Here is a 55,977-nt window from a genome sequence, read left to right as displayed (position 1 = left end):
CCGAAGCTACCCCGAACGCGAGGCCGACAACCAGACCGAGCAAAACTGTCATGAAGTGCTCCTAGCACTTCGGCCAGGTCGGCCACCAGGTTGCGAAGAGCGGCACGGCACCGACAATGTGGATTCGCAAGCACTTACCGCCAGCAAGCTGTGGCGTGCCATACGCGGCAAGTACGGCGCAGGCGACCGTAGCCACCCTCAATCCTGGCACCGGCGACTTGGAGAACAGCGCAGCGCACGACGCCACAGTGCCGATCGCCTTCAGGCTTTCGGACCTGTTGAGGCTGATCGTCCAGTACCCCGGGAACGAGGTGATCTTCGGGTCAGCGACTACTGGGAACACAGTGTCAGCCGTATAATCCAAGTGTTGAGTGAGGGTGGTCCCGTCGACCGTGTAGTGAGTTGCGACTGCCTTGCCGGTGGCGTCAACCGCCCACGGAGCGTCGACCCCGGCGAGGAGGTTCCCCTCCGCGTCGCCAACACTGACTCGTCCGTCAGGGAGCGTGTAGAGCTCGGTCCCGCTTCCCAGATCCCATGACGCAGTACCGACGCTCGACGAGGCGAAGACAGCTGCGAAGCGAGTCGACGTAGCCGTCAGCGCATCTGCCGTGTAAACGGCGTTAGACCCCTGGTCAGCACCGACCTCCACCGACAGAGCGGGCGTCTCGTCTGTCGCAGCGATTTCGGCAATGTTCCCCGGCTCCAGGACCTCCGTTGCCCCAGGGACCGTGTCGTCCTGCAGGCCAACGGCGAGCTCCGCTCGCTCGACAAGTGCAGGAGCGGTGCTCGCTGTCAGTGTGCTCGAAGCGTTCGCTGGCCCGGCGGTCAGCGAAGCAGCGAGAGCCGCCACCGTTACGGCGACGGCGGCAAGATGTAGTCGTTTTAGTCGCACGAAGCGACCCCCCTTTGGTATTGCGCCGTGGCCGCCCCTACGGCCCCCACCCGCGCCTGACCATTCATACAGCGCAGACTTGCTAACCGCATCTCGCCGCCCCGGCGGCGTGCCGCGAGGGCAATCGCACTCCGGTCCGAGCGCTAGGGCAACCGCACTCCGGTCCGAGCGCTAGGGCAACGCTCCAGGACCGGGGCCTGCCGCCGGACTCTTGGGCCCGGTTCTGTATCCAATAGCGGATCCTCGAACGGTCGCCGCAGAGCAGCTATGTCAACAGCGCGGTCAGCTCGTCGCTCAACACGTCGAACGTGCGTTGGTAGATCAGGTGATGCTGGTAGGTACGGACGAGGTACTTGCCCTCGTCGCTGCGCATCTGAATCGAGATGCTGCTACCCGTCGCACTGCCGGCAACACGCCAAGTCAGCCGCGTCGGCAGCTTGCGTAAGCCTCGTCGCGTGGCGCCCCACACCCGGTACGTGAACCGCGAGCCCAGATCGACAACACCCTCCGTCGTCACTTTAGCGGGGCTGCCGCTCTTCTCGGTTAGCCAACCGGCGATGACTTGCACTGCGCGCTCGCAGGGCTGGGGGCTATCGAGCGTGACTTCACGGGTCTCGGCAAGATCGATCATGCGACAGTCCTACAGGGCAGCCCTCCTGACCGCCCAGTAGCCGGTGGGCTACCGAACGCTGGCTCCGGCGCTCTTGATCGTTCCGGTAAGGGATCGGCTATCGGACAGCGTTCAAGCCGGGCTACCGAGTACCGTCGCATCGTGACTGATCGCTGGATCGACAGGGTGCCTGATGCTCCGGGTGGTGTCCCTGGCGCTTGGTTCAACGCTCTCCTAGGCAGTGGCCTTGTGGTGGGTTCGCCGACCATTGCATCCACCACTGGTGACCCCCCGGCAAGTGTCCTGTTCGCCATCGCTGCCCTGGGGCTTTTCGGATTCCTGGAATTCGTCTTCGTCTACAAGCTCTATCAGCGGATCGCCGGTCGACGCGCGCTTTGCGCAGAGCGCGACGACGATCGAGAATCAGATCCCGGGCGTTCATCCAAGGCCCTCACCCGCCCGTAGCCCGATTCCCTACCGAAACGACCAAGAGCGCCGGAGCAGCGTTCGGCAGCCCACCCGCTACCGGACGCACTCAGCGAGCGTCTTGCTGTACCAGCGGTCCGAGTACGGCTCGTCGTTGAACGCGTCGACGCGCTCGAATCCGTTCCGCTCGTACATGGCGCATGCCTCCGATAGGGCAGCGCGAGTGTCGAGCCGGAGCGTGCTGACCACTCGCTCTCGGCAAGCCTGTTCGACGGCACGAAGTAAACGACTTCGCTCGGCAATCGAGCCGATGCCCCCTGCCCGAAAACAGGTCAGGGGGCCTTCGTCGTTCACGGAACCGCCTGCTCGCCATGGGCTCGGGCTCGCCGAACGGCCAGGACGAGGTCCAGAGCACTGCTGAGCCACGCTCTGGCGGCGCCAGCAGCCTTCACAGACAAAAGAATGACCAGGAATCCCGCTAAGACCGAACACGCCACAGCTCCGCCTCCAGGATTCGAACCCGGACCTAACGGCACCAAAGGCCGTCGTGCTGCCATTACACCAAGGCGGAACGCCCCCGGAGGAGCTCGACCATCTTCCCATGTGCCCGACACTGGTCGTGCGCCGCCGATCCACGCCATGATGGACGGATGCCGCCAGAGGACGAGGTCGACCGGATCGTCGCGGCGTGGGGTCGGGAGCGTCCGGATCTGGACTTCGCCCCGCTCGACGTGCTGTCGCGGGTCGACCGGCTCGCCCGGCACCTGGACCGCGCCCGACGTCAGGCGTTCGAGGCCGGCGGGATGGAGCCGTGGGAGTTCGACGTCCTGTCGGCACTCCGGCGCGCGGGCGACCCGTACGAGTTGAGCCCCAAGACGCTCCTCCAGCAGACCCTGGTGACGAGTGGCACGATGACGAACCGGGTGGACCGCCTCGCCGCCCGCGGGCTCGTCGCTCGCCGGACGGACCCCCGTGACGGCCGAGGCGTCCTCGTGTCCTTGACGCCGACGGGTCGGAGCGCGGTGGACGCGGCGATCGCGGACCTGCTGCAAGCCGAGCGAGCGATCCTCGCCGGGGTGTCCGACGGCGAGCGGGGCCAGCTGGCGGCACTGCTCCGGCGACTGATCCTGGGCCTGGGTGACTAGCGCTCGGCTCGACCGGCGCGGGGAGTCTCACACCCCGAGCTGCTCCGCGACCTCGAGCCACCGCTCCTCGAGCTGCTCCACCTCGGCGTCCAGCGCGGTCAGCTCCGCCTGCAGCTTGCCGAGCCCCTCGTAGTCCGACTGGTCGTGCGCGGCGAACGCGTCGAGCCGCTTCTTCCGGTCCTGGGCGAGCTTGCCGATGCGGCGGTCGAGCGCCGACATCTCCTTCTCCACCACGCGACGCTCGGCGCCGGACAGGGTCGGCGTAGCCGTCGCCGCTGCCGGACGCAGCCCCGAGGCGGCGGCGACGGCCGAGGATCCGGCCGTGTCGGGCCTCCCGGCCGATGCCGCGGCAGCAGCCGACGCCGTCCCGCCGCCGGTGCCCGCAGCACGCAGCTTCATGTACTCGTCGACGCCACCGGGCAGGTGGCGGAGGTGCCCGCCGAGGACGGCGTACTGCTGGTCGGTGACGCGCTCGAGCAGGTACCGGTCGTGACTGACGACCAGCAGCGTGCCCGGCCAGGTGTCGAGGAGGTCCTCCATCGCGGCCAGCATGTCCGTGTCGAGGTCGTTCGTCGGCTCGTCGAGGATCAGCACGTTCGGCTCGTCGAGCAGGATGAGCATGAGCTGCAGGCGGCGCTTCTGCCCACCGGACAGGTCCTTCACCGGGGTGGAGAGCTGCTCCGACGTGAACCCGAGGCGCTCGAGCAGCTGCGACGGCGTCATCTCCTTGCCGTCGGCGACGTAGCTGGTCTTCTTGCGCGCCACGACCTCGCGGACGCGGTCCTCGGCGAACTGGGCGAGGTCGGCGAGCTGCTGGTCGAGGACCGCGATCTGCACCGTCTTGCCCGTCTTCACCCGGCCGGTCGTCGGCTGGAGCTTGCCGGAGACCAGGTTGAGCAGCGTGGACTTGCCGGCGCCGTTCGGGCCGAGGATGCCGGTCCGCTCACCGGGCGCGATGCGCCACTCGATGTCCTCGATGATCATCGTGCCGTCGAAGGACACGCCCGCGTCGATGAGGTCGACCACGTCCTTGCCCAGGCGCGCCGTCGCCATCTGGGACAGTGCGACCGTGTCACGGATGGGCGGGACGTCGTCGATGAGGGCGTTCGCCGCGTCGATGCGGAACTTCGGCTTGCTCGTGCGGGCCGGCGCGCCGCGGCGCAGCCAGGCGAGCTCCTTGCGGGCCAGGTTCTGCCGGCGCTGCTCGCTCGACGCGGCCTGCCGGTCACGCTCGACGCGCTGCAGGATGTACGCCGCGTAGCCGCCCTCGAAGGGCTCGACGACGCCGTCGTGCACCTCCCACGTGTCGGTGGACACGGCGTCCAGGAACCACCGGTCGTGGGTCACGACGACCATGCCGCCCTGGTTCGCGGACCAGCGGCGGTTGATGTGCTCGGCCAGCCACTGGATGCCCTCGACGTCCAGGTGGTTGGTCGGTTCGTCGAGGAACAGCACGTCCCAGTCCCCGACCAGGAGGCGCGCCAACGCCACGCGACGCCGCTGCCCGCCCGACAGCTCGTCCACCGTGACGTCCCACGGGATGTCCGACACCAGGCCGCCGATGACGTCGCGGATCTTCGCGTCGCCGGCCCACTCGTGCTCCGCGAGGTCGCCGACGACGACCTGCCCGACGGTCTCGCCCTCCGGCAGGATGTCCCGCTGGTCCAGGTAGCCGATCGTCACCCCGCGACGGTGCGTCACCCGACCGTCGTCCGGTTCGAGGCGCTGCGCGAGCAGGGCGAGCAACGTCGACTTGCCGTCGCCGTTGCGCCCGACCACGCCGATCCGGTCGCCCTCGTCGAGGCCGATGGTCACGCTGTCGAAGACGACACGGGTGGGGAACTCGAGATGCACGTTCTCGGCGCCGAGGAGATGAGCCACCTGACCAGGGTAGGCGGACGCGGGGGTCGCGTCCGCCAGGGGTGGGTGTCGGGCGGTGGCGGCGGGCCGGTTTCGGCCGGCTGGCCGGTTCCGGCCGGCTGCGCACAACGAGATCCGGCTCGCGCCGTGGGATTCCGTGGCGCGAGCACGATGTCGTTGTGCGGGTCCGGCTCGCGCCGGGTACGGCGGCCGGCCGGGAGGCGCGGCTCAGGCCGTCCGGTCGAGGAACGCCCGCCAGTGCTCCCGCTCGATCATCACGACGAGGAACATCGCCCCGAACACGATCGCGAGGATGCCTTCGACCCAGAGCATGAAGTCATCACGCGCGCCGAGGGACTGCCCCGCCGCCAACGGCACCCACCCCGCGGTGAACCAGAGCGTCCACTCGCTCTGCCGCAGTCGCAGGAGCGCCAGACGTCGGAGCACCCGGACCCGGTGCGGCTCCGCGGGTGCACGACCACGGAGGACACGGTCGACCTCCCGCCGCTCGCGCATCGACATCCCGGACAGCGGGTCCGACCACATCGCCGGCCGCGAGTGCGCCCGTCCGATCCGCACGATCCGCGTGACCCCGATCGCCCACACGACGAGCCCCAGCACGAAGACGCCCGAGCCGATGAGGAACTGCGTGTCGGACGGCCGTCGAGCGGGCATCGTCGTCCGCACGGCCAGCCACGCCCCGGCCGCAGCAGCGAGGACGACGACTGCGGCCGCCGCCGCCAGCCGGACACGACGACGCCGGCTGCGGTCCGGGTCACTCGAAGTCGGTGGTTCGTCGCCGCCCGACAGGAAGGCGGACCGCTGGTCCACCAGGTCCCACCGGCGGTCGTCGACGGACAGCGGTGGCACGTCGGCCCAGGCGTCCGGCCTGGAGGCCCTGCTCACGTCGCCGGGGTCGGGTCGCCCTCGCCGGCGGCTTCCTTCGCCCGCTTCAGGCGCGCCTGCGCCTCCCAGTACTCGATCTCGCGCTCGAGCTCGGCGAGTTCCTGCTCCGTGCTCGTGACCCGCTTGTCCCCGTGTGCGCTCTTGGCGGCACCGAGGGTGGCGTAGCGGTCCTCGTGGCGGGTGGGTTCCAGGTACCGGCCGTGGTTCCGAGGACCGGCAGCCCAGTCGTGCCCGATCGCGAACCAGACGATGCTGCCGACGACGGGCAGCAGGATCACGAGGATGATCCACGCGACCTTCGGCAGGCCCCGGACCTCGCTGTCGGTGCGCGTGATGATGTCGATCAACGCGAACACGAGCAGGACGACGCTCACGCCGGACAGCAGGATTCCCATGGCTCCGGATCCTATGGGGGTGCTGAGTCCAGCCGCTACGCCCGCCTTCGTGGGGCGGATCAGAGCGCGGCGACCCACTCGTCGGAGCCGTCCGTGAAGCGCTGGTGCTTCCAGATCGGCACCTGCTCCTTCACCAGGTCGATCAAGGCAGCGCAGGCTGCGAAGGCCTCAGCCCGGTGCCCGGACGCCACGGCTGCGGCGAGCGCGACGTCCCCGATGCCGAGGGCGCCCACGCGGTGCAGCACGGCGATGCGGACCTCGGGGTGCTGCTCTGCGATGGTCCGGGCGACCGAGGCGATGACGTCACCGGCGCTCGGGTGCCGCTCGTAGTCGAGAGCGGTGACGCCCTTGCCGCCGTCGTGGTCGCGGACGACGCCGGCGAACGTGACGACCGCCCCGTCGTGGTCGGAGGCCACGACCGCGGACACCTCGTCCACGGTGATGTCGCGGTCGACGACGTCCGCCACGACGACCCGCTCGGCTGCGGTGGCGCTCACGAGGCGCTCCGCGGGGCGTGCCCGTCGCCGTGCAGCTGGGCGAGCAGGTGGTCGAGGAGTCCGTCGAGCACGGCCAGCCCGTCGGCGACCCCGCCGCGGGACCCGGGCAGCGTGACGACGAAGGCCCGACCGCCGACGACCCCGGCGACTCCACGGCTGAGCAGTGCGGTGGGGCCGGCTCCGGCGAGGCCGCGGCGCCGGATCTCCTCGACGATGCCGGGGAGTTCCAGGTCGAGCAGCGGCGCGACGGCTTCGGGGGTGCGGTCGGTCGGGGTGACACCGGTGCCGCCCGTGGTGATCACCACGCGGGCGCCACCGCTGACGGCTGCGGTGAGGGTGTCGGCGACGGGACCGCCGTCCGGGACGATCGCCGGGTCGCCGACGGTGAACCCGCGGGTGCGGAGCCACTCGGCGATGACCGGTCCGGTGCGGTCGAGCGCGGGGTCGGTGGCGGCCGAGGTGGACACGACGAGGACGGCCGCGCGGCCCTGGTCGACTGCGGCGTCGGTCACGATGCGCTCCAGTCGCCGGAACGCCCACCGTGCTTCTCGAGCACCCGGATGTCGCTGATCACGGCGGCGCGGTCGACGGCCTTGACCATGTCGTACACGGTGAGGGCGGCGACGCTCGCTCCGGTCAGGGCTTCCATCTCGACTCCGGTGCGGGAGGTCGTGCGGACGGACACCTGGATCACGACGCGGTCGTCGGCACCGGTGATGTCGACCTCGACTCCGGCGATCGGCAGCGGGTGGCAGAGCGGGATGAGGTCGGACGTCTTCTTCACCGCCATGATCGCCGCGATCCGGGCGGTGCCGATCACCTCGCCCTTGGGCAGCGAGCCGTCGAGGATGCGGGCGACGACGTCCGCCCGGGTCACGAGTGTGGCGGTGGCGGTGGCGGACCGCGCGGTGACGTCCTTGTCGGAGACGTCCACCATGTGCGCGCTGCCGTCGGCGCGGACGTGGGACAGGTCGGTCATCGGATGCTCCAGACGGTCAGGACGTCGCCCGGGTCGACCTGACTGGTGCCGACCGGGACGTGGACGAGGTGTGTGGCCTCCGCGTAGTGCCAGAGCAGGTGTGAGCTGGGCCCGCCGACGAACTGCACGCGGCCGTCCACGATCGTGCCGCGCCGGACCTGGTGCTTGCCTGCGGGTGAGGTGGCGGAGTCGGCACTGGGCACGTCGACGCTCGGACGGGTACCGGGCAGGCCGGCGGCGCGGGCGAGGACCGGGCGGAGGAACATCTCGAAGGACACCAGCGCCGAGACGGGGTTGCCGGGGAAGGCGATGACGGGCACCGACCGGCCGGCGATCGTCACGCTGCCCAGGGCCTGGGGACCGCCGGGCTGCATCGCGACCGGCGTGACCTCGAGTCCGCTGGGCTCGAGAGCCTGTCGGACGACCTCGTACGCCCCCGCACTGATGCCACCCGTGGTGAGGACGAGGTCGGCCCACTCCCCCACGGCGTCTTCGAGCGCGTCGACGAACTGTTCGGGGTCGTCGGGCACCCGGACGCGGCGGGTCTCGACGCCCACCTCCGTGAGCGCGGCGGACAGCGCCACACCGTTCGCGTCGCCGATGACCGCACCGGCACTCAGGTCGACGGCCGCACCGACGCCCGCACGGACGCCCGCGGCATCGTCGTCGAGCAGTTCACTGCCGGTCGACACGACGAGCACCCGGGGACGGCGGAACACATCGACCGCGGCGACCCCTGCCCCGGCGAGCGCGCCGAGGACGGCGGGAGTCAGAGGTTGCCCGGCACGCGCGATGGCTGCTCCGGCGCGGAGGTCCGATCCGGCGACCCGGACGAAGGTCCCCGCGACGAGGTCGTCCGGCACCGGGACGGACTCGGTGTCGAGGGCTGCGGGGAAGGAGCCGGCCGGAGTCGACTCCACCGGGAACACCGCGTCGGCGCCATCGGGGATCCGCGCTCCGGTCATGATCGGTGCCGCGGTGCCCGGCTCGAGCGGCGGGGGCACGAGGCCGGCCGGGATCGGCGCGACGACGCGGAGCGTGGTGCCGGCATCGGCAGCGCGGACGGCGAACCCGTCCATCTGGCTGTTGTCGAACGCCGGCAGCGGTGTCGGCGCGGGGACGGCCGTCGCGAGGACCCGGTACGCGCGCCCCGCTCCGGACGCGACCGCCAGGTCGACCACAGACACCGTCTCGACCGACGCGAAACCCGCCCCCGACCCGGGCCCCGCTCCGTGTCCACCGGGCAGCACCGGCTCGACGAGCGCCTGGACTGCTTCCCGGTGCTGACCGATCGTTCGCACGCGCGCCTCCGAATGGTCCTGACGCGGCGCATCGGACGACGCACCGCTCGCGGGCCGTTCCTGGCCCGCATCTGTAGCGTAACGACGGCGCCGACCAGCGCCGAGGACGACCGGAGGACCTGTGGAGAACGAGAAGACGGCAACGATCGGAGTGATCGGTGGTTCCGGCCTGTACGAGCTGTTCGAGCCCGGGACCGCGGACGAGATCGACGTCCCGACGCCCTTCGGCGCGACCTCGAGCCCGATCAGCATCGGCACGATGTCCGGCCGTCGGGTCGCGTTCCTCACCCGGCACGGCCGGACGCACTCGGTCGCCCCGCACCGGATCGAGCACCGCGCGAACCTCTGGGCGCTGCGATCGCTCGGCGTCCGGGCCGTGGTGTCCTCCAGCGCCGTCGGTGGTCTGCACCCCGACTACGCTCCCGGCACCTTCGTGGTGACGGACCAGCTGATCGACCGGACCTGGGGCCGCGCCGACACGTACTTCGAGGACGAGGTGCAGCACCTCTCCTTCGCGGACCCGTTCGACCCGGTGCTCCGCCGTGCCGCGATCGACGCCATCGCGGCGCTCGACGTGCCGTTCCGCCCGACCGGCACCTGTGTCGTCATCCAGGGCCCGCGGTTCTCGAGTCGTGCCGAGTCCGTCTGGATGCGGGAGGCCGGCGGCCACACCATCAACATGACGATGTCGCCCGAGGTCCCCCTGGCCGCCGAGCTCGGCATCGGCACGGTCAACCTGTCGTTCGTCACGGACGCCGACGCCGGCCTCGCCCCGGCCACGGACGAGACCGCCGCTGACGAGGCCGCCGTGGACGCGACGGCCGGCAACGACCAGGCCGCCACCGAGGCCCCCGTCACCCACCAGGCCGTGATGGACCGCCTGGCCCGCGCGAACGAGGTGATCGTCCGGGCGATCGGCTCGATCGTCGCCGCGGTCCCCGACGACTACACGCCGCGCGAACTCGTCCCGGCGAGTGCCTCCGCCCGCGTGCTGGAGCTCCGCCCGTGACCCGCCTGCTGGTCACCGGCGGCGCCGGCTTCATCGGCTCGACCATCGTCCGGCAGGCCCTGGCCGCCGGGTACGAGGTCCGGGTCCTGGACTCCCTCCGCACCGACGTGCACGGCGACCCGGAGGCCGTGGTCACCGCCCACCGCACCGCCGGCATCGAGCTGGTGCACGGCGACGTCCGTGACCGGGTGGCCCTCGACGCCGCCCTCCACGAGGTCGACGTGGTCTGCCACCAGGCCGCCAAGGTCGGGCTCGGCGTCGACTTCCAGGACGCGCCGGACTACGTCTCCAGCAACGACGCCGGCACCGCGCACGTGCTCGCCGCGATGGACCGCCTGGACCTCGGTCGACTCGTGGTCGCCAGTTCCATGGTCGTCTACGGCGAAGGCTCGTACACGACGGCCGACGGCGAACCCCTCCGACCGCCGGCCCGCCGCCGCGAGGACCTGGACGCCGGGCAGTTCGACCCGATCGGTCCGGACGGGCGCCCCCTGCTGCCGGGTCTGATCGACGAGTCGGCAGCGCTCGACCCGCGGAACGTCTACGCGCAGACGAAGGTCGCCCAGGAGCAGCTCGCCTCCTCCTGGACGCGTGCCACCGGCGGTCGAGCGGTCGCGCTGCGCTACCACAACGTGTACGGCCCGGGCATGCCCGCGAACACGCCCTACGCGGGCGTCGCGTCGCTGTTCCGCTCGGCCCTGGCTCGCGGCGAGGCGCCCCGGGTCTACGAGGACGGCGCGCAGCGCCGTGACTTCGTGCACGTCGACGACGTCGCCGGTGCGAACCTCGCAGCGATCGCGGCGACCGAGTCCGCCCCGTCGGAGTCCTTCCGGGCGTTCAACGTCGGCTCCGGCACGGTCCACACGATCGGTGAGATGGCCGCAGCGATCGCCGGTCCTGACGGCCCGCAGCCGGTCGTCACGGGCGAGTACCGCCTGGGCGACGTCCGGCACGTGACCGCGTCCTCGGCTCGCATCGCCGAGGAGCTCGGCTGGCACGCGCAGATCGACTTCACGCAGGGCATGCGCGACTTCGCGACGGCACCGCTCCGCGCAGCGGTGCGCTGACGCAAGCGCGCGCGAACCGGACACGGATCGATCCCGACCACCGGTCCCGGCCCGACCACCGGTCCCGGCCCGACCACCGGTCCCGGCCCGACCACGCATCGGACGGGAGGCCCGTCCCCCAACCGGGGCGCGCCTCCTGTCCGGCTCGGAGCCGCGACCGCATCCGCGGTGCGGAGATCGGCCATCGGGGCGCGCGACCGCGTACCCCGACCAGCGACGTCGTGTTGTGTTGGGTGCATGACACAACACCCCGCAGCGGACGCCGTCGGACCCGAACCGACGCGCCCGGCTGAGGCGGTGACGACTCCGACCCATCGCTCCGAGGACCCGCACCGAATGGTCTCCATGAGCGTCGACGTGATCCTCCCCTGCCTCGACGAGGCGGACGCACTGCCGTCCGTCATCGGCCGCCTCCCCGAGGGGTACCGGGCCGTGGTCGTCGACAACGGTTCGACCGACGGCTCGGCCGACGTCGCCCGCGCCCACGGCGCCCTCGTCGTCACCGAGCCGGTCCGCGGCTTCGGGTCGGCCTGCGCCGCCGGCGTCGCCGCCGCGACCGCCGACTACGTGGCCTTCTGCGACGCCGACGCGTCGATGGACCCTGCCGAACTCCCCGCCCTCGTGCAGCGCGTCGCGGACGGCCGGGTCGACCTGGCCCTCGGCCGCCGCGTCCCCACCACCCGCGGGGCCTGGGCACCGCACGCACGCTTCGCGAACCGTGTCCTCGCCGTCCTGATGCGGCGCGCGACCGGCTACCGCCTGACCGACCTCGGACCGATGCGCGTGATGCGCCGCGAGGACCTGGTCGCCCTCGACCTCCGGGACCGTCGCAGCGGTTACCCGCTCGAGATGGTCCTCGCCGCGCACGCCGCCGGCTGGCGCGTCGACGAGTCGGACATCGGGTACGCGCAGCGCATCGGCGACAGCAAGGTCACCGGGACCCTCCGCGGCACGGTCAACGCCGTCAAGGACATGTCGCGCCTGCTCCGTGCGTACCGTCGGGAGGCCCGCGCCCGGTCCGCCGCACCCGTGTCGGTCCGCCAGCGCGCCGCCTCCGCATCCCCCGCGGCCGCATCGCCCGCGGCCGACCAGTCGGCGGCCGAGCAGTCGGCAGCGGAGGTCCGCTCGTGACCGGCATCACCGTGGCCGTCGTCGCCAAGGAGTGCCTGCCCGGCAAGGTGAAGACGCGCCTGACCCCTGCCCTGACGCCGGAGGGTGCGGCCAGGGTCGCCGCCGCCAGCCTCGCCGACACGCTCGCCACGGTGTCGGCCCTGCCGGCAGCCCGCCGGGTCCTCTTCTACGACGGTGACGTCCTGCCCGAGGGCGCGGACGGCTTCGACGTCCTGCACCAGCCCGGCGGCGGACTCGACGAGCGCCTGGGCTTCCTGTTCGACACCGTGCAGGAGCCGCTGCTCCTGGTCGGCATGGACACCCCGCAGGTGTCGGTCGACGCCCTCGCCCCGGTGTTCGACGGCGCCGAGCGCGACGCGTGGTTCGGTCCGGCGGAGGACGGTGGCTTCTGGTCCCTGTTCATGCGCGAACCCACCGGTGACCTGATCCGCGGCGTGCCGATGTCGCAGGACGACACCGGGTCCGTGCAGCTCGAGCGGCTGCGGTCCGCCGGGCTCGACACGGGCCTGCTGGCCGAGTTGCTCGACGTCGACACGCTGCCGGACGCCGAGCGCGTCGCGGCACTCGCTCCCACCACGCGGTTCGCGGCGGCCCTGGCCGACGAGTCCACGACGACCTCCGGAGATGTCCGATGACCGACACGACCAGCACCCTGCAGGCCTTCGGGGCCGGCGGTGACGAGCCCTACACACGGGCCCTGCGCTCCGACGGACGACTCCGCCTGACCGACCCCGACCGTCCGGGCGAGGTCGTCACGATGGACGTCGGACGCTGGAGCGCCGCGGCGGACCGGGTCGACCGGTCCCTGCTCGAGGGAGCCGACGGCCCGGTCATCGACCTCGGCTGCGGTCCGGGTCGGATGCTGGTCGCCGCACTGCGGATGGGCGTGCCGGCCCTCGGCGTCGACGTCTCGGCCGAGGCCGTCGCCATCGCCACCCGGTCCGGCGGCCGGGCCGTCCAGGGTTCGGTGTTCGAGCCGGTGCCCGACGAGGGGCGCTGGGACACCGCGCTCGTCATCGACGGCAACATCGGCATCGGCGGCGACCCCGTCGCCCTGCTCGCCCGTGCGGCCGAGATCGTCCGGGTCGGTGGCCGGGTCGTCGTCGAGACGAACCGCGACGTCGACGTCGATCGCGCCTACGTCGCCACCGTGACGGACACGGACGGCCACGCGAGCTCCGCCTTCCCGTGGGCCGAGGTCGGACGCACCGCGCTGCAGGTCCACGCCGCGACGGCCGGACTGACCGTCCGGCAGAGCTGGACCGACGGCGGTCGACACTTCTGTGAGCTCATCGCCTGACACCACGTCGTTGTTTTGCATGGTGCAAGAGAAGGACGTACAGTGTTCTCCAGCAGTCGATGGTGTCGCGGACCCGTCGGCTCGACGGTCGCGGCACCTCGGCACGACAGCGAGGAGAGCACCATGAGCACCTTCCCACTCGGCGGGACCTTCGTCAGCGGACTCCGTCAGCGCGACGAGCTCGGCACCTACACCTCGACCGGGCGTGCGCCGCGCGTCGACACCGAGACCGGTACGTACACGGGCGTCCCGGCCGGACGCGTCGGTCGGTTCGTGGACACCCAGTTCCGTCGCCCGGGCACGGCGACGTCGAGCACGCGGACCGTCACCGGGTCCGTCCGTACCGCGACCGGGTCGTTCCGCACGGCCTGACCCGGCCGCCGCCCGCGCTCGTCCCGCCGGGACCCCGCACGGTTCTCCACAACCGTGGGCGCGTCCATCGCGGCGATGCCAGGATGGGGTCATGAACGACCGTGCCGGAACCCCAGCGACCGCAGACGACCTCGTCGACCTCGATGCGCTCATCGCGGCGTACTACGACCGGGTCCCGGACGTGACGAACGCCGAGCAGAAGGTCGTCTTCGGCACCTCGGGGCACCGCGGCTCGTCGCTGGACAGTGCGTTCAACGACACGCACATCGCCGCCATCACGCAGGCGATCGTGGAGTACCGCACCGCGCAAGGCACCGACGGCCCGCTGTTCATCGGCCGCGACACCCACGCGCTCTCCGGCCCCGCCGAGCGGACCGCGCTCGAGGTGCTGGCCGCGAACGGCGTGCACGTCCTGGCCGACTCCGACAACGGGTACGTCCCGACCCCGGCGCTGAGCCACGCGATCATCGCCTACAACACCGCCGGACACGACGACACCGCCGACGGCATCGTCATCACCCCGAGCCACAACCCGCCCCGCGACGGCGGCTTCAAGTACAACCCGCCGCACGGTGGACCCGCGGACAGCGACGCCACGACGTGGATCGCCGACCGCGCCAACGCGATCATCGCCGGTGGCAACGCGGAGGTGCAGCGCGCCGAGCACGCCACACACGACGGCTACGACTTCCTGCACAACTACGTGGCCGACCTCGAGAACATCATCGACATCGACGCCATCAAGCGCGCCGGGGTGAAGATCGGCGCCGACCCGCTCGGTGGTGCCTCGCTGCCCTACTGGAACCTCATCCGCGACCACTACGGCCTGGACCTCACCGTCGTGAACCCGGATGTCGACCCGACCTGGTCGTTCATGACGCTCGACTGGGACGGCAAGATCCGGATGGACCCGTCGAGCCCCTCGGCGATGGCGTCGGTCGTGGCCCGGAAGGACGACTTCGACGTCCTGACCGGCAACGACGCCGACTCCGACCGGCACGGCATCGTCACGCCCGACGGCGGACTGATGAACCCGAACCACTACCTCGCCGTCGCGATCGAGTACCTCTACGCGCACCGTCCGCACTGGCGTGACGACGCGGCGATCGGCAAGACCCTGGTGTCGTCGAGCATCATCGACCGCGTCGCCGAGTCCCTCGGCCGTCGCCTGTGGGAGGTCCCGGTCGGCTTCAAGTGGTTCGTCCCCGGGCTGATCGACGGCTCAGTCGCCTTCGGTGGCGAAGAGTCCGCGGGCGCGTCGTTCCTCCGCATGGACGGCACCGCGTGGACGACCGACAAGGACGGCATCATCCTGGCGCTCCTGGCGTCCGAGATCGTCGCCGTCACCGGCAAGACCCCGTCGCAGCTGTACGCCGAGCTCACCGAGCGCTTCGGCGACCCGGTGTACCAGCGCGTCGACGCCGCCGCCAGCAAGGAGCAGAAGGCCCGCCTGTCGAAGCTCGACGGCGACGCCATCACCGCCGAGACCCTGGCCGGTGACCCGATCACGGCGAAGCTCTCGAAGGCCCCGGGCAACGACGCGGCCGTCGGCGGCGTCAAGGTCGTCACGGACAAGGCCTGGTTCGCGGCCCGACCGTCCGGCACCGAGGACGTCTACAAGATCTACGCCGAGAGCTTCGTCGGGCAGGAGCACCTGGAGCAGGTCCAGCGCGAAGCCAAGGAGATCGTCGACGCCGCACTCGGGGCCTGACAGCGGCGGCATTTCCGTGCAAGGCTGAGCCGCATGGCGTTGTTCGGACGGAAGAAGCCGGTGGCAGAGCCGTTGCCACTCGTCGTGCTCGCGCAGCGCACCCTGGCGGAGCGAGGCGTCGAGACGACGGTGGACGGGCCTCCCGGCGATCCGATGCACGTGCGTCTGCTCGGTGCGGACGGGCAGGTCTACCTGCTCGCCAACCTCGCCGCGCAGGTCCGCGGAGAGACCGAGGAGCGTCGGACGGACATCGTCCGTGCGCACTTCGACCGGATGCTGCAGGCCCACCGAGAGCCCACGCCGGAAGAGCTCAGTGCCGACGAACTGCGCGACCGGGTGCGTCTGCGCCTGCTCGCCGAGGACGGCGCCGACCCCACCGACCTGACGTACGCGCGTCCGTTCGCACCGGGTCTCGTCCTCGGGCTGTGCGTGGACTACCCGACGATGGTGAGCACCCTGGCGACGCAGACGCTGCCGAAACTCGCCCTCGGCGCGGACGAGCTGTGGGCGATGGCCCGGTTCAACACCGACGCCGAAGCGGTCGACGCGAACGCCGAGATCGCCCCCGGGGTCCACATCGTCGAGGGCGAGTCCCTCTTCATCGCGTCGAAGGCCGTCAACCTGCCGGCACTGTTCGGTGCCGCCCCGTTCGGCACGGTGTTCGCGGTGCCGCACCGCCACCTGCTGCTCGCGGTCCCGCTCCGCGACGCCGACAGCCTGCAGGCGATCCAGACGCTCGCCGGGCTGCTGGTGCAGATCCTCGGGGACGAGGACGCCGGGCTGCCGGGTGGCCTGCTCAGCCCGCACCTGCTGTTCTCGCGCCACGACCACGTGTCCCCCGTGTCGACGTTCGACCACGAGACCGGCGAACTCCGCATCGAGGTCGACGAGCGGTTCCAGGAGGCCCTCGAGCAGGCCGTCGCCTGACGAGGGGGGTCCCGGCGGAGCACGCCGGAGGTCTGCCCCACATCACGCTGTGGAGGGCTGCCGATCTCCACAGGAACGCGCTCCCGGTGCGCGCCGCCGTTGCCCGAGTTGTAACTTTGCAGGCAGCGCAAAATCCTCGGGAGTCCCGCACATGACACAGACCGCGACCGCACCCGCGGCCCCCACGACGTCCTCGAACGCCGTGATGAACCACCGCCAGATCCTGCTCGTGATCTACGGCCTGATGGCCGGCATGTTCCTGGGCGCCCTCGACCAGACGATCGTCGGCACCGCGATCCGGACCATCGGCGACGACCTGCACGGTCTCGACCAGCAGGCCTGGGTCACGACCGGCTACCTGATCGCCTCGACGATCACCACGCCGATCTACGGCAAGCTCTCCGACCTCTTCGGCCGACGTCCGCTGTTCATCACCGCGATCGCGATCTTCATCCTCGGCTCGCTCGCCGCGTCGTTCTCGACGTCGATGCTGATGCTCGCCGGGTTCCGCGCGCTGCAGGGCCTCGGTGCCGGTGGTCTGATGTCCCTGCCGCTGGCGATCATGGGTGACATGCTCGCCCCGCGTGAGCGCGCCAAGTACCAGGGTTACTTCCTGGCCGTGTTCGGCATCTCGTCCGTCATCGGTCCGCTCGTCGGCGGTGTCTTCGCCGGCGCGAACGAACTGCTCTTCATCTCCGGATGGCGCTGGGTCTTCCTGATCAACGTGCCGATCGGCATCATCGCGCTGTTCATGGTGCTGACGTTCCTGCACCTGCCGAAGTACGGCGAGCGCCGCAAGCCGCGCATCGACTGGTGGGGCGCGTCCCTCGTCATCGTGACGCTGGTCCCGCTGCTCCTCATCGCCGAGCAGGGCCGCGAGTGGGGCTGGGGCTCCCCCGGGGCCCTCGCCTGCTACGGCGTCGGGGCGCTCGGCCTGATCGCGTTCGTCATCGTCGAGCGGGCGATGGGCGACGACGCGATCCTGCCGCTGAAGCTGTTCAGCTCGCACGTGTTCTCGATGGCCGCCGTGCTGTCCGTGCTCATCGGCTTCGGCATGTTCGGCGCGATGCTGACCATCCCGCTGTACCTGCAGATCGTCAAGGGCGTCACGCCGACCGAGTCCGGGTTCGCGATGCTGCCGATGGTCCTCGGCCTGATGATCTCGTCGATCGCCTCGGGTCAGATCGTGTCCCGCACGGGCAGGTACCGGATCTTCCCGGTCACCGGCACGGCCTTCACCGCGGTCGGCTACACCGTCCTGACGTTCCTGACCGCCGACCGGCCCCTGTGGTTCCTGATGACCGGCATGTTCCTCATCGGCCTCGGGCTCGGCCAGCTCATGCAGACGCTGACGCTCGCCGCGCAGAACTCCGTGTCGCCGCGGGACATCGGTGTCGCCACCAGCGCCGCGACCTTCTTCCGCCAGATCGGCGGCACCATGGGCACCGCGGTGCTCCTGTCCGTGCTCTTCAGCCTGATGCCGACGAACATCACCGGGGCGCTGCAGAACGAGTCCGACCTGAAGAGCGCCCTGAACGCGGCGCTGAACCCGGCGGTGGCCGACGCCGAGCAGAACAAGGGCGTGATGGACCAGATCTGGGACCCGATCGTCACGCCGATCAAGCGGAACGTGCAGGACGGTCTCGACCAGGGCGCCGTGCAGGCGAAGCAGGCCGCCGACCAGGCCGTGACGAAGCAGGTCACCGCCGCCGTGCAGCAGCAGGTCGACGCCGGTACGATCCCCGCCGCGGCGGCCGACACGGTCATCGCCCAGCAGATCGCCGACGCGAAGGGCGACGCCGAGCAGAAGGCGCTGCAGACCGCCGCGGCCAAGGCGGGCGCCGAGGTCGTCGACGGCACCCTGCAGGTCGACTACTCGAACGCCGCGCAGCGCCGGGACATCGTCGACACGGTGGCGCCGAAGCTCGTCGACCAGCTGCGCGACGGCAAGGGCGGCACCTCCTCGAGCACGTCGTCCACCAACGACACGTCGTTCCTCAACGGGTCCGACAAGCGGCTCAGTCGTCCGTTCCTGGTCGGGTTCAGCGACTCGGCGGTCACGGTCTACTGGGTCGGCCTCGCGGTCATCCTGCTCGCCTTCGTCCTGACCTGGTTCTTCAAGGTGCCGCCGCTCCGCAAGACGTCGGCGCTCCAGGAGCAGGCCGACGCCGCACGCAAGAGCGCGGATGACGACCGACTGACCGTCGACGCCCAGCAGGCAGCGGCCGGCTCCGGCTCGCTCGTCTTGCCCGACACGGGATCGATGTCGATCGTGCCCACGTCGCCCGACGTGCCCGCGCAGCCGCGCTCGGACCGCGCGGTCGGATCGGACGGCACCCGGGCACCCCTGCCCCACGCGTCCACGCACGGCGCGCACTCGTCGTCGACCCCGGTGGACGAGCCTCCGGCCGCGACCGGTGTGCTCCGGGTGCAGCACGGCGCGCACGCCGCCGGCGAGGCCGACGAGCACCCGCACGGTCGCCACACGGCCGGGTAGCCCCTCGCAACACGCAACGTGGGCGGTTGCACGCAGCGGTACTCCGCGGTGTGCAGCCGCCCACGTTGCGTTCCGTGGAAGGTGCCCGGCGTAGCGTCCGGAGGATGAGTCTCGAAGTCCGCAACGACACCGACCAGAACCAGTACTCCCTCGTCGAGGACGGCGACGTCATCGGCCTCGCCGCCTACGAGATCGACGGGGACGTGATCCACTTCGTCCACACCGAGGTCGACCCGGAGCACCGCGGCGGCGGCCACGCCTCGATCCTCGTCGAGAACGCGCTGGACGACGTCCGCGCGAACTCCGACCGTCGCGTCGTCGCCGATTGCAGCTACGTCGCCGCGTGGCTCGAACGGCACCCGGACCACCAGGACCTCACCACGCGCTGACCCGCCGGGTCGGACGCGCGCGGTGTCAGTACGACCGGTCGTGCGTCCCCGCCCGATGCGTGCCGCTGCCGGCCCGACTCGAGGGCACCCGGATGAGCACGGTCCCGCTGAGCAGGTCGTGGTCGTCGCGTGAGGGCGTCGGCGCTTCGCGCGGGAGGCGCGCCTGCCGCTCGTACTCGGCCTGCGTCTCCTGACGGGTGGGCGCGAAGACCTCGTCCATCATCGACACCACGCCACCGGAGCCGCCCCCGCGTGTGGACTTGTTCGACAGGTCGATCCAGCCCAGACGGTCGGCGATCCACACCACGACGACCGCAGCGGCCACCGCCCCCAGGAAGATCAACCAGTTCACGGCAGCGACGTTACGTGGCCGATCGGCGGAGAACATCCGCCGCGCGGCTGATCCTCGCGATCCGTACGCGCCGAGTCTCGCGCTCAGGGCACCCGCTCGAGCCACTCCCGCGTCGAGAACTTCGTCGCCACGAGCTCCTGCGCCTTCTGCCGCTCGGCGTCGGTGACGTGCCCCTCGGTCGCCCCGTAGAGCTTCGTGAAGGTGCCGATGAGTCGGTCGATGATCTCCGCGCGGCTCAGGCCGGTTTGGGACCGCAGCGGGTCGACACGTTTCGCGGCGCTCGTCGTCCCCTTGTCGCTCATCTTCTCGCGGCCGATGCGCAGCACCTCCACCATCTTCTCGCCGTCCATGTCGTAGCTCATGGTCGCGTGGTGCAGGAGCGACCCGGTGCCGAGGCGCTTCTGCGCGGCCCCGCCGATCTTGCCCTTGGTCGAGGTGATGTCGTTGAGGGGCTGGTAGTACGCCTCGATGCCGAGGGACTTCAGCGCCTCGATCACCCACTCGTCCAGGTACGCGTACGAGTCGGCGAACGTCATACCCTGCACGAGGTCGGTCGGCACGTACAGCGAGTACGAGATGATCGCGCCCGCGTCCATGAACATCGCGCCGCCGCCGGAGATCCGCCGCACGACCTGCACGCCGTACTTCTCGGCGCCGGCCGGGTCGACCTCGTTCTTCAGCGACTGGAACGACCCGATGACGACCGCGGGCTGGTCCCACTCCCAGATGCGCAGCGTCGGCCCGCGGCGGCCGGCCCCGACCTCCTCGGTGAGGACCTGGTCGAGCGCCAGGTGCTCGTTCGGGCTGATCGGGCCCTCGTGGATGACCTGCCACTCGTAGTCCCGCCACGACGATGCCCGCGACAGGGCTCGGCGGACGGCGACCCCGACGGACTCGGGCGTGAAGCCGAGCAGGACGGCGTCGTCGGGCAGCGCGTGTCGCACGGCGGCCGCGATCCCGGCCGCGTCGGTGTCGGCGCGCAGGCCGTCCACCGCCTGGTCGATCAGCGGGAGCGCGTCGTCCGGTTCGAGGAAGAAGTCACCCGCCAACCGGAACCGGTCGATCCTGCCGTCGACGACCTCCAGGTCGACGACGACGAGCTTGCCTCCGGGGACCTTGTACTCACCGTGCATGCCGCCACCCTATTCCGGGAGGCCCGTGGCGGCGCCGCACCGGGCCTCCCGTCCGCGGGCGGGGCCGACGGGCGCGACGCGATCACCTGAAAGCGAACCGAGTTGCCGCTGTGGGGGCGCGGGCGTACCGTCGTCACCACGCCTGGGGTGCGACCCCCCTCGAGCCTCGGGCGTCGCCGCTCGACCCGTTCCCCCCAATGGGTCGAGTGGTCCGGCCCCGGTCTGTTCCCCCGACAGGCCGGGGTCCCCGTCGTTCGTGGGCGGTTCCCCCCCGGTCCCGGCCGGCCGATGGTTCCCCGAACAGGGTCGTCCCGTGCGAGACAGGACAGCGGCAGCCAGGCAGCGCCCGCCACGGCGGCGAGGACGCGCGTGGACGTCAGCGCGCCGGGCGGACCGCGTCGACGCCGGGCTGGACAGGGAACCAGGGCAGGTGCTCCTGCAGCCACAGCGAACCACCGCCGAGCGTGAACGTGTACTCGCCGGGGGCACGGTCGTACCGACGGGCGATCACGTCGCGGGAGTCGCTGTCCACGCCGTCACGCATCACGAGCGGGCCGCAGTCACGCGTCGTGAACGTCACGGCCGGGTGCGACGACCCGATCCCCCTGGTGGAGCGGCTGGAGATGGTGCTCCCCTCCGCCGACGTGACCGAACACGTGCGGTCCTGTGGGTGCGCGTCGTCGTACGCCGAGAGGGACAGCAGGGCCGGGAAGAGCTCCAGCGCCGGCACCATGACGACGAAGAGCAGCAGCCCGGTGAGCGTCCCCCGGACGACCCGGGGCCGGGTCTGGTGCGTGAGCTCGCCGAGCAGGTCCTGGTACTCCGCCCACGGTCTGGTCGCGTTCATCGACAACCAGTCAGCGAGGACGTCGTAGTGGCGGTCGAACCGCCCCGCGAGGAAGGAGCCCTGGCCGTCGGTGACCCCGCTGACGCCGACGTGACCCGACAACCGCGGTTCGATGCGCACGATCTCCCCCGGCCGGACGACATGCGTGGGTGCGAATCCGGACCGGGCCTCGAGTCGGTCGGGGAAGACCCGGACGCGCGAGCGGAGTGACCGGACGCCGAGCAGGACCAGACCGATGCCGAGGACGACCGTGAAGGAGCCCGTGCCGATCCGGACGAGGTCCGCGTCGCCGTAGAACGCGGTGGCGGACAGCATCCGGACGCCCAGGGCCGTGATGCCCGCAGCGGCGGACGTCAGGGCGGCCGCGCCCCACGGACTCCGGCGGACGGTGGCGGTCGGCCGCGTCGGCCGTTCATGGCGCGCTCGGTACATGTACTCCCCCAGTGTGGTCATCTCGTGCCGTCGTGCTGTCGTGCCGTCCTGCTGTCGTGCCGTCCTGCTGTCGCGCCGCCGGTCAGCGCCCCGCGACGACTCGGTCGAGCCAGGCGACGAGGTCCGCGACCACCTCGTCGCGGTTCGTCTCGTTGTAGACCTCGTGCCGCGCTCCCTCGTAGACGAGGACGGTGACGTCGGAGAGCCGTCCGCGCCGCCGGTAGGTCCGGGCGAGCAGCTCGACGGAACGGGGCCCGCCGAGGGAGTCCTCGGACCCGACCTGCAGCAGCATCGGCAGGTCGTGCGGGATCCGCCGACGGGGCAGGCCGAGCAGCCGCAGGGTGTCGGGCAGACCGAAGAGGCCGAGGACGTCCGCCTCGACGGCCAGCGGGTCGAGACCGACGGCCTCGATGACCGCTCGGTCGCGGGTGAGCCACTCGTGCTTCGTCGGACCGGAGGCTGCGTGCCGCCGGTTCAGGTCGCCGCCGTTCATGAGTCCGGGCAGGCGGAGGGCGCTGGCGGACAGGACAACGCCGGCGTACTGCTCGGACGAGGTGTTCACGATCCGCTGCGCCATCAGGGACCCCCACGAGTGGCCGAGCAGCACGACGGGCAGACCGGGGTCGTCGGTCTTCGCCACCGCGGTCATCTGCTCGACGGCCGCGATCGCGGCGCGGAGGCCGCCGGGCCCGAGCCGCCCGAGTTCGCCGTGGTCGCCGTCCCACTGCGCCAGGCCGGTCCGCCCGTGCCCGCGGTGGTCGTTCGCGTGCACGGTCCACCCGGCGCGGACGAGGTCCTGTGCGAGCGGCTCGTACCGGAGGCCGTGCTCACCGACGCCGTGGGCGATCTGCACGATGCCCTTCGGCTTGCCCGCGCGCCACGTCGAGTAGACGATCTCGACACCGTGGGCGTCGGTGAACGAGGAGTCGCCTCGGGCGGCGGAGAACGTGGGCACGGCAGCATCCTGACAGACCGCGCACCTGTTCACCCGGCGTTCACGCGGGCGCTCGTCCGCCGGCCTAGCGTCTCGCCCATGGACGTCCTCGTCACCGTCGTGTTGGTGATCGTGGTGGCCCTCGTGTTCGACTTCACGAACGGGTTCCACGACACTGCGAACGCCATGGCCACCTCGGTGGCCACGGGTGCCCTCAAGCCCCGCACCGCCGTCCTCATCTCCGCCGTGCTCAACCTGGTCGGCGCGTTCCTCTCCACCGAGGTCGCGAAGACCGTCTCGCAGGGGATCATCCGCGAGGGCCAGGACGGCATCCACATCTCGCCGACGATGATCTTCGCGGGGCTCGTCGGCGCCGTGCTCTGGAACCTGGCGACGTGGTACTTCGGCCTGCCGTCGTCGTCCACGCACGCGCTGTTCGGTGGGCTCATCGGGGCGTCGGTCATCGGCGCCGGGCTGCAGTCGGTCGACTGGGCCACCGTGGTCTCGAAGGTCGTGCTGCCGGCGCTGCTCTCCCCCGTCATCGCGGGCGTGATCGCTCTCGTCGCCACCTACGTGGCCTACCGGCTGACGAAGAACGCCACGACGCACGGTGCCGCGACGAGCTTCCGGCACGGGCAGACGATCTCGGCGTCGCTGGTGTCGCTCGCGCACGGGACGAACGACGCGCAGAAGACGATGGGCGTCATCACGCTGACCCTGATCGCCGCGGGCTACCAGGGTCCGGGCAGCGGCCCGGAGCTCTGGGTCATCCTGGCCTGCGGGCTCGCGATCGCCCTCGGTACGTACATGGGCGGCTGGCGGATCATGCAGACCGTCGGCAAGAAGATCTCCGACGTGCAGTCGCCGCAGGGCTTCGCGGCGGAGACGAGCTCCGCCGCGACGATCCTGGTGTCCTCGCACCTCGGCTTCGCGCTCTCGACCACGCACGTGACGAGCGGGTCGGTCATCGGCTCGGGCCTCGGCAAGAAGCTGGCGGACGTGCACTGGGGCGTCGTCGGCAAGATCGTGATCGCCTGGGTCATCACGCTGCCGTCCGCCGCGGTCGTCGGCGGTCTGGCCACCTGGCTGGCCTCCACCTCGACGATCGGCCTGGTCGTCGTGGCGCTGCTCGCCCTGGTCGGCGGGCTGACGTTCTCCGTGCTGGCCCGCCGCAAGCCGATCAGTGCGGACGACGTCCACGAGGGCACCGCGGAGCGCGAGCCCGTGGCTGCCGGGAACCGAGGGAGGAACCGATGAGCATCGACTTCACCGCCATCGGCACCGTCGCGGGGGTCGGCTTCGTCGCCGCCGTCGGCGTGGTGCTGCTCTACACGCTCGGACTGCGGCTGCTCGGGACCGGCCAGCCCGGCGACTCCGGCGGCGAGCGCACGCAGTACTCCGAGGAGACGCCGCGCTCCGGCTCGACCCCGCCGGCGGCGTACCTCGGCGCGGGCGTGTGCTTCGCGGTCTGCATCGCCGCCGTCCTCACCGGCATCTGGATGACGATCCCGCAGTTCCACTGAGCGCCGGTACCCGTCCGAGACGCCGCCATGTGCGCGTGACGCCGCCGCGATCGGCGGCGTCTCACACACAAGACGGCGTCACTCACACACAGGTCCGTCCCGCGCCACCCAATCCGCACGCCGCGCCGGCGCCGCCCGTCAGGAGCCGTGCCTGCGATGATCGCCGGGTGACCCACCACCGCATCGACACCACTCCCGACACCGCCGTCGACGTGCTCACCGCCGAACGCAGACCGGTGCTGACCGTCGCTCCGGGCGACACCGTCACGGTGCACACCCTCAGCGCCGCCGGCTACACCGAACGCCTGTCGGCGCCGGGGGTCGAGGTCCCGACGCTCATCCCCTCCCGCCGCGGCCACTGCCTGCTCGGTCCGATCGCGGTCGCCGGTGCACGGCCCGGTCAGGTGCTCGCGATCCGGTTCGACGACCTGGTGCCGGACGACTGGGGGTACACCGGCTCGGGCGGCGTCGACACCCCGCTCAACCGGGCCCTCGGCCTGGCCGACCCGTCGACCCGCGGCCCGCTCCTGTGGGACGTCGACCCGACCGCGGGCACCGCGCACAACCAACTCGGGCTCGGCGTGCGGACGGCCCCGTTCCTCGGCCTCGTCGGGCTCCCACCGGAGGCCACCGGCGAGCACTCCACGATCCCGCCGCGACCCCTCGGTGGCGGGAACATCGACTGTCGCGAGCTCGTCGCCGGCGCCACCCTGTACCTGCCGGTGACGGTCCCGGAGGCGCTGCTCTCGCTCGGTGACGGCCACGCGGCACAGGGTGACGGCGAGGTGTCCGGCACCGCCGTCGAGTGCGGCATGACGACCACGATGACGCTGACGTTGCTGGACGACGCACCGGTCGCTGGCATCCACGCCGACACCCCCGCGGGACGCATCACGTTCGGGTTCGACGCGGACCTCAACGCCGCGACCACGACGGCCCTCGACCGGATGGTCGACTGGATCGCCGGCTCGTACGGCATCACACGCGCCGAGGCGCTCGGCATGGCGAGCGTCACGGTGAGCATGCGTGTCACCCAGGTCGCGAACCGCACCTGGGGCGTGCACGCGCTGCTCCCGCACGACGCGGTCCTGACGCGGTAGGCCGACCGGGTCGACCGGATGACGGACGGGAGGCCCGGCGGACGTGGGCGGGTCTGCTCACGTCCGCCGGGCCTCCCGTCCGGTCCCCGCGTCGCGCGGGTGCGCGGGTGCGCGGGTCAGTGCGCGGAGTACCCGCCGTCGACCAGGTGGTAGCTGCCGCTGATGAACGACGCCTGGTCGCTGAGCAGGAACAGGACGAGCGCGGCGACCTCGGCGTCGGTGCCGAGACGTCCCGCAGCGTGCTGCGCCTCGAGCCCGGCGAGCTCGTCGCCGCTCAGCGAGGAGCGGACGAGCGGGGTGTCGATGAAGCCCGGGCCGACGGCGTTCGTGCGGACGCCCTTCGCCGTGTACTCGAGCGCGGCGACCTTCGTCAGGCCGACGAGGGCGTGCTTCGACGCGACGTAGGCGGCGTTGTCCGCGATGCCGACCGACCCGAGCACCGAGGACATGTTGACGATCGCGCCGCCGCCCGCCGCCAGGATCGCCGGGATCTCGTAGCGCAGGCCGTAGAAGACACCGTCGAGGTCGACGGCGCGGACGCGGTCCCACGCCTCGATGTCGTACTCACCGATGGGCTGCGGCGCGGCGCCGATGCCGGCGTTGTTGACGGCGAGGTGCAGTGCGCCGTAGGTGTCGACGGCGAACCGGACGGCGCGCTCGTTGTCCGCGGCGATCGCCGAGTTGGCGGAGACGGCGGCTGCGGTGCCACCGGCCTGCTCGATCTCGGCGGCGACTCGCTCGGCGGTCTCCTGCCTGATGTCCGTGACGACGACGGAGGCTCCCGCCGCCGCCAGCTCCTTCGCGATCGACTCGCCGATGCCGCTGCCACCACCGGTGACGATGGCGACCTTGCCCTCGAACCCGTTCATGTGTCCTGCTCCTCCCGTGCCTTCCGGCCCGTGTCGACTGGACAACACCTGTTGCCCAGGACCCCACTGTACGCCCGTCACGCCGGGGGTCGATCGGACGTCGGACCGCGGAACTCCGCGTGGTCGGGCCAGGATAATTCGTTCGCTGAACTAATGAGTTAGGCTGACGACTCGTGACCGTCACCGACCCGCTCCCCACCACTGCGCGTCGCCGCCGATCGGCCGACCCCTCCCTCGCCAGCGACGTCCGGATCGCCGTGAACCGGTTGTCACGGACGCTGCGGGCACAGAAGGCCGACACGACCGTCAGCGATGCCCAGTTCTCCGCGCTCGCCCTGCTGCACCGCGAGGGCGCGATGACCCTCGCCGACCTCAGCCGTCACGAGGGCGTCACCCCGCCCTCGATGACGAAGACCGTCACCGCACTGATCGGCCGCGGCCTGCTCACCAAGGACGACCACGGCGACGACCGCCGGAAGGTCCTGCTCTGCCCGACCGCCGACGGCGACGACCTGGTCGTCGAGACCCGGCAGCGACGCGACGGTTGGCTCACCCCGCGCCTCGCCGCCCTCACCGCGGCGGAACGGAAGACGCTCACCGCCGCCACCGACATCCTCCTGAGGCTCGCCGCCCAGTGAGTGCCATGTTCCGGTCCCTCTCGGGACGCAACTACCGCATCTGGTTCGCCGGTGCCCTCGTGTCGAACATCGGCACGTGGATGCAGCGCACCGCCCAGGACTGGCTCGTCCTCACCCAGCTGACCCACGACGACGCCGTGGCCGTCGGGGTCACCATGGCGCTGCAGTTCGGTCCACAGCTGGTCCTGCTGCCCTGGACCGGCCTGGTCGCCGACCGCTTCGACCGACGCCGGATGCTCATGCTCACGCAGGGGCTGATGGGGCTGCTCGGCCTCGGGCTCGCCGTGATGGTCCTGACCGACACCGCGACGCTCTGGTCCCTCTACGGGTTCGCGCTCGCACTCGGCGTGGTCGCCGCGTTCGACACCCCGGTCCGCCAGGCCTTCGTCTCCGACGTCGTGACGGGCGAGCAGGTCTCGAACGCCGTCGCGTTGAACTCGGCGTCGTTCAACGCCGCCCGGCTCATCGGACCCGCGGTCGCCGGTGTCCTCATCGCGGCGATCGGGTCCGGCTGGGTGTTCGTCATCAACGCGGGGTCGTTCCTCGCCGTGCTCCTCGCACTGCGGTTCGTCGACCCGCGACAGCTCGCCGACCGGGCGCGAGCCCCACGCGGCAAGGGACAGCTCGTCGCGGGCTTCCGGTACGTCCGGACCCGGCCGGACATCATCGTGGTGCTCTGCATGATCTTCGTCGTCGGGACGTTCGGTGTGAACTTCCCGATCTTCACCTCGACGATGGCACGCGTGGAGTTCCACCGCGGCGCAGGCGAGTTCGGGCTCCTCAACTCCGTGATGGCGGTCGGGTCGGTCCTCGGCGCGCTGCTCTCGGCGCGTCGGGAGGTCCCCCGGATGCGCACGTTGACCATCGCGGCCGGCGGGTTCGGCCTCGCGTGCACCGCCGCGGCCGTCGCACCGACGTACTGGACCTTCGCGGTCCTGCTCGCCTTCGTCGGGCTGGCGTCCCTGACGTTCATGACCACCGCGAACGCCCTCGTGCAGACCACCACCACGCCGGCGATGCGCGGCCGCGTGATGGCCCTCTACATGGCGGTCTTCGCCGGCGGGACACCGCTCGGCGCCCCGATCGTCGGCGCGGTCGCCGACGCGTGGGGCCCGCGGTGGGCGATCGGGGTCGGCGCGGCCTCGGGCTTCGTCGCCCTGGCGGTCGCCCTCGTGTGGCTCGTCCGGTTCCAGCACGTCCGTCTGCGGTACGACGCCGACAACCGCCTGCACCTGGCCGTCACGCGGTCACTCCCGGTGGTCACCCCGGCACCCGGGACCCGCGCAGCACGGGCAGCGGTGCGGCGTGACCTGGAGCACGACGAAGCGGTCGTGGAGCGCTCGAGCGCGGTCTGAGCCGAAGCGGCTCCGGGGATCCTGACCGTGACCGCTGCGTCAGTGCGCCGGTTCGGGCGCGGTGAACACCCGGCGGTCGAGCGCCGCCGTGATCGTCTCCGCCGCTGCCGCCAGCCGGGAGCCCGCCGACCGGGCAGCGTCCACCGCGGTCTCCGGCGTCACCGTCTCGAGTTCGGCACGTGCCTCGCCGAACGCCCGGACCTCCGCTGCCAGGTGCACCCCGACGAGGTCGTCCAGACACCCCTCACTGCGACGGGCCAGGAACAGCAGCGACCGGGGGCTGTGCTCGTCGAGCAGGAGGAACGTGGCCGCATCGGCGGTGGTACTGCCGTGCCGGAACTCCCGGTGGAAGGCCTCGCCCGCTCCGCAGGCCCGCAGCGCGGTGGACCAGGAGGCCGCCGAGCCGGGGTCGAGCAGGTCCGAGGCGAGCATCCGCGCGGTCACGGTCAACCGGGTCAGCGACCGACCGAGCGTGAAGAACTCCCACACCTCGTCGCGGCTGACGTCCCCGTCGACCACGCCGACCGCCAGGGCGCTACGCTCCCGCACCCAGCCGAGGAACTCGTGCGCCTTCTCCCCGACGACCTTGCGGGGCAGCCGGGAGCGCGTCGTGTTGAGGCAGTCCCACAACTCGGTGGACACGACGTCCCGGGCACGACGGGCGTCGTCCCGAGCGACGGCGACGGCCGCGGCGATCGAGGCCGGTTCGTGGCGGTCCAGGGCCAGGGCGTCGAGGGTCGCCGAGGGGCTGAGGTCCGTGTCCGGCATCACCGCCGCACCGACCACCGCCCGGAGGTCCCGCCCGAGCCCGGGATCGTCGGTCGAGGGATCCCGCCGGGCCAGGTGCACGTCGAGCAGGCGCGCGACGACGTCCGTCCGCTCGACCGCGCCCCCGACACTGTGGACGCTCCTGGCGAGTCGGTTCAGCACGGCGACTCCTGCATGCGCCGAACCTACTGACGGCTCGTTGCCGGGGTGTTTCCGAGCCGCGTCACCGGTGTTGCGGGGGACACCGTTTGATGGATCCCTGGACGCTGGACGTGCAAGTCATCACGCTCGCTAGACAAACTAACTAGAGCGTCTAGCATTGTCCGTATGACTTCCGAGGTGACGACAGCAGCCCCGGGGTTCTGGTACGGCGAGGACTCCAGGGTCGACGCAGTGGACGTGTTGAACGCCCTGCGTCGCTACCGCACTGCGGAGAGCTCAGCCCAGCGTCGCGTGCGTGAAGAACTCGGGATCGGTGAGAACGCGTTGACAGCCCTGCGGGTGCTCGTCGACGCCGAGACCTCAGGGCGCACCGTCAACTCGAAGGAACTCGCGGAGCGCCTGGGCATCACCGCGGCGTCCACCTCGGCGCTCGTCGACCGACTCGTCCGCTCCGGTCACGTCGAGCGGCACGCAGACCCGGCTGACCGGCGGGGTGTCATCCTCACCGCGACGGGCAAGTCGATGCGCCGGGCACTCGCCGTGATCGGTGACCTGGACTCCCGCGCCGTCGAGGTCGCGCAGCACCTGCCGCCCGAGGACATGGCCGTCGTCGTCGCGTTCCTGCAGCAGATGGCCGGCGCGGTCGACGAGACCGACGGCGACGAGTACTGACCGAGCGCCCGGCGTACGCTGACACGATGCGCGAGCCCGAGGACGACATGCCCGCCTCCGAACTCGACGCACGCGCGCGTGCGGACGCTGCTCTCCGGCGGATCCGCGACGGGGCCGACCCCACTCGGGAGGCCTTCGACCTGGCGAACACGCTGAACGACGAGTCGGTCAGCCGGTTCGCCCGTCGCCTTCGGGACGTGTTCCGCCGGTCCTGACGAGCGGTCGGAACGCGGTGCCGACCGCCGCGATGTCGTCGCCGCCGTGCCCCGCAGCACTGGCGTCCGCGTAGACCCGGCCGAGGGCGTCCAGCAGGGTCGTGTCGACGTCCGAGTCGCGCGCGGCGTCGGTGATCAGGCCGATGTCCTTCCGGAGGCCGTCGAGCGCGAACTGCGCCGGGAACTCCCCCGAGATCATGGCCGCGCCCTTGGTGTGGGCGTAGGCCGAGTCGCTGGCGGAGCCGTCGATCGCGTCGAGGAACAGCTGCGGGTCGAGCCCGAGCGCGCGGGCGATCGCCAACGACTGACCGGTCGCGGCGGTGATCGAGGCGATCCAGGCGTTCGCGGCCAGCTTCAACGCCGTGCCCTGACCGACCTGGTCCCCGGCACGGACGACCTTGGCACTGACGGCGTCCAGCACCGGCTCGACGACCGACACCGGGTCGTCCGCACCGGCGACGAGCATGGTCAGCTTGCCCTGCTCGGCCGGTGCCTTGGTGCCGAGCATCATCGCCTCGACCAGGGTGATGCCGTACTTCTCGGCGAGCTGCACGACGGTCTCGGTGCCGGCGACACCGATGGTCGACGCCTGCACCCACACGGCGTCCTGCGGAGCGTCCCCGGCAGCGTGCTCGAGGACGTCGACCACCGCGTCGGTGTCGAACAGGGTCAGCAGCACGACCTGTGCCTGCGACACCGCGTCGGCAGCGTCGGCGGCCACCGCCGCCCCGGACTCGGCGAGCGGCCGTGCACGCTCCTCGGTCCGGTTCCACACCGTGACGTCGTGCCCAGCACGGAGCAGCGACTGCGCGACGCCTGCTCCCATCGCTCCGGTTCCCAACACCGACACGCGCACCGTGGTCTCCTCACCGTGTGGCTCCCTGCCACGACGAACTCGACGGTACGCGGCTCCCCGGGGTGCTGGCGCAGCGCCGGCCAGGTCGTGGATGACGACGGCCCGACCCCCGTCGGTGCAGGAGGAGTGTCGGGGCAGGAGGAGTGCCGGCGCAGGAAGGGCGTCAGCGCAGGAGCCCCCGCGCGGCGAGCCACGGCTCCGGGTCGACCGGGTGGCCGAGGATCACCTCGAAGTGCAGGTGCGGTCCGGTGGAGACCCCGGTGCTGCCCACTGCGCCCAGGCGCTCCCCCACGCTGACCGACTGCCCGGGTCGCACACCGATGACCGACAGGTGGCCGTAGCGGGTCTCGGTGCCGTCCGGGTGTCGGAGCAGCACCTGGTTGCCGTAGCCGCCGAGCACCCCCGCGGACACGACCGTGCCGGACATCACCGCGAACACGGGCGTTCCGGTCGCCGCGGCGAAGTCGGTGCCCTGGTGCCTCGTGGAGCACGCAGAACACCCGGCGACGTCCCGCCCACCGAAGTTCCCCGCCGACGGGATGGTGCCGGCGACCGGGCGAGCCACCGCCTGGGCGGACCCGGGCAGTCGGGTGAGGACCACCCCGTCCGTGGTCCGACCGACGGTGAAGTCCGAACGCGGCAGGGCGTCCGGCGAGGTGCCGACCGCGCGGAAGTCCTGGGACCGCGGAGCCGGTGCGACCACCACGGTCGGCGCGGCGACGACCGACTGCGGGGCTGCCTCCGTGACGAGCAGACAGGTCGTGATCGCGATCGACGTCACCGCCAGCCTGCGCCGCCCCCACCAGTGGTCACGGACGTCCTGCACGGCGGAGACGGCCGATGCGTGGACGAGGGCGACGGTGAGCGAGACACGTGGCCGGAGTGGTCGCCGGGTCACGGCCGAGCCGGACAGCCGGACCACGGAGGCCCGGGCGGCGCGGAGCGGCCCACCCCGGGCGGCGACCTGAGCGGCCTCTTCGGCAGCCCGACGCGCTCGGCGGGATCCGTACTGGATCGGGGACGTCGGGCTGGTCAGTGACGTCGGGCTGGCCAGGGACGTCGGGCTGGTCAGTGATGTCGGGCTGGCCAGGGACGTCGGGCTGGCCAGGGACGTCGGGCTGGCCAGGGACGTCGACCCGGTCGAGGACACGTCGCGGAACGCCCGATCAGACCCGGACGACACCGGTGGCGACGATCCGTTCGACCTCGACCGCGACGGCGTCGACCACCGCGCGGGTGACAGCGTCGACGACCGCCTCGACCAGGGGGAGCTGCTCGCGGCAGACGACGTGCTCGCGTGCGAGCGAGGCGCGGAGACTGGCGGGGATCCCGTCGATGACCTCCACGAGGTCAGCGGGGACGACGGCAGCGGCGGGAGCGGCGGGAATGATGGGAGCCTCCGGAGCCTCGGCCGGCTCCGGAGCGGGGGCGTCGAGCGGTGATGCGGGCGTGCTGGCGACCGACGCGGCAGCGCTCGCCATGGCGAGGTCGGCGGGAGCGTCCAGACGAGCGGTCGGTGCTGGTCCGGAGCGCTCGCTCCGCCGGGCGATCGCGTCGAAGAGGGGCGTCGAGGACATGGTGGGCCTTTCCCTGGAGGAGTTCGGGTGACCCGCCGATGCTGATCCGGACGAGCCAGATCGAGCATAGTATTTGTATTTCACATCCGCAATAGTGCTCTCAGTCGGGCTGCCCGTCCCCGCGGTCGTCGTGCTGCAGCATCCGCTTCACCCGCTCGACGATGGTCGCCGGCGGCTCGTTGTACACGCCGGCCGGCTCCTGTCCGCTGAGGGCCTGGATCGCCGCGGTCACCGCGTCGGTCGCCTGCCGCCGTGCGCGACCCGAGGTCGCGGCACCGAAGCCGGAGAGGTCGATCGGCTCGCCGAACTCGATCCGCACCCGAGCGAGCCGGGGCAGGCGCGACCCGACGGGCTGCACGTCCTCGGTCCCGGTGAGCGCGACCGGGACGACCGGGGCTCCGCTCGTCAGGGCGAGCCAGGCGACACCGGTCCGCCCCTTGTAGAGACGACCGTCGAGCGACCGGGTGCCCTCGGGGTAGATCGCGAACGCCTCACCCGCCTGCAGACGGGCGAGACCGAGGTCGAGGGCCTGCTGCGCTGCGGCTCCCGCGCCCCGCTCGACACCGATCGCGCCGATCCCCGAGAAGAACGCCCGCGAGAGCGCACCCCGGAGGCCCGTCCCGGTGAAGTACTCCTGCTTCGCGAGGAACGACACCTTCCGCGGTGCCAGCAGCGTGATCGTCGGTGAGTCGACGAAGGACCGGTGGTTGCTCGCGAGGATCACCGGACCGCGCTTCGGGACGTTCTTCCGGCCGACCACCTCAGGCCGCCACAGCAGTCGCGCGAGGGGCGCCACCACGGCGCGCCCGAGCACGGTGGCGGACTTCGTCGAACCGGTCACACGGCCTCCTGTCGGACGGGAGTTCCCGAGTGTAATGACGGACCCGGGGGCAGCATGCCCCGAGCGGCATGGGTCAGACGGCGGCCGCCACGACGTCGAGCACGGCACGCCCGTAGGACTCGAGCTTCGCGGCACCGACGCCGGAGATCTCGGACAGTTCGTCGAGGTCGGACGGCTTCACGGCGGCGATGCCGCGCAGGGTGGCGTCGTTGAACACCACGTACGCGGGCACCCCCTGCTCGCGGGCCTGCCCGGCACGCCACTGCCGCAGGGACTCGAAGAGCGGCATGGCTTCCTGCGGCATGTCCGACACCACGGCGGAGCGCCGGGTCCGACCGGCACGCGGGGCCTTCACCGGGTCGCGGCGCATCCGGACGTCGACCCGTCCGGCCAGGACCTCGGCACTCGTCGGGCTGAGGACGAGCGTGCCGTACCCGTCGCCGGACACGGCAACGTACCCCTGTGCGAGCAGCTGCCGGGCGACGGCCTTCCAGTCGGCGTCGGACAGGTCCTGGCCGATGCCGAACGTGGCGAGGGAGCCGTGTCCGAGCTCGGTCACGCGAGGCGACTGCTTGCCGGTGAGGATGTCGACGAGGTGCGCGACGCCGTAGCGCTGCCCGCGCTCGCGGTCGAGCCGCACGATGGTCGACAGCAGCTTCTGCGCCGGCACCGTGCCGTCCCACGACTCCGGCGGGGCCAGGCACGTGTCGCAGTTGCCGCACGCGGACGACTCCTGCCCGAAGTACGCGAGCAGGCGCACGCGCCGGCACTCGATCGTCTCGCAGAGCGCGAGCATGGCGTCGAGGTGCGCACTGAGCTGCCGGCGGTGTGCGGCGTCGCCCTCGGACTGGTCGATCATCCGCCGCTGCTGCACGACGTCGTTCAGTCCGTACGCCAGCCACGCGGTGGCGGGCAGGCCGTCACGCCCGGCACGGCCGGTCTCCTGGTAGTAGCCCTCCACCGACTTCGGCATGTCGAGGTGCGCGACGAAGCGGACGTCGGGCTTGTCGATGCCCATGCCGAACGCGATCGTGGCGACCATGACGATGCCGTCCTCGCGGAGGAACTGCGCCTGGTTGCGCTCGCGCACCCGGGCGTCGAGACCGGCGTGGTACGGAAGCGCGGCGATGCCCTGCTGCACGAGCGCCGCGGCGGTCCGTTCGACCGAGTTGCGGGACAGGCAGTAGACGATGCCGGCGTCGCCGCTGTGCTCGGTGCGGATGAAGGTCAGGAGCTGCTGCAGCGCCCCGGTCTTCGGCTCGATCCGGTACTGGATGTTCGGCCGGTCGAAGTCGGCGACGAAGTGCGCGGCGTCGTCGAGTCCGAGCCGGGCGGAGATCTCGCGGTGGGTCTGCGGGGTCGCCGTCGCGGTCAGGGCGATCCGGGGGACGTCCGGCCAGCGCTCGTGGAGCACGCTGAGTTCCAGGTAGTCCGGACGGAAGTCGTGCCCCCACTGCGCCACACAGTGCGCTTCGTCGATCGCGAAGAGTGCGATCCGGGCCCGGTCGAGCAGGGAGCGGGTGGACTCGATCTTCAGCCGCTCGGGAGCCAGGTAGAGCATGTCGACCTGGCCGGTGACGACGTCACGCTCGACCCGGGCGCGCTCGTCCGGAGCCTGCGTGGAGTTGAGGAAGGCGGCCCGGACACCGTTGGCGGCGAGGGCGTCGACCTGGTCCTGCATGAGGGCGATCAGCGGCGAGACGACCACCCCGATGCCGTCGCGGACGAGCGACGGGACCTGGTAGCAGAGGGACTTGCCGCCACCGGTCGGCATGAGGACGAGGGCGTCGCCGCCGGCGACCACGCGGTCGATGATCCGGGCCTGTTCACCGCGGAACGCGTCGTACCCCCATACCCGGTGGAGCACGTCGAGGGCAGCAGACCGGGAGCCTGCCGACTCGACGCCGGGCGCAGCGACACCAGTCGAACTCATGCGACGAGCCTACGGCCGCGGGCCGACACCACCGGACTTCTCCACAGGGGAGGCCACCGGCGAAGCCGGACCCGCCTCGACCAGCACCGGGTCGCCGGACCAGCCCGTCTCGTCGCCGCGAGCGGGCGCGATCGACCAGCCCGCGCCTCCCGGCCGGAGCCACTGGCGGCCACCCGCCCAGAGCGGCGTGTGTCCGCGGAACCGCGGTGCCTCCTGCCCCGGGAACCGGCGGTCCAGCCGCCGCCAGTGCGCCATCAGCTCGACGAGCCCCCAGTACCCGACCGAGGTCGCGAGCGTCACGACGAAGCCCTGCCACGTGCCCTGCGCCCCCTCGCCGGTGAGGTCCACCTTCGACCATCCCGGCGCCTGCAGCACGAAGATCATGATGTTGTTGAGTGCGTGCTGGAGGACCGTCGCCTCGAGCCCCCCGGTCCGCAGCACGATGACCGCGGCGACCAGGCCGAACGAGCCGACGTCGAGGATGCCCCAGACGTTGTAGCCGTTCGGCACGTGCAGGACGGCGAACAGCACGGTCGACACCACGACCGCGACGACCGCGCCGACGGCGCGGACCGGGATCCAGGAGCCGATCGTCTGCATGAGGAACCCGCGGAAGACGTACTCCTCGGCCGCGGCCTGGAACGGCACGAGCAGGACCACCAGCAGGATCGTCAGGGTCAGCGTCTGCAGCGTCACGGTCGACTGCCCGAGTTCAGCGGTGTTCCAGTGCAGGCCGCCGTCGAACGCCAGGTACCCGAGGCCCTGGACCGCGAACATCACGATCGCGAGCGCCAGGAGGGGCAGCAGGCACCAGCCGAGCCACCCCCAGCGGATCCGGGTGCGCACCGACGACAGGAGCCCGTACGGACCGAGTCCGGCGATCTTCGCGGACAGCATGACCGCCGGCAGGAGCACCACGAGCGACACCAGCGTCAGCGACAGGACGAGCGGGTCGGTCGGGTCGAGCGCGCCGGCGGACAGCTTCTCCACCAGGTCGATGAGCCCGGCCTGTCCGCGCTGCGCGCCGATCGGCACGAAGTAGGCGATCGCGATCACGAACTGCGACACCAGGTAGAAGCCGAGGAACACCGCCACAGCGACCAGTGGCCGCCACCACCGCCAGTTCGCATCGACACGGGGCAACCGGTGGTAGGGAACGCTCACGCCGTGCAGAGTACCGGTGCGGGCAGGATGGGACCCGTGATCACCGTCCTGCTCGGCCTCGGCGGCGCCCTCGTCTACGGCACCGCCGACTTCCTCGGTGGGCTCGCGTCGCGCCGGGTCCGACCCGTGGCCGTCGCGGCCCTGGTCGGCCTGGTGCCGCTGCTCGTCGGCTTCGCGGTCCTCGGCGGGCGGTTCTCCGGACCGGCCGCGGTCGCCGGCGTGGTCGCCGGGGTCTCCGGCGCGGTTGGCGTGCTCCTCCTCTACGCGGCGCTCGCGATCGGACCGATGAGCGTGCTGTCGCCGCTCACCGCCGTGTTCTCCGCGGTCGTCCCGGTCGTCGTCGCCCTGTTCCGTGGCACCGTGCTGTCACCGCTCGGGGTGGTCGCGCTCGTCGTGGCGGTGGTCGCGGTGGCGCTCGTCGCGGCCGTCCCCGATCCGGGAGGCGCCCGACTCACCCTCCGCGGTGTGGTCACCGCCGCGGTGGCCGGGTGCGGCTTCGGCGGTGTCGTGCTCGGCTACGACGCCGCGCCGGCGGACTCCGGCGTCGCCACCCTGCTGGTCGCGCGGACGCTGCAGGTGGTGCTGCTCGGCACGGCGGCGCTGGTCACGCTCCGGATCCGGACGGGAGGCTCACCCACCGTCCCGACGACCACCGACGGCCGCCCCGCGGCCGGTCGGGTGCGACCTGCGCGGGCCCTGCTGCTCGTGCTCGTCGGGTGCGGTGTGCTCGACGCGATGGCGAACGTGTTCATCCAGGCAGGGCTGCACTCGAGCGACGACCCCTCGACCCTGCCGGTGATCAGCGTCCTCAACGCGCTGTACCCGATCGGCACGGTGGTGCTCGCCGGCATCGTGCTCCGCGAACGGCTCACCGCACTGCAGACCACGGGCATCGGGCTGGCGTTCGCGGCGTCGGTCGGGCTCGCGCTGTCCTGACGGACCGGTTCCGCCCGGAGCCGCCTGACCGTCCGCCTGCGGATCGGCTCAGGCCAGGTCGTCGCGGATCAGGCGCTTGCCCAGCGACACGGTGTGGTCGTCGGCGTACCCCAGCGACTCGTAGAACGCGATCACCCGCTCGTTCCCGGCGCGCACCTGCAGGTTCACCTTCGGGCAGCCGAGGTCGGTGAGCAGCCGCTCGAACTCGCCCATCAGTCGCCGACCGAGTCCGCCGCCCTGCTGGTCCGGCGTCACCGCCAGGTAGTTGACCCAGCCCCGGTGCCCGTCGAAACCCGCCATGCCGGCGGCGACCACGGCCTCCCGGACGGTCGCCACCAGGAACAGCTCGGGCTGCACGGTGGCCTTCCGCGCGATGTCACGGCGTGGGTCGTTCCACGGACGGACCAAGCCACAGGTTTGCCAGAGCGCGACGACGGCCTCGGTGTCGGCGGGGCGGAACGGACGGATGACGGACTCCATCCGCACAACGGTACCGAGCATCCCGGCCGTGGATCGGACGCCGATGCCGGACCGAGTTGTGGAAGGTGCCCGCAGCACGCCGTCGTCGTGGTCTGATAGACCTACTGCGCCGACCTCACCGATCCGGAGCCCCTGTGACCTCTCACGACACGCTGCCGTCGCGGCGCGATGCCCGCGACGACGACGGCGCCGGACAGCCCCGACGTCGGCGTCCACGCCAGACCGTCGGCGGAGCGCTCGTCGCACTGCTCGCCGAGCTCCTGATCATCGCGGGTGCCGGGACCGGGCTCTACGTGATCTGGACCGCATGGTGGACCGACGTCGTCGCGGTGAACGAGCAGACGAAGCTCGTGCAGACGCTCGACCAGCCGGAACCGAAGAAGGTCGTCGGCACCGAGCGCCGTGACGCAGCCCCCGTGCTCAGCGAACCGCCGGGGCTCTCCACGGTGTTCGGGACGATGCAGATCCCGCGCTTCGGCGCCGACTACGACCGGCCCATCGGTGAGGGCACCGACCGCGAACAGGTCCTCAACACCATCGGCCTCGGCCACTACCAGGACACCGCGATGCCCGGCGCCGAGGGCAACTTCGCCGTCGCCGGCCACCGCGTCACCTACGGCAAGCCCCTGAACCAGATCGCCGACCTGAAGTCCGGCGATCCCGTCGTCGTCCGGGTCACCGATGCGAAGACCAAGTTCGACGTCTGGTACGTCTACAAGGTCACCGACAGTCAGATCGTCACCCCCGACCACATCGAGACCATCGCACCGGTCCCGAACAAGCCCGGCGTGGAACCCTCCGCCGAGGACCGCTGGCTCACCCTCACCGCCTGCCACCCGATGTGGTCCGCCGCCCAGCGGTACGTCGTGCACGCGAAGATGGACTACTGGATGCAGGCGTCCGACGGCACGCCGAAGGAACTGACGGAGGCCGCCAAGTGATCTTCCCCCTCGTCTGGCGCGTGCTGCCCGGCCCGACCGCCGTGAAGGTGCTGGAGCTGCTCGTGCTCCTCGTCGCCATCGTCTTCGTGCTCTTCACGTGGGTCTTCCCGTGGATCGCGGCCGACATCCTGCCGCCGCCCGACGGGACCGTGGACGCGACACCGCACCCCTGACGCCCCCGCGGGTGCTCCGCTCAGACCGTGGTCGTGACGCGTGAGCCGCCCTCGGGGGTCCGGCGCACCGCGATGCGCTCCGGGATCCGCTGCTTGAGCTCCTCGACGTGGCTGACGATGCCGACCTGGCGTCCGCCGGCGGTCAGGCGGGACAACTGCCCGATGACGTCGTCGAGGGTCTCCGGGTCGAGGGTGCCGAACCCCTCGTCGACGAACAGCGTGCCGAGCGACACCCCGCCGGCCTCGGCCTGCACGACGTCCGCGAGCCCGAGCGCCAGGCAGAGCGAGAACGTGAAGGTCTCGCCGCCGGACAGGCTCCGCGGGTCCCGCGTGCTGTCGGTCAGGTGGTCACGGACGGCCAGCGCCAGCCCGGTCCGCCGGGCCCGGGTGCCGGACTCCCGCTCGTCGGAGGTCTCGAGGGTGAACCGACCGGCGAGCATCGTACGGAGTCGGTCGTTGGCCGCGGCGACGACGTCCTCGAACCGGCGCATCAGCACGTAGGTGCCGAGCGTGATGCCGGTCGGGTTGACGTGGGCAGCGGCGGCGGCGATGTCGGCGAGGCGGACCACGGCCCGGCTCTCGGCGCTCGTGGTCGCTCGCGCGTGCACGGCCCGGGCCAGGCCGGTGGCGCACTCGTCGGCGGAGCTCGCTCGGTCGGCTGCGGCCGCGGCGGCCCGGGTGGCGTCGTCGAGGGCGACGGCAGCGGTGTCCCGTGCGCCTTGCGCGGCGTCCCGGTCGAGCGCGGTCCCCGGGCCCGTCCCCGTCGACGAGTCGGCGGCGGCAGCGACCACCGCCGGCTCGGCGAGCCCGGCCTCCACCACGGCCTGCTCGCTGTCCGCCGCAGCGACGATCCCGCGCAACCGGTCGGCGTCGGTCCGGCTGAGCGCGGCCGCGCGGGCAGTCGTGACGTCGGTGAAGCCCTGGGCCTGCAGTGCGGCGTCGACCTCGGCCTTGCGGTCGGCGACCTCGCGCTCGGCGGCGGTCACGCGGTCGTCGAGGTCGGCCACCGTGCGGAGGACCGTCCCGGCTGCGGCGACCCGCGCGACGACCTCGGCGAGGGTCGAGCCGTCGCGGGCGTCGACCTCGGCCGCGGCCCGCGCCTCGGTCCCCGCACCCGCCGCGACGGCCTGCTCGAGCACCAGGCGGACACTGCGTCGGGCCTCGTCGACACGGGCCCGGTCCTCGTCCAGGCGCGACCGGTCGCCCTCGATCCGGTCGGCGAGCAGTCGGCTCCGGGTGACCAGGTCCGTGTGGTCGTCCTCGAGCGCGCGGGTCGCGCGGTCGTGGGCCTGCAGCCGTCGCTCGTGCTCCTGGACCGCGGCGGCCGCAGCACGGGCGGTGGCCAGTCGAGCGTCGGCGTCGGTGCGCTGCCGGGCGACCGAGTCGTCGTCGTGCTCACCGACGGCCTCGGTCAGCCGGAGGAGTTCCGCCCGGGCGACGGCGTGGTCGGCGGTCGCGGCCGCGAGGGCCCGCTCGGCGCCGGCACGCGCCGCGGCGGCGTCGTCGATCTGGTCGGCGCTAGGGTGGTCGTCCTGCGGCCGGGCCACGGCCGGGTGCTCGACGGCACCGCACACCGGGCAGGGGTCGCCGGCGACGAGCGCTGCGCCGAGTTCGCCGGCGAGCCCGGCGATGCGTCGGGCCCGCAGGTCGTTCTCGGTGGCGAGGGCGGCAGCTGCCGTCGTGGCGGCCTGTGTCACGGCAGCGGCCAGGTCCGACGTCCGTCCAGACGCGACCCGGTGCGCGGCGAGCAGGACGGCCAGCTCCTGCGCCGCCTCCACCGCGCGTTCGGCGGCGGGCGCGTCGGCAGCGGCTGCCGCGGACCGTCCGGCGGCCAGGACGATCTCGGCACGCTCGTCCGGCCGCACCACGAGCGCGGTGGCCGCCTCGGCGAGCCGGGTCTGCGTCCGCTCGAGGTCGGTCGTGGCCGTCCGCACGGCGGAGACCCGCTGGTCGATGGACTGCTCGAGGTCGACCGGGTGTCGGACCTCGGACCGGACCGCCGCGAGCCGGTCATGCGTTTCCCGCGGGACGGGATCCGTGACCTCGTGCCGGTCACGCACGGCGGAGCGTTCCCCCACCAGCGCGGTCAGGCGGTCCTCGGCTGCGGCCGCTCCGTCCGCGACGGCGACGACCACCGCGGCGTGGTCGGCGAGGCCCAGGGCGGTGCGGTGTCCGGCGACCGCCGCGGCGTCGGCGGCGAGGGCCTCCTGACGGGCGAGCAGTGCGCGTCGTCGGTCGACGGCGGCGAGCCGCGTGGTCACGTCGTGCAGGTGGGTGACGGCCTGTTCGGCATCGGCCCGGGCACGCGTCCGCGCCTGCTCGAGCTCGGTCGCCGTCCGGTGCAGCGTGGCGACCACGTCGGTGGCGGTGGACTCGTCGGCGTCGTCGTCCCCGGACGCCTGCCGGAACCGCCCGAGGGCGTCCCGTACCCGGGCGTCGGCTGCCTCGACCTCCGCGACGGCCGTGCGGCGCCGGGCGGCGAGTTCGTCGGCGGTCCGGTCGTAGATCGCGGTGCCGAACAGCGACTGCAGGAGCTTCCGGCGGTCTTCGCCGGGGGCGCGGAGGAACCGCGCGAACTCTCCCTGCGGCAGGACCACGGTCTGCAGGAACTGGTCCCGGTTCAGCCCGACCACGCGGGCGATCTCGACGCCGATCTCCGGCGCCCGGTGCGAGATCGGTTCGCCGACCAGGTCGGACGGGTCGGTCAGCCGGAGGAGCTGCGCCGAGGACTGCTGCCGGATCGTGCCGGTCCCCCGCTGCTTCGGGCGGTCGTACGGCGGGGTGCGGCGGACGCGGTACACCCCGGCGCTCGTCTCGAAGACCAGGTCGACGAAGGGCTCCACCCTGGGGTCGGCGTGCTGGCTGTGCAGGCGGTCGGTGCTGGCGTCGCTGCCGGCGAGCCCGCCGTAGAGGGCGTAGACGACGGCGTCGATGATGGTCGACTTGCCGGAGCCCGTCGGCCCCTCGAGCAGGAACACCCCCGAGGCGGCGAGGGACGCGAAGTCGATCGACACCAGGTCCGGGTAGGGACCGACAGCGCGGAGTTCCAGGCGGTGCAGGTACATCAGCGCGCCCCCTGCTCGGCGAGCGCGGCGGCCGCGGACTCGTACGCGTCGCGGAGGATCGCGAGCTCGACCTCGTCCGGCGCACCACCCGTCGCGTAGGTGACGAAGTCGGCGGCGACCTCCACCGGGTCACTCGTCGCACTGACCGCCCGCGCAGCCGAGCGCTCCGGGGCGTCCGCGGGCTCGTGCGTGATCGCGAGCGCGTGCGGGAAGCGGTCCTTCACCCGGGCGTACAACCGCTCGGGGTGCACGGTGTCGGTGACGGCGACCCGGACCCAGGCGTCGACGTGTTCGGCGAAGGCCCCGGACTCGATCTGCCCGATGCTGCCGCGGACGTCCACGAGCCGTCGGGGCACCGGGGTTGGCAGGAGGTCCACCGTCACGGAACCGTCCGCTGCCAGCTCGACGAGGGTCACGGACTTGGTGTGGTTCCGCTCGCCGAACGAGAACGCCAGCGGTGAGCCCGCGTACCGGATGCGGTCCCCCACCCCGACCCGCTGTGGTCCGTGCAGGTGTCCGAGGGCGACGTAGTCGATGCCGTCGAAGGTGGACTCGGCGACCCTGTCGACCCCGCCGACCCGGATGTCCTGCTCGCTGTCGCTGGCCAGGGCACCACCGACGAAGGCGTGCGCGACGACGACCGAACGCGTGCCCGGGCGACCGGCGAGGTCGGCTCGGACCAGGTCCGTCGCGGCCCCGACGACCGCCTGGTGCGAGCGGGCGAGTGGCTCGTCCGGCACCGGGGCGAGCGCGTAGCGGACCATGTCGGGCTGCAGGTAGGGCAGGCCGTACACGGCGACCGGGCCACCCCCGTCGGCGGCGTCCACCAGCACCGGTTCCGCCAGTCGGGACGGCTCAGCGAGGATCCGCACGCGGTCGCTCATCACGCCGGCGCCGAACCCGAGTCGGACGGCGGAGTCGTGGTTGCCGGGCGTCACGACGACCGTCGCCGTCTCGGACAGGCGTTCGAGCACGCGCGAGAGCATCCGGACCGCCTCCACCGGCGGGATGGCCCGGTCGTAGACGTCACCGGCGACCACGACCAGGTCGACCGCGCGCTCGCGGACCACCTGCACGAGGTGGTCGAGGAACGCCGCCTGGTGCTCGAGCAGGTCCGCCCCGAGCAGCGTGCGTCCGAGGTGCCAGTCGCCCGTGTGCAGGATCCGCATGCGAGCCACGGTAACGGCCGCCGGGGACATCGCCGGACGCCCCCTCCTGTTGGGGGTGGAACGCACAGGCACGAAGGCGCAGCATGATGACCACGGCGACTGTCCCGAGTCGCCCGTCGACCGTCCACCGCGGTCCCTGGCGAGAAGAGCGACACCCCCGCATGCCGGACTCCCGAGCGACCCTCCCCACCGCGCCCGACCTGCTGCCCGACGTCCTGCCCGACGCGTTGCCCGATCCGCGCTCCGGTGCGCTGTCGGTGCCGGTGAGCCCGGACGTGCAGCCGACCCGGCCGGTCGTCCTCGCCGCCGGCTCCGTCGCCGCAGCCGAGGACGACCTCGCCGACCTCATGGTCGCGTTCCGCTCGTTCCAGATGCACCACGCCCGTGTGCTCGCCCGCGAGAGCGCCGCGCGCGGACTCAACGCGACCGACACCCGCTTCGTGCTGTTCCTGGCCGCCACCGGCACCGGCGTCACCCCGAAGCAGGCCGGCGAGCACCTGGAACTGTCCACGGGCGCGATGACCTCGCTGATCGACCGGCTCGAACGGCACGGGCACATCCGCCGCGGGCCGAACCCGGACGACCGCCGCAGCCTGCTGCTCCGCCTCACCCCGTCCGGCGCCGCGGTCGCGCAGCAGATCAGCGGCGTCTACTCGGCGGCTGCCCGGGAGGTCGTCGCCCCCGCTGACCGCGCCCGCCTCGCCACCCAGTTCACGCTCCTCGGCGAAGCCCTCGCCCGCCACTCCCGAGCCGCCAGCCTCTGACCGAGGTGCGGCGTACGGTCGGACGCATGACCACTCCCGCCGAACTCCTCGTCGAAGCGTTCTCCCGCGTACCCGAGACCGTCGGACGTGCCGTCGACGGCCTGTCGGAGGACCAGCTCGCCTCCCGCCCGGCCGCCGGTGCCAACACGCTCGCCTGGCTCGCCTGGCACATCGCCCGCGGTCAGGACTCGCAGATCGCCGCCCTCGCCGGCACCGAACAGGTCTGGACGGCCGACGGCTGGGTCGAGCGCTTCGGCCTGCCGTTCCCCGCCGAGGCGCTCGGGTACGGCATGTCCCGTGACGACGTCGGCCGTGTCCGCGCGTCGGCCGAGCTCCTGACGGGGTACCTCGGCGCGGTGCACGAGCGCACCGTCGCCTACCTGCACACCCTGTCGCCCGAGGACTTCGAGACCGTCGTCGACGAGGCCTGGGACCCGCCGGTGACCGTCGGCGTGCGCCTGGTCAGCATCCTCGACGACTGCGTCCAGCACGCCGGACAGGCGGGCTACGCGCGCGGCGTGCTGTTCTTCAACCGCTGACACGACGGACGGGAGGCACGGTACCAGCTGGTACCGTCCCTCCCGGCACGGCCGCCACGCCGCTGGCGCGTCGTGTCGGAACCGGCTGGTGGGGCCCACCTCCCGTCCGTGGAGTGGTCGTTCCAGACGCCGCGTCGTGGTCGAGACGCCGCCGTTCCCGGCGGCGTCTCACGAGTTCGGCGGTGTCTCGCAGAGACGCCCGCGTCTCACGAGCTCAGCGCGCGGCGAGCTCCGCGAGGATGCGGTCGCCGGGGCCGCTCTCGACGAGGTCCGCCTGGATCTCGGCGTGCTCGAGGATGCCCTCGATCTTCCGGCGACGGCTGCGCGGGACGATCGTGACGACCGTGCCCTCCTTGCCGGCACGACCGGTACGACCGGAGCGGTGCATGTACGCCTTGTAGTCGTCCGGCGCATCAGCCTGCACGACGAGCGAGATGTCGTCGACGTGGATACCGCGCGCCGCGACGTCCGTGGCGACGAGCACGTTCACCCGGCCGCTGGTGAGCAGCGACAGGTTGCGCGTGCGGCGCGACTGGTTGAGGTCCCCGTGCAGCGAGGTCGCGCGGATGCCGGCGTCCTCGAACTGCTCGGCAAGACGCTCGGCGTAGGCGCGGGTGCGGGCGAAGACGATGGTCTTGCCCTCGCCGGCGACGAGCTCCTCGAGGACGCGGTCCTTGTCGCGCTGCTCGACCACGAGCACGCGGTGGTCGATGGTCGAGGACGCCTGGTCCTCACCCGCGACCTCGTGCACGCTCGGCTCGTGCAGGAACTGCTCGACGAGCGCGGCGACCTGGGTGTCGAGCGTCGCGCTGAACAGCAGCTTCTGCGCGCGGTTGCCCTGCGGGGTGACCTCGGCCGTGGCGCGGAGGATCTCCTGCACCGGCTCGAGGAACCCGAGGTCGCACATGTGGTCGGCCTCGTCGAGGACGGAGATGACGACCTCGCTGAGATCGAGCTTCCCCTTGTTCAGGAGGTCCTGCACACGACCCGGGGTGCCGACGATGATGTCGACGCCGCGCTCGAGAGCACCCTCCTGACGGCCGTACGGGACGCCGCCGTAGATCTGCGTCGTGAAGAGGCCCACCGAGCGGGCGATCGGCTGCACCGTGCGGTCGATCTGCAGGGCGAGTTCGCGGGTCGGCGCGAGGATGAGCGCACGCGGAGCGCGGCCCATCTTCCGCTTCATGCCGCCGCCGTGCTCCATGAGCTTCTCGACGAGCGGGGCGCCGAACGCGATGGTCTTGCCGGAGCCCGTGCGACCGCGGCCGAGGACGTCCTTGCCGGCGAGCACGTCGGGGATCGTCGCCGCCTGGATCGGGAACGGGCTGGACGCGCCGAGTTCGGCGAGCGCACGGGAGATGTTGCCACCGATGCCGAGGTCGCCGAAGCTCACGCCGTCGACGTCGGCGGCGACGGTCGCCTCGGCCTGGAGCTTCTCGAGCTTGACGTCGTCCGCCGGGACGAACGGGGTGCGCTCGGTCGGGCGGTCGTTGCGGTCGAAGCTGCGCGGCGCGCGGTCGTCGCGGTCGAAGCGACGCGGACGGTCGTCGCTGTCACGACGAGGGGCACGGTCGTTGCGGTCGAAGCTGCGCGGTGCGCGGTCGTCACGGTCGAAACGACGCGGGGCACGGTCGTTGTCGTCACGACGAGGGGCGCGGTCGTTGCGGTCGAACGAACGCGGCGCGCGGTCGTCACGGTCGAAACGACGCGGCGCACGGTCGTTGTCGTCACGACGAGGGGCGCGATCGTTGCGGTCGAACGAACGCGGCGCGCGCTCGTCACGGTCGAAACGACGCGGCGCACGGTCGTTGTCGTCACGACGAGGGGCGCGATCGTTGCGGTCGAACGAACGCGGGGCACGGTCGTCGCCGCGTGCGGGACGGCCCGCACCGCGGGGCTCCCACGCCGGACGGCTGCCGCGGCTGTCACGCGGCTCCCAGTTCGGGCGCTCGCCCGACGAGGGACGGGAACGACGCTCTTCGGCGTCCCAGCGCTGCTTCTGACGCGGGGCGGTGGGCTCGGGGGCTCGGAAGCCGCGGTGCTTGGCACTGCGAGCGGCAGGGGTGCCGTTCGGGTGACGAGCGCGGTCGGAACGGTCGGCGCGGGAGTTCGCGCCCTTGTCGTACGGGGCCATGTGTTCTTTCCGGGGTGCAGACGTACCACGCGGCCCGGCAGCGACATCGGCGGGGGCGGTTCGTGGAGAGGGGGTTCATCCCGTCGTCGATCGACGCGATTCCAGCCCTCGAACTACACAACACCCAAACACGTCCGCGGCTCGCGAGCCACGGTGTCGAAGGCCGACCGAGCGAGTCTACGCGAACCGGCCTCGGGAAGCCAGCCCCGGGCCTCCAGGCCGGTGCCGGCCCACGGAGCGGACGAGCGGACGAGCGGTCAGGACTCGGCGAGCCGCTGTCGCTGCTCGGCGACGTCGAAGTCGGCGGCGGGCCACGAGAGGTGCATGTCCTCCAGGGCGCGGAGCAGGAGCTGCTGCACGGCGAGACGGGCGTACCACTTGCGGTTCGCCGGGACGACGTACCAGGGCGCCTGCTCGGTCGACGTCCGGTCGAAGACGACCTGGTACGCCTGCTGGTAGTCGTCCCAGCGCAGACGCTCGTCGATGTCGCCCGGGTTGAACTTCCAGTGCTTGTCCGGCCGGTCCAGGCGGTCGCCGAGGCGCTCGCGCTGCTCGTCCTTCGAGATGTGCAGCATGACCTTGACGATCGTGGTGCCCTGCTCGGCCAGGCGGGACTCGAAGTCCACGATCGCCCCGTACCGACGCTCGATCTCGGCCGGTTCCGCCAGCCCGCGGACGCGCTGGATGAGGACGTCCTCGTAGTGGGAGCGGTCGAACACCCCGAGCTGTCCGGCGTTCGGCAGCTGTCGTTCGATGCGCCAGAGGAAGTCGTGCTCGCGCTCCTCGGCCGTCGGGGCCCCGAAGCCCGCGTGGTGCACGCCGTTCGGGTCCACCGCGCCGACGACGTGCGAGACGATGCCGCCCTTGCCCGCGGTGTCCATCGCCTGCAGGACGAGCAGCACGCGCCGCTGGTCGCCGGCCGTTGCCGCTGCCCAGAGCCGCTCCTGCAGGGCCGTGAGCCGGGAGGCGCCGGCGGCCAACGCCTCGAGCCCGTCGATCTTCCGGCCGGGGAAGCCCGGTGTGCCGTCGGGGTCGACGGTGTCGAGTCGGAATCCGGGACCGACGCGGAGGAGCGGTTCCGGATCGGCGTTCCAGGACTTCTGACGGCTCACGGGATCCTCCTGCGGGTGTGACCACCATCCTGGCACCCCCGGCCGGCCCCTGTACCGTGGCTCGCGATGAAGTCCGGCCGTCGTCTCCTGCTCGCGCTCGTCGCCGCGGTCGCGGTCGTCGGCGCCGCCGCGTCCTGCAGTGCGGACGGCACGGGCGACCGGAACTCGACGGTCACCGCGGGGCCGGTCATCTACCCCCTGTCGTTGCGGTACCACGGCATCGACGTCGTGCAGGACGTCCCCTACGGGCAGGACCCGCTCCAGCAACTCGACGTCTGCCTGCCCGCCGACAGCCCACCGGAGAGCACCGCCACCCCGACGGCGACCCCGACCGCTCCGCCGACGGAGGCCCCGGACCGTGTCGACGTCGGCACACGTCCGGCGGTGATGATGATCCACGGCGGCAGCTGGTCGCACGGTGACAAGGCGACCGCCGCGTACCGCTCGGTGTGCCAGTACCTGGCCTCCGAGGGCTTCGTGACATTCAACGTGGACTACCGCCTGGCACCGACGGACCCCTTCCCCGCCGGACTCGACGACGTCCGCCGGGCACTCGACTTCGTGTTCCGCGAGACCACGCTGCGGACGTACGACGTCGACCCCGGACGCGTCGGGGTGTTCGGCGGCAGCGCCGGCGGGAACCTCGCCGCGATGCTCGCCGTGCAGGACCACGAGTCCAGCGCGTACGCCGAGGGCTACCGGATCCGGGCGGTCGTCGACCTCAGCGGCCCGACCGACCTGACGGCCCGCTCGACCGGACCGGACGGGGTCGCCGCGGCGTTCCAACGGAAGCAGCTGCTCTACCTCGGCTGTACGTCCTACCGAGCCTGCCCGGCGGCCGAGCGGGCCTCACCGGAGTACCACGTGACGAAGGCGACGGCGCCGTTCTTCATCGGGCACTCGACGGACGAGTTCATCCCGCTGTGGGAGTCGCAGCGGTTCGCGTCGACGCTGCGGTCGCACGGGGTCTCGGTGCGGTTCGTGGCGGTGCAGGGGTCGGCGCACTCGATCGCGCAGCTCGACCAGGCGATGAGCCGACGCGTGACGAACTTCCTCCGCGCCGGCCTGCGCTGACTCCCCCGGGCGGGTGGCACCCGGAGCGGGACTGCCGTCGGACCGGACGGCTCGCCAGACTTCCGAGGTGACCTCCACGCCCTCCGCCCAGACGCCGGTCCACCGCGCCCCGCGTCCGTTCGCTGCTCCCCTGACCGGTGTCCGGACCTCCGTGGAGCTGCTGCTCGGACTGTCGTTCCTGGTCGCGGTGTCGTTCGGCGGCTACGGGGCCGCGGTCGGGCAGCCGTCCGTCGTCGCGCAGCTCGGGGCGCTCGTCTTCCTCGTCACCCTGACCTGTGCGCTCGTGTCGTGGTTCCGCCCGGCCGACCGGGAGCCCAGCGAGCGCTGAGCTCCCGACCGCCCGACGGTCAGACCTGCGCTCGCGCCGACTTCCGCTCGGCCCGACGCTCGCGCGCACCCTCGACCAGGGCGTACAGCGCGGGCAGCACCACGAGCGTCAGCAGCGTGGACGACACCAGACCGCCGATGACGACGAGGGCGAGCGGCTGCGAGATGAAGCCCGACTTCCCCGTCAGCCCGATCGCCATCGGCAGCAGGGCGAAGATCGTCGCGGTCGCCGTCATGAGGATCGGCCGGAGACGACGGGTCGCGCCCTCGAGCAGGGCGTCACGGACCCGGAGCCCTCGTCTGCGGTACTGGTTGACGAGGTCGATGAGCACGATGGCGTTCGTCACGACGATGCCGATGAGCATCAGCAGACCGATCAGCGACGCGACTCCGAGCGGCACGCCGGAGATGATCTGCAGCAGCAGTGCACCGGTGAAGGCGAACGGCACCGACACCAGGAGCATCAGCGGCTGCAGCAGGCTGCGGAACGTCGCGACCATGATCACGTAGACGATCAGCACGGCGACGACGAGCGCCAGGCCGAGCTGCGAGAACGCGGACGACTGGCTGGCGGCGACACCACCGATCGACGCGGTCGCACCGCGGGGCAGGTCGAGCTCGTCGACGGCCGTGGTGACCGACTGCACGGCGGCACCGAGGTTCGACGCGTCCGGCGTCACGGTGATCGTGGCCGTGCGGGCCGCGTTCGTCGTGGTGACGGTGGTCGGGCCGTCGGACTCCTCGACCGTCGCGACGTCCGTCAGCTTGGCCGTGCCGGTGCTCGTCGGGACCTCGAGGTCGCGGAGGGCGGCGATCGTGGTCGGCGGCTCGGCGTCGGCGATGTAGACGTCGAGCGTCGCGTCGTCGATCTCGATGCTGCCGGTGTCGCGCGGCGAGACCGCTGCGGCGACGAGCCCGCCGACCTGGGTCTCGGTGAGCCCCAGGGACGCGGCCTTCGCCCGGTCGACGCGGACTGCCAGGAACGGTTCCGCTGCCGACAGGTTGCTCGTCGCGGCCGTCGTGTTCTCGACCGACTGCATGGTCGTGAGGACCTTCTGCGACGCCGTCTCGAGCTGCGACTGGGTCGGCGCGGTGACGTCGACCTCGATGTCACTGCTGCCGCCGAAGCCGCCGCCCGAGGACGCGATGGTGATCTCGCCGACGTCGTCGATCCCCTTGAGCGACTTCCGCGCATCGGCCTGGATCGTCGTCTGGTCGGCTTCCGCGTCGGTCGTGACGGCGTACTGGACCGAGGCCGTGCCGCCACCACCGAAGGCCGCCTGGATCGACTGCCCGCTCGTGCCGATGGTGGTCTGGACGGTCTCGACGCCGTCGACGTCCTGCAGCGCCCGCTCCACCTTGCGCGCGGAGTCGGACTGGACGGCGAGGCTCGAGCCGGCCTTGAGGTCCTGGGTCACGGTGAACGTGTTCTGCCCGGAGTCGCCGAGGTAGTTCGTCGTGACGAACGGCAGCGAGGCGACCGTGCCACCGAGGACGACCACGGCGAGCAGCACGACGACGACCGGCTTGCGGACCGCCCAGCTGAGCACCGGCAGGTACACACGGCGCAGGCGGTCCGAGGTGCCGGCGTCGTGCAGGTCGTCCGCCGAGGCGAGCGTCCCTCCGGAGCCCGGACGGATGGTGTCGAGGTCGATGGCAACCGGGCCGGCGTCCTCCGACGCGGCCGTGGCCGTCCCCGCTCCCCGCTTCGCCTTGGCGGGGCGGAGCCACCAGTACGCGAGCACCGGCACGATCGTCAGCGACACGAGCAGCGAGGCGATGAGCGCCAGCGTGACCGTCACGGCGAACGGCCGGAAGAGCTCGCCGACGAGTTCCGCGACGAACGCCACCGGCAGGAACACCGCGACGGTGGTGAGGGTGGAGGCGGTGACGGCCCCGGCGACCTCGCGCACGGCGTCGAGCACCGCACGGCCGCGGTCGACGCCGGGCACCATGTGCCGCTTGATGTTCTCGATGACGACGATGGAGTCGTCGACCACGCGGCCGATCGCGATCGTCAGGGCGGCCAGCGTGATGATGTTGAGCGTGTACCCCGCGGCGCGCATGCCGATCGCGGCGAGGAGCACCGAGGTCGGGATCGAGATCGCGGTGACCAGGGTGGAGCGCCACGAGAGCAGGAACACCAGGATGACGATGACCGCGAAGCCGAGGCCGAGCAGGCCCTCTTCGGCGAGGGAGTCGATCGACTGCTGGATGTAGGGCGCCTGGTCGAAGACGACGGTGAAGCGCGGGTCGCCCTCGATCTTCTTCTCGATGCCGGGCAGCGCATCGCGCACGGTCTTCGAGACGTCGACGGTGTTGGCCTCCTGCGTCTTCGTGATCGAGATCGTCAGGGCCTGCTCGCCGTCCACACGGCTGATCGAGGTGCGCGGGGACTCCTTGATGGCGACGGTCGCCACGTCGCCGAGCGTCGTGTCCGTGGGCGTCGCCGCGGTGGTCGTGCCGCCGGTCGCCGTGCCGTCGGTCGGAGCCGTCGTCGTGGTCCCGCCGGTCGCGTCCGCACCGGTGCCCGGAGCGGTCGCACCGGCGCCCGTCGCACCGGTGGCAGCCGCGCCGGCACCGGTGGCAGCCGCGCCCGCACCGGACGTGGCGCCGGCAGAGCCGGACGCCGTGCCATCGGAGGTCGTGCCGCCGGAGGCCGAGGAACCAGACCCCGACGACGAGCTCGTCAGCGGCAGGTCACGGATGTCCTCGAGCGACGCGATCCGCTCACCGGTCTGCACGGACAGCGTCGAACCGTCCTCGGTCAACGTGCCGCCGGGGATCAGCGTGCCGTTGTCGTCGAGCGCGTCCGAGATCGCCGTCTGGCTGAGTCCGCGGGCTGCGAGCTCGTCCTGGTCCGGGGTGATGACGACGCGGCGGCCCGGGTTGCCGAAGACGTCGGCCTGCCGCACGCCGTCGAGCTTCTCGAGGTCGGGGATCGCCGAGGCCTGCAGCCGGTCGACGAGCTGCTCCTGGTTGCCGGACGCCGAGACCGCGACCTGCAGCACCGGCAGGTCGTCGAAGGACCCGGTGACGATCTGCGTCTGCACGGAGTCGGGCAGCGACAGGGCGTTCACCGCGGTCTGGATCTTGTCCTCGGCGCTGGCCAGGTTCGAGCCGTACTGGAACGAGGCCGACACGACGCTCTGCCCGGTGGACGAGGTCGCGCTCGTCGACTCGAGGTCCGGGACGACCTGGATGGCCTGTTCGATCTTGGTCGAGACGTCGTTGGACACCACCTCTGGCGTGGCCCCGGGGTAGGCGCTGACGATGGCGACCTGCGGGAACTCGACACTCGGGATGAGTTCCTGCTTCAGGCTCGACAGGGCGACGCCACCGAAGACGGCGACCACGATCGTCACGAGGGCGATGAGGGCGCGGTTCCGGAGACTGAAGACGGAGAGGAGGTGCACGTCTCGATCCTCGCAGCCGTGGCGTCCGCGCGCGCCCCGGCAGTGCACTCTGTGGACGAACGTGCAGTTTCGCGGAGGGAGCACCGGAGCAGTGCGCCCGGCACTGCGGACCGGATCAGGCCCAGCCGATGCCCACGTACACCGCGGCGACGGCGACCGACCCGATGATCCCGACCCCGAGGGCGACCACCCGGCCGACCGGCGTCCGGGCCAGCGCCATCCCCACCACGACCACGGCGATCCCGACCACGATCTGGACGATCCACGTCCCCGAGCCGGTGGTCGCGGCCACCTGCAGCAACCCGCGGACCCCCTCGCCGATGAGGACGGCGGCGGTGGCCCCGGCCGCAGCCCCGCGCCAGCGGCCGTCGGACGACCGCGCCGCGACGGCGACCGCGCCCGCCAGGAGCCCGGCCGGCACCGCCATCACGACCCAGAAGTTCGTGATCGACAACGTGTCGACGTAGCCGCGCAGGTTCGTGGCCGCCCAGTACCCGACGTGCATGAGCTCGAGCAGCACGACCCCGAGCGCCATCGCCAGCGCCACCGACGAGCGACGGCCACGAGCCCGAGCACCGGCACCAGCGCCGCGGCCGACCCCCGCCGCGAGCACGAGCAGCACCGCGACGACGAACCACGGGCCGGCCGAGTTCGACACCGTGCCGAGTCCGGGCACCGCCTGTCCGAAGCTCGTCGCGACCCCGGCCAGGACCGCCCCCGTCAGCGCCATCGTGACCCGGGCGAGCGGCGGCACGCCGGCGGCGGAGCCGGACGACGTACCCGGCAGTGCGGCGGACGAGGAGGACAGGGTGCTGTTCATGGTCCCGATGCTGCCGTGTCGGCACCGGCCACCGCGTCACCCGGGAGGGCCACCCGCATCCCCCGCGAGAGTGAGAAGCGGGACGGAACGAGCGGTGGCGGAGCGGAAGCGGCTCACACCACGGCCGCCGCCGACCCCCTCGTCTCCACCGCCGCCCCGCCGACCCGCTCCCAGGACCGCGCCAACGCCTCGACCAGCCGCTCCCGGTCCGCGCCGGACACGGTGAACGGCACCCGCAGGGACCGCTCGTACCCGCCGTCCGGCCCGAACACCCCGCCGGAGGCCAGCACCACCCCCTCCGACCGCGCGGCGAGCACGAGCGCACTCGACACCGGCCGTCCGAGCCCGACCCACAGGGTCAACCCGCCCGCCGGTGACGGCACGTCCCACTCCGGCAGTCGTGCCCGGAGCGCGGCCACGAGTCCGTCGCGACCGTCGCGGAGGACGTGCCGCCGTGCCTCCAGGACGGCCGCGGTCTGCGGGACCAGCTCGCGCGCGACCAGCTGGTCGAGGACCGGCGTGCCGAGGTCACCGGTCGGTCGGGCCAGCAGCAGCCGCTGCAGCAGGTCCGGTGCGGCGCGCACCCACCCGATCCGCAGTCCACCCCAGAAGACCTTGGCGGCGGAACCGACCATGACGACCTGTCCGGGTGCGTCGGCGGCGAGGGGTAGCGACGGCACGCCGTCGATGCGGAGCTCCCCCATCGTCTCGTCGGCGACGACGACCGTGCCGACCACCGCTGCGGCCTCGAGCAGCACGCGGCGCGTCGAGGCGGTCATCGTCGCGCCCGTGGGGTTGTGCAGTTCCGGCATGACGTAGGCGACCGTCGGGGCCGAGCGGCGGATCGTGGCGTCGAGCACCGCCTCGTCCCAGCCGCCGCGGACGTCGACGGGGACCGGGACGAGTCGGCCGCCGGCTTCGCGGAGCGCTTCGTGGGCGTGCGGGTACGTCGGCGACTCGACCAGCACGGGGTCGCCGCGGCGGACCAGCACCCGCGCGAGCAGGGCGATCGCATGCTGCGCGCCGATGGTGACGATCACCTCGGACGCTGTGGTCGGCAGTCCGCGTGCGGTGTACCGGTCGGCGATCGCGGCCCGCAGACCGGCGTCGCCGACGGTGTCGTACCCGATCCCGGCGAGTGCAGCCGGGAGGTGCCGCATCGCCCGTTCGACGGCGTCGGCGACGCCCGGCGCGCTGCGGAGGGCGGCCTTCCGGAGGTCGAGCAGGTCCGCGGGGACGGTGCCAGCCAGGTGCTCCGGATCCGGACGCCCTTCGAGCGGCAGGCGGATGATGCTCCCGGAGCCGCGGAGCGAGGTGAGGTACCCGTCCTCGCGGAGACGCGCGTAGGCGTTCGCGACGGTGGTGCGGGAGACGCCGAGGGCGGCAGCGAGACCGCGTTCGGCGGGCAGACGGGCCCCGTGCGGGATGCGTCCGTCGATGACGAGGACCCGGACGGCGTCGGCGAGCGCCTCGTAGGCGGCGGCATCGGACCCGGACCGCCAGTGGCGGAGCAGCTGGGCGACGGAGCGGGCGCTGAGCAGGACGGGGGTCATGGGTCCACGCTAGCCCGATTGGCTCTCGCACAGCAGGCCAATCTGCGCGAGCATCGAGCCATGCCCCGCTCCACCGCCCTGATGCTGCGCTTCGTGCAACTCGCCGTCGGCCTCTTCCTCTACGGCGCCTCGGTGGCGCTGCAGGTCCGTGCCGTCGTCGGCGTCTCGTCCTGGACGGTCCTCACGCAGGGGCTCGAGAACGTCCTGCCGTGGTCGTTCGGCGTCGTCACGGTGACCTCGAGCTTCGTGATCCTGCTGTTCTGGATCCCCCTCCGCCAGCGACCGCGGATCGGCACGCTGCTCAACGTCCTGTGCGTCGGTCCGGCCGCCGACCTGGTGCTCTGGCTGGTCCCCGAGCCGGGCGACCTGCTCGGCCGCGTCCTGCTGTTCGTCGCGAGTCTCGCCCTCCTGGCCGTCGCGACCGCGTGCTACATCGGCGCGGGGTTCGGCACCGGTCCGCGCGACGGCCTGATGGTCGGCCTGCACGAGCGGCTCGGCTGGCCGCTGTGGGTCGCGCGGACGAGCGTCGAGGTCACGGTCGTCGTCATCGGCTGGCTGCTCGGCGGGGACGTCGGCGTCGGCACCGTCGTCGCCGCGTTCGCCATCGGTCCGATGGTCCAGCCGTTGATGCGCCATTTCCGTCGGTTCCCGTGGAGCCCCACCCGGGAGGCACGCCCCCCCCCCGCCCC

General features: G+C 72.0%; 57 protein-coding genes and 1 tRNA gene (1 of these 58 only partly in view). 27 read left to right on the top strand and 31 right to left on the bottom strand.

Annotation, left to right across the window (positions count from 1 at the left end; all coding sequences use genetic code 11):
• From DEJ24_RS16645 to DEJ24_RS13570, 3 genes are all read right to left on the bottom strand, one after another.
• Window positions 1–52, bottom strand: partial view of a hypothetical protein gene (locus tag DEJ24_RS16645; RefSeq protein WP_146242617.1) — the 5' end (the start) only. It extends 206 nt beyond the left edge of the window; the window shows 52 of its 258 coding nt (coding positions 1–52); it begins with the start codon at window positions 50–52; its stop codon lies beyond the left edge, outside the window.
• 9 nt (window positions 53–61) lie between these two features.
• Window positions 62–892 (bottom strand): hypothetical protein, encoded by an 831-nt coding sequence (locus DEJ24_RS13575; protein ID WP_146244586.1) that lies wholly within the window; start codon window positions 890–892, stop codon window positions 62–64.
• 265 nt (window positions 893–1,157) lie between these two features.
• Window positions 1,158–1,523 (bottom strand): hypothetical protein, encoded by a 366-nt coding sequence (locus tag DEJ24_RS13570; RefSeq protein ID WP_111079078.1) that lies wholly within the window; start codon window positions 1,521–1,523, stop codon window positions 1,158–1,160.
• Between the two features lie 141 nt (window positions 1,524–1,664).
• On the opposite strand from DEJ24_RS13570, the gene DEJ24_RS16640 reads away from it, so the two are divergent.
• Complete coding sequence (locus DEJ24_RS16640) at window positions 1,665–1,967, top strand: hypothetical protein (protein WP_146242616.1); 303 nt, start codon at window positions 1,665–1,667, stop codon at window positions 1,965–1,967.
• Between the two features lie 460 nt (window positions 1,968–2,427).
• Here DEJ24_RS16640 and DEJ24_RS13565 read toward each other — a convergent pair.
• Window positions 2,428–2,499, bottom strand: a tRNA-Gln gene (locus tag DEJ24_RS13565).
• Window positions 2,500–2,578: 79 nt separating this feature from the next.
• Between DEJ24_RS13565 and DEJ24_RS13560 the strand changes: the two genes are divergently transcribed.
• Entirely contained in the window at window positions 2,579–3,073 is a 495-nt protein-coding gene (locus DEJ24_RS13560; RefSeq protein WP_111079077.1) for a MarR family winged helix-turn-helix transcriptional regulator, read from the top strand.
• Between the two features lie 27 nt (window positions 3,074–3,100).
• On the opposite strand, the gene DEJ24_RS13555 is transcribed toward DEJ24_RS13560, so the two are convergent.
• From DEJ24_RS13555 to glp, 7 genes are all read right to left on the bottom strand, one after another.
• Window positions 3,101–4,954, bottom strand: coding sequence for an ABC-F family ATP-binding cassette domain-containing protein (locus DEJ24_RS13555; protein ID WP_111079076.1), 1,854 nt, complete (start codon window positions 4,952–4,954; stop codon window positions 3,101–3,103).
• Window positions 4,955–5,161: 207 nt separating this feature from the next.
• On the bottom strand, window positions 5,162–5,839 hold the full coding sequence (locus DEJ24_RS13550; protein WP_146242615.1) for a hypothetical protein: 678 nt from the start codon (window positions 5,837–5,839) through the stop codon (window positions 5,162–5,164).
• The gene (locus DEJ24_RS13545; protein ID WP_111079074.1) at window positions 5,836–6,234 is read right to left on the bottom strand and encodes a PLD nuclease N-terminal domain-containing protein; all 399 of its coding nucleotides are present in this window, start codon (window positions 6,232–6,234) and stop codon (window positions 5,836–5,838) included. Before DEJ24_RS13545 ends, DEJ24_RS13550 begins: the two co-directional genes overlap by 4 nt.
• Before the next feature lie 59 nt (window positions 6,235–6,293).
• Window positions 6,294–6,731, bottom strand: a complete 438-nt coding sequence (locus tag DEJ24_RS13540) for a molybdenum cofactor biosynthesis protein MoaE (protein WP_111079073.1) — start codon at window positions 6,729–6,731, stop codon at window positions 6,294–6,296.
• Window positions 6,728–7,243, bottom strand: a complete 516-nt coding sequence (locus DEJ24_RS13535; RefSeq protein WP_111079072.1) for a molybdenum cofactor biosynthesis protein B — start codon at window positions 7,241–7,243, stop codon at window positions 6,728–6,730. Before DEJ24_RS13535 ends, DEJ24_RS13540 begins: the two co-directional genes overlap by 4 nt.
• Complete coding sequence (gene moaC, locus DEJ24_RS13530) at window positions 7,240–7,710, bottom strand: cyclic pyranopterin monophosphate synthase MoaC (RefSeq protein WP_111079071.1); 471 nt, start codon at window positions 7,708–7,710, stop codon at window positions 7,240–7,242. Before moaC ends, DEJ24_RS13535 begins: the two co-directional genes overlap by 4 nt.
• Window positions 7,707–9,011 (bottom strand): gephyrin-like molybdotransferase Glp, encoded by a 1,305-nt coding sequence (gene glp / locus DEJ24_RS13525; protein WP_111079070.1) that lies wholly within the window; start codon window positions 9,009–9,011, stop codon window positions 7,707–7,709. The genes moaC and glp overlap by 4 nt, the downstream gene beginning before the upstream one ends.
• A 121-nt stretch (window positions 9,012–9,132) precedes the next feature.
• Here glp and DEJ24_RS13520 point away from each other — a divergent pair, with 121 nt between their 5' ends.
• The 10 genes from DEJ24_RS13520 to DEJ24_RS13475 all read left to right on the top strand — a co-directional run bounded on the left by DEJ24_RS13520 (window position 9,133) and on the right by DEJ24_RS13475 (window position 19,414).
• Window positions 9,133–10,020, top strand: a complete 888-nt coding sequence (locus DEJ24_RS13520) for an MTAP family purine nucleoside phosphorylase (RefSeq protein ID WP_111079069.1) — start codon at window positions 9,133–9,135, stop codon at window positions 10,018–10,020.
• Window positions 10,017–11,087, top strand: coding sequence for an NAD(P)-dependent oxidoreductase (locus DEJ24_RS13515; RefSeq protein ID WP_111079068.1), 1,071 nt, complete (start codon window positions 10,017–10,019; stop codon window positions 11,085–11,087). The genes DEJ24_RS13520 and DEJ24_RS13515 overlap by 4 nt, the downstream gene beginning before the upstream one ends.
• Window positions 11,088–11,432: 345 nt before the next feature.
• Window positions 11,433–12,218 carry a glycosyltransferase family 2 protein gene (locus DEJ24_RS13510; protein WP_309147018.1) on the top strand — a complete coding sequence of 262 codons (786 nt, stop codon included), beginning with the start codon at window positions 11,433–11,435 and terminating at the stop codon, window positions 12,216–12,218.
• Window positions 12,215–12,853, top strand: a complete 639-nt coding sequence (locus tag DEJ24_RS13505; protein WP_181432929.1) for a DUF2064 domain-containing protein — start codon at window positions 12,215–12,217, stop codon at window positions 12,851–12,853. Before DEJ24_RS13510 ends, DEJ24_RS13505 begins: the two co-directional genes overlap by 4 nt.
• On the top strand, window positions 12,850–13,518 hold the full coding sequence (locus tag DEJ24_RS13500) for a class I SAM-dependent methyltransferase (protein ID WP_111079067.1): 669 nt from the start codon (window positions 12,850–12,852) through the stop codon (window positions 13,516–13,518). Before DEJ24_RS13505 ends, DEJ24_RS13500 begins: the two co-directional genes overlap by 4 nt.
• A 123-nt stretch (window positions 13,519–13,641) precedes the next feature.
• Complete coding sequence (locus tag DEJ24_RS13495; RefSeq protein WP_146242614.1) at window positions 13,642–13,890, top strand: hypothetical protein; 249 nt, start codon at window positions 13,642–13,644, stop codon at window positions 13,888–13,890.
• A 91-nt stretch (window positions 13,891–13,981) separates the two neighbouring features.
• Window positions 13,982–15,601 carry a phosphoglucomutase (alpha-D-glucose-1,6-bisphosphate-dependent) gene (pgm, locus tag DEJ24_RS13490; RefSeq protein WP_111079065.1) on the top strand — a complete coding sequence of 540 codons (1,620 nt, stop codon included), beginning with the start codon at window positions 13,982–13,984 and terminating at the stop codon, window positions 15,599–15,601.
• A gap of 33 nt (window positions 15,602–15,634) precedes the next feature.
• Entirely contained in the window at window positions 15,635–16,528 is an 894-nt protein-coding gene (locus DEJ24_RS13485) for a hypothetical protein (protein WP_110904105.1), read from the top strand.
• Between the two features lie 151 nt (window positions 16,529–16,679).
• Entirely contained in the window at window positions 16,680–19,025 is a 2,346-nt protein-coding gene (locus DEJ24_RS13480) for an MDR family MFS transporter (RefSeq protein WP_111079064.1), read from the top strand.
• Between the two features lie 104 nt (window positions 19,026–19,129).
• Window positions 19,130–19,414 (top strand): GNAT family N-acetyltransferase, encoded by a 285-nt coding sequence (locus DEJ24_RS13475; protein ID WP_111079063.1) that lies wholly within the window; start codon window positions 19,130–19,132, stop codon window positions 19,412–19,414.
• Between the two features lie 25 nt (window positions 19,415–19,439).
• On the opposite strand, the gene DEJ24_RS13470 is transcribed toward DEJ24_RS13475, so the two are convergent.
• From DEJ24_RS13470 to DEJ24_RS13455, 4 genes are all read right to left on the bottom strand, one after another.
• Window positions 19,440–19,766 carry a hypothetical protein gene (locus DEJ24_RS13470; RefSeq protein WP_111079062.1) on the bottom strand — a complete coding sequence of 109 codons (327 nt, stop codon included), beginning with the start codon at window positions 19,764–19,766 and terminating at the stop codon, window positions 19,440–19,442.
• Between the two features lie 83 nt (window positions 19,767–19,849).
• Complete coding sequence (locus tag DEJ24_RS13465) at window positions 19,850–20,899, bottom strand: biotin/lipoate A/B protein ligase family protein (protein ID WP_111079061.1); 1,050 nt, start codon at window positions 20,897–20,899, stop codon at window positions 19,850–19,852.
• 376 nt (window positions 20,900–21,275) lie between these two features.
• Window positions 21,276–22,199 carry a hypothetical protein gene (locus tag DEJ24_RS13460; protein ID WP_111079060.1) on the bottom strand — a complete coding sequence of 308 codons (924 nt, stop codon included), beginning with the start codon at window positions 22,197–22,199 and terminating at the stop codon, window positions 21,276–21,278.
• Window positions 22,200–22,260: 61 nt separating this feature from the next.
• Window positions 22,261–23,133, bottom strand: coding sequence for an alpha/beta hydrolase (locus DEJ24_RS13455; protein WP_111079059.1), 873 nt, complete (start codon window positions 23,131–23,133; stop codon window positions 22,261–22,263).
• A gap of 78 nt (window positions 23,134–23,211) precedes the next feature.
• Between DEJ24_RS13455 and DEJ24_RS13450 the strand changes: the two genes are divergently transcribed.
• From DEJ24_RS13450 to DEJ24_RS13440, 3 genes are all read left to right on the top strand, one after another.
• Entirely contained in the window at window positions 23,212–24,369 is a 1,158-nt protein-coding gene (locus DEJ24_RS13450) for an inorganic phosphate transporter (RefSeq protein ID WP_111079058.1), read from the top strand.
• Window positions 24,366–24,635, top strand: a complete 270-nt coding sequence (locus DEJ24_RS13445) for a hypothetical protein (protein ID WP_111079057.1) — start codon at window positions 24,366–24,368, stop codon at window positions 24,633–24,635. Before DEJ24_RS13450 ends, DEJ24_RS13445 begins: the two co-directional genes overlap by 4 nt.
• Window positions 24,636–24,802: 167 nt before the next feature.
• A complete protein-coding gene (locus DEJ24_RS13440) occupies window positions 24,803–25,735 on the top strand; it encodes an acetamidase/formamidase family protein (protein WP_111079056.1) in 933 nt (310 codons plus the stop codon).
• Between the two features lie 116 nt (window positions 25,736–25,851).
• Here DEJ24_RS13440 and DEJ24_RS13435 read toward each other — a convergent pair whose 3' ends face one another.
• Window positions 25,852–26,604 (bottom strand): SDR family NAD(P)-dependent oxidoreductase, encoded by a 753-nt coding sequence (locus tag DEJ24_RS13435; protein WP_111079055.1) that lies wholly within the window; start codon window positions 26,602–26,604, stop codon window positions 25,852–25,854.
• Between the two features lie 173 nt (window positions 26,605–26,777).
• On the opposite strand from DEJ24_RS13435, the gene DEJ24_RS13430 reads away from it, so the two are divergent.
• On the top strand, window positions 26,778–27,242 hold the full coding sequence (locus DEJ24_RS13430; protein WP_111079054.1) for a MarR family winged helix-turn-helix transcriptional regulator: 465 nt from the start codon (window positions 26,778–26,780) through the stop codon (window positions 27,240–27,242).
• A gap of 5 nt (window positions 27,243–27,247) precedes the next feature.
• Window positions 27,248–28,597, top strand: a complete 1,350-nt coding sequence (locus DEJ24_RS13425) for an MFS transporter (RefSeq protein ID WP_111079053.1) — start codon at window positions 27,248–27,250, stop codon at window positions 28,595–28,597.
• A gap of 39 nt (window positions 28,598–28,636) precedes the next feature.
• Here DEJ24_RS13425 and DEJ24_RS13420 read toward each other — a convergent pair whose 3' ends face one another.
• Window positions 28,637–29,527, bottom strand: a complete 891-nt coding sequence (locus DEJ24_RS13420) for an alpha-E domain-containing protein (RefSeq protein ID WP_111079052.1) — start codon at window positions 29,525–29,527, stop codon at window positions 28,637–28,639.
• Between the two features lie 165 nt (window positions 29,528–29,692).
• On the opposite strand from DEJ24_RS13420, the gene DEJ24_RS13415 reads away from it, so the two are divergent.
• Window positions 29,693–30,199 carry a MarR family winged helix-turn-helix transcriptional regulator gene (locus tag DEJ24_RS13415; RefSeq protein ID WP_110904092.1) on the top strand — a complete coding sequence of 169 codons (507 nt, stop codon included), beginning with the start codon at window positions 29,693–29,695 and terminating at the stop codon, window positions 30,197–30,199.
• A gap of 26 nt (window positions 30,200–30,225) precedes the next feature.
• The gene (locus DEJ24_RS13410; protein ID WP_110904091.1) at window positions 30,226–30,414 is read left to right on the top strand and encodes a hypothetical protein; all 189 of its coding nucleotides are present in this window, start codon (window positions 30,226–30,228) and stop codon (window positions 30,412–30,414) included.
• Here the strand turns inward: DEJ24_RS13410 and DEJ24_RS13405 are convergent.
• The 6 genes from DEJ24_RS13405 to DEJ24_RS13380 all read right to left on the bottom strand — a co-directional run bounded on the left by DEJ24_RS13405 (window position 30,368) and on the right by DEJ24_RS13380 (window position 36,785).
• Window positions 30,368–31,354, bottom strand: coding sequence for an NAD(P)-dependent oxidoreductase (locus DEJ24_RS13405; RefSeq protein ID WP_375334712.1), 987 nt, complete (start codon window positions 31,352–31,354; stop codon window positions 30,368–30,370). The two genes, DEJ24_RS13410 and DEJ24_RS13405, sit on opposite strands and share 47 nt — an antisense overlap.
• Window positions 31,355–31,433: 79 nt before the next feature.
• Entirely contained in the window at window positions 31,434–32,453 is a 1,020-nt protein-coding gene (locus DEJ24_RS17330) for a M23 family metallopeptidase (protein WP_309147017.1), read from the bottom strand.
• The gene (locus tag DEJ24_RS17280) at window positions 32,437–32,847 is read right to left on the bottom strand and encodes a hypothetical protein (RefSeq protein ID WP_181432927.1); all 411 of its coding nucleotides are present in this window, start codon (window positions 32,845–32,847) and stop codon (window positions 32,437–32,439) included. The genes DEJ24_RS17330 and DEJ24_RS17280 overlap by 17 nt, the downstream gene beginning before the upstream one ends.
• 100 nt (window positions 32,848–32,947) lie before the next feature.
• Window positions 32,948–33,688 carry a 1-acyl-sn-glycerol-3-phosphate acyltransferase gene (locus DEJ24_RS13390; protein WP_111079051.1) on the bottom strand — a complete coding sequence of 247 codons (741 nt, stop codon included), beginning with the start codon at window positions 33,686–33,688 and terminating at the stop codon, window positions 32,948–32,950.
• Between the two features lie 73 nt (window positions 33,689–33,761).
• Window positions 33,762–35,621, bottom strand: coding sequence for a DNA helicase RecQ (gene recQ / locus DEJ24_RS13385; RefSeq protein WP_111079050.1), 1,860 nt, complete (start codon window positions 35,619–35,621; stop codon window positions 33,762–33,764).
• Between the two features lie 9 nt (window positions 35,622–35,630).
• Complete coding sequence (locus DEJ24_RS13380) at window positions 35,631–36,785, bottom strand: CPBP family intramembrane glutamic endopeptidase (RefSeq protein WP_146244585.1); 1,155 nt, start codon at window positions 36,783–36,785, stop codon at window positions 35,631–35,633.
• A gap of 36 nt (window positions 36,786–36,821) precedes the next feature.
• On the opposite strand from DEJ24_RS13380, the gene DEJ24_RS13375 reads away from it, so the two are divergent.
• Window positions 36,822–37,721: an EamA/RhaT family transporter gene (locus DEJ24_RS13375; RefSeq protein WP_111079048.1), complete on the top strand. Its 900-nt coding sequence runs from the start codon at window positions 36,822–36,824 to the stop codon at window positions 37,719–37,721.
• A 48-nt stretch (window positions 37,722–37,769) separates the two neighbouring features.
• On the opposite strand, the gene DEJ24_RS13370 is transcribed toward DEJ24_RS13375, so the two are convergent.
• Window positions 37,770–38,201 carry a GNAT family acetyltransferase gene (locus tag DEJ24_RS13370; RefSeq protein ID WP_111079047.1) on the bottom strand — a complete coding sequence of 144 codons (432 nt, stop codon included), beginning with the start codon at window positions 38,199–38,201 and terminating at the stop codon, window positions 37,770–37,772.
• Between the two features lie 134 nt (window positions 38,202–38,335).
• Here DEJ24_RS13370 and DEJ24_RS13365 point away from each other — a divergent pair, with 134 nt between their 5' ends.
• Entirely contained in the window at window positions 38,336–39,142 is an 807-nt protein-coding gene (locus DEJ24_RS13365; RefSeq protein WP_258374825.1) for a class E sortase, read from the top strand.
• Entirely contained in the window at window positions 39,139–39,315 is a 177-nt protein-coding gene (locus DEJ24_RS16970; RefSeq protein WP_181421606.1) for a hypothetical protein, read from the top strand. The genes DEJ24_RS13365 and DEJ24_RS16970 overlap by 4 nt, the downstream gene beginning before the upstream one ends.
• Window positions 39,316–39,335: 20 nt before the next feature.
• Here the strand turns inward: DEJ24_RS16970 and DEJ24_RS13360 are convergent, their stop codons facing one another.
• Both DEJ24_RS13360 and DEJ24_RS13355 read right to left on the bottom strand, forming a co-directional pair.
• Window positions 39,336–42,380: an AAA family ATPase gene (locus DEJ24_RS13360; protein WP_111079046.1), complete on the bottom strand. Its 3,045-nt coding sequence runs from the start codon at window positions 42,378–42,380 to the stop codon at window positions 39,336–39,338.
• Complete coding sequence (locus DEJ24_RS13355) at window positions 42,380–43,549, bottom strand: exonuclease SbcCD subunit D (protein WP_111079045.1); 1,170 nt, start codon at window positions 43,547–43,549, stop codon at window positions 42,380–42,382. The genes DEJ24_RS13360 and DEJ24_RS13355 overlap by 1 nt, the downstream gene beginning before the upstream one ends.
• A gap of 161 nt (window positions 43,550–43,710) precedes the next feature.
• On the opposite strand from DEJ24_RS13355, the gene DEJ24_RS13350 reads away from it, so the two are divergent.
• Window positions 43,711–44,313, top strand: coding sequence for a MarR family winged helix-turn-helix transcriptional regulator (locus DEJ24_RS13350; protein WP_181432926.1), 603 nt, complete (start codon window positions 43,711–43,713; stop codon window positions 44,311–44,313).
• A gap of 26 nt (window positions 44,314–44,339) precedes the next feature.
• Window positions 44,340–44,852, top strand: a complete 513-nt coding sequence (locus DEJ24_RS13345) for a DinB family protein (protein WP_111044752.1) — start codon at window positions 44,340–44,342, stop codon at window positions 44,850–44,852.
• Between the two features lie 214 nt (window positions 44,853–45,066).
• Here the strand turns inward: DEJ24_RS13345 and DEJ24_RS13340 are convergent, their stop codons facing one another.
• Both DEJ24_RS13340 and DEJ24_RS13335 read right to left on the bottom strand, forming a co-directional pair.
• Window positions 45,067–46,986: a DEAD/DEAH box helicase gene (locus tag DEJ24_RS13340; protein WP_111079043.1), complete on the bottom strand. Its 1,920-nt coding sequence runs from the start codon at window positions 46,984–46,986 to the stop codon at window positions 45,067–45,069.
• 257 nt (window positions 46,987–47,243) lie between these two features.
• A complete protein-coding gene (locus DEJ24_RS13335; protein WP_111079042.1) occupies window positions 47,244–48,098 on the bottom strand; it encodes a polyphosphate kinase 2 family protein in 855 nt (284 codons plus the stop codon).
• 66 nt (window positions 48,099–48,164) lie between these two features.
• On the opposite strand from DEJ24_RS13335, the gene DEJ24_RS13330 reads away from it, so the two are divergent.
• Both DEJ24_RS13330 and DEJ24_RS13325 read left to right on the top strand, forming a co-directional pair.
• Complete coding sequence (locus DEJ24_RS13330) at window positions 48,165–49,172, top strand: alpha/beta hydrolase (protein ID WP_111079041.1); 1,008 nt, start codon at window positions 48,165–48,167, stop codon at window positions 49,170–49,172.
• 67 nt (window positions 49,173–49,239) lie between these two features.
• On the top strand, window positions 49,240–49,500 hold the full coding sequence (locus DEJ24_RS13325; protein ID WP_111079040.1) for a hypothetical protein: 261 nt from the start codon (window positions 49,240–49,242) through the stop codon (window positions 49,498–49,500).
• A 19-nt stretch (window positions 49,501–49,519) separates the two neighbouring features.
• Here DEJ24_RS13325 and DEJ24_RS13320 read toward each other — a convergent pair whose 3' ends face one another.
• The 3 genes from DEJ24_RS13320 to DEJ24_RS13310 form a co-directional block, all read right to left on the bottom strand.
• Window positions 49,520–52,915, bottom strand: a complete 3,396-nt coding sequence (locus tag DEJ24_RS13320) for an efflux RND transporter permease subunit (RefSeq protein ID WP_111079039.1) — start codon at window positions 52,913–52,915, stop codon at window positions 49,520–49,522.
• Window positions 52,916–53,030: 115 nt separating this feature from the next.
• Window positions 53,031–53,735, bottom strand: coding sequence for a DUF6518 family protein (locus DEJ24_RS16965; RefSeq protein ID WP_181436614.1), 705 nt, complete (start codon window positions 53,733–53,735; stop codon window positions 53,031–53,033).
• 113 nt (window positions 53,736–53,848) lie between these two features.
• Window positions 53,849–55,288: a PLP-dependent aminotransferase family protein gene (locus DEJ24_RS13310; protein WP_111079038.1), complete on the bottom strand. Its 1,440-nt coding sequence runs from the start codon at window positions 55,286–55,288 to the stop codon at window positions 53,849–53,851.
• Between the two features lie 60 nt (window positions 55,289–55,348).
• On the opposite strand from DEJ24_RS13310, the gene DEJ24_RS13305 reads away from it, so the two are divergent.
• Window positions 55,349–55,977, top strand: a 629-nt coding sequence (locus DEJ24_RS13305; RefSeq protein ID WP_111079037.1) for a YitT family protein, incomplete at its 3' end; no start/stop codon positions are given.

This window comes from Curtobacterium sp. MCPF17_001 (genome assembly GCF_003234615.1).
Classification (GTDB): Bacteria; Actinomycetota; Actinomycetes; order Actinomycetales; family Microbacteriaceae; genus Curtobacterium.
The sequence above is the reverse complement of the archived record's forward strand: the minus strand, read 5'-3'. Positions and strand labels throughout refer to the sequence as shown.

Bases quoted from the DNA above. Each gene is read 5' to 3' on its own strand.
- DEJ24_RS13435 (WP_111079055.1), bottom strand. From the start codon at position 26,604: ATGAACGGGTTCGAGGGCAAGGTCGCCATCGTCACCGGTGGTGGCAGC.
- DEJ24_RS13500 (WP_111079067.1), top strand. From the start codon at position 12,850: ATGACCGACACGACCAGCACCCTGCAGGCCTTCGGGGCCGGCGGTGAC.
- DEJ24_RS13345 (WP_111044752.1), top strand. From the start codon at position 44,340: ATGACCACTCCCGCCGAACTCCTCGTCGAAGCGTTCTCCCGCGTACCC.
- DEJ24_RS13370 (WP_111079047.1), bottom strand. From the start codon at position 38,201: ATGGAGTCCGTCATCCGTCCGTTCCGCCCCGCCGACACCGAGGCCGTC.
- DEJ24_RS13450 (WP_111079058.1), top strand. From the start codon at position 23,212: ATGGACGTCCTCGTCACCGTCGTGTTGGTGATCGTGGTGGCCCTCGTG.
- DEJ24_RS13425 (WP_111079053.1), top strand. From the start codon at position 27,248: ATGTTCCGGTCCCTCTCGGGACGCAACTACCGCATCTGGTTCGCCGGT.
- DEJ24_RS13350 (WP_181432926.1), top strand. From the start codon at position 43,711: ATGCCGGACTCCCGAGCGACCCTCCCCACCGCGCCCGACCTGCTGCCC.
- DEJ24_RS13510 (WP_309147018.1), top strand. From the start codon at position 11,433: ATGAGCGTCGACGTGATCCTCCCCTGCCTCGACGAGGCGGACGCACTG.
- DEJ24_RS17280 (WP_181432927.1), bottom strand. From the start codon at position 32,847: ATGTCCTCGACGCCCCTCTTCGACGCGATCGCCCGGCGGAGCGAGCGC.
- DEJ24_RS13415 (WP_110904092.1), top strand. From the start codon at position 29,693: ATGACTTCCGAGGTGACGACAGCAGCCCCGGGGTTCTGGTACGGCGAG.
- DEJ24_RS13475 (WP_111079063.1), top strand. From the start codon at position 19,130: ATGAGTCTCGAAGTCCGCAACGACACCGACCAGAACCAGTACTCCCTC.
- DEJ24_RS13480 (WP_111079064.1), top strand. From the start codon at position 16,680: ATGACACAGACCGCGACCGCACCCGCGGCCCCCACGACGTCCTCGAAC.
- DEJ24_RS13485 (WP_110904105.1), top strand. From the start codon at position 15,635: ATGGCGTTGTTCGGACGGAAGAAGCCGGTGGCAGAGCCGTTGCCACTC.
- DEJ24_RS13560 (WP_111079077.1), top strand. From the start codon at position 2,579: ATGCCGCCAGAGGACGAGGTCGACCGGATCGTCGCGGCGTGGGGTCGG.
- DEJ24_RS13340 (WP_111079043.1), bottom strand. From the start codon at position 46,986: ATGGCCCCGTACGACAAGGGCGCGAACTCCCGCGCCGACCGTTCCGAC.
- DEJ24_RS13460 (WP_111079060.1), bottom strand. From the start codon at position 22,199: ATGACCACACTGGGGGAGTACATGTACCGAGCGCGCCATGAACGGCCG.
- DEJ24_RS13310 (WP_111079038.1), bottom strand. From the start codon at position 55,288: ATGACCCCCGTCCTGCTCAGCGCCCGCTCCGTCGCCCAGCTGCTCCGC.
- DEJ24_RS13445 (WP_111079057.1), top strand. From the start codon at position 24,366: ATGAGCATCGACTTCACCGCCATCGGCACCGTCGCGGGGGTCGGCTTC.
- DEJ24_RS13410 (WP_110904091.1), top strand. From the start codon at position 30,226: ATGCGCGAGCCCGAGGACGACATGCCCGCCTCCGAACTCGACGCACGC.
- DEJ24_RS13495 (WP_146242614.1), top strand. From the start codon at position 13,642: ATGAGCACCTTCCCACTCGGCGGGACCTTCGTCAGCGGACTCCGTCAG.
- DEJ24_RS13355 (WP_111079045.1), bottom strand. From the start codon at position 43,549: ATGCGGATCCTGCACACGGGCGACTGGCACCTCGGACGCACGCTGCTC.
- DEJ24_RS13330 (WP_111079041.1), top strand. From the start codon at position 48,165: ATGAAGTCCGGCCGTCGTCTCCTGCTCGCGCTCGTCGCCGCGGTCGCG.
- DEJ24_RS13360 (WP_111079046.1), bottom strand. From the start codon at position 42,380: ATGTACCTGCACCGCCTGGAACTCCGCGCTGTCGGTCCCTACCCGGAC.
- pgm (WP_111079065.1), top strand. From the start codon at position 13,982: ATGAACGACCGTGCCGGAACCCCAGCGACCGCAGACGACCTCGTCGAC.
- DEJ24_RS16965 (WP_181436614.1), bottom strand. From the start codon at position 53,735: ATGAACAGCACCCTGTCCTCCTCGTCCGCCGCACTGCCGGGTACGTCG.
- moaC (WP_111079071.1), bottom strand. From the start codon at position 7,710: ATGACCGACCTGTCCCACGTCCGCGCCGACGGCAGCGCGCACATGGTG.
- DEJ24_RS13570 (WP_111079078.1), bottom strand. From the start codon at position 1,523: ATGATCGATCTTGCCGAGACCCGTGAAGTCACGCTCGATAGCCCCCAG.
- DEJ24_RS13465 (WP_111079061.1), bottom strand. From the start codon at position 20,899: ATGCACGGTGAGTACAAGGTCCCCGGAGGCAAGCTCGTCGTCGTCGAC.
- DEJ24_RS13545 (WP_111079074.1), bottom strand. From the start codon at position 6,234: ATGGGAATCCTGCTGTCCGGCGTGAGCGTCGTCCTGCTCGTGTTCGCG.
- recQ (WP_111079050.1), bottom strand. From the start codon at position 35,621: ATGAGTTCGACTGGTGTCGCTGCGCCCGGCGTCGAGTCGGCAGGCTCC.